Below are 57671 nucleotides of genomic sequence, written 5' to 3' on the forward strand. Positions count from 1 at the left end.
GCTCGCATCTGCCGCCGTGGCGCTGTCGCCCGCGGCTGTCGCGCTGGTCGCGGCCGCGGTCGCACTAGCGTCTGCCAGGGTCGCGCTCGCGTCAGCAGCAGTCGCGCTGGCATCCGCCGCCGTAGCGCTCGCGCCGGCTGCTGTCGCGCTGACATCGGCCGCCGTCGCACTTGCATCTGCCGCCGTGGCGCTATCGCCCGCGGCTATCGCGCTGGCATCGGCTGCCGTCGCGCTCGCGTCAGCAGCGGTCGCGCTGGCATCGGCTGCTGTCGCGCTGGCTTCGGCCGCCGTGGCGCTGACATCGGCTGCGAGGGCGCTTGCCGCGGCAGCCAGAGCGCTGGCGGCAGCCGCTTCCGCCCATTCCTCGGCGGTTTCCGCCAGCGGTTCTACCAGCGCGGCAGCCGCGCTGGCGAACAGGTCCAACGGACCCACCCAGTTCCCCGCGCTGACAGCACCGTTTTTGCGGTACAGCCCGTTCTTAAGGCCATCCGGATCTTCGGTTACCAATGCGTGGAGGCCGTCAAGCGGCAGCAGGTCCGCATAGAGCGCGGCCTGCGTCAGATAGACTCGCGTATCCACCAGCACGGCGATGGTTCCGGTTGCGATCGCAAGGCTGTTGTCGTTGATTTCCGTGTCGCGCTCGATCAGCCAATCGCGCAGCTCAATAACGGGGATGGGCTCCCCCTCGACAAGAATATCGTTGATATCGGCCATGGCTGTTCCCCTTCGCGACCCGCAGCAATTGATTTGCCCGCGATGGCCGATTTGACGAGGGTAAATGCTGTGGCGCAAGCGCAATCCGCGCTAAAAGACTAATATGGGCACCAAACCAGGCGCCGAGACCGGTCTCAGCGTTGGCGGACGATCAACCGCTCCCAATTGCCGTCCAGCGGCACGGCGCGATCGGTAAGGACCGCCGGCACGATCGGCCGCGCCGAAATCGTCTCGATCTTGGCGATCTCCGCCTCCAGCGTCGAGACGCGGTCCCGCCAGGATGGATGCGAGCGGCTGCGCAGGATGCCCCCCGCCTTGCTCGGCCCGAACACCTTCCAGAAATCAATCGCGGCGCGCACGGGATAGTTGGCGTTGGCCATCAAATAAACGCCGAGCAGATCGGCCTGCAGTTCGGTCTGGCGGAAATATTTCACGTTCTTGCCGAAGCCGGAGAGCATCCCGAAATTCACGCCGCGCGCCTCGAGCTTTTCGCGATGGCGCAGGATGTTGTGCGAGAATTCGTGCGCCATCACCGCGGCGAGCCATTCGTCGCGATATTCCTCGACGAAGCGCGAGCCGATCTGGACCATCGTGCCGTCGGCCGAGGCGCCCCAATCTCTGGCGATGCGCATCTCGAAGCGCGACTTGCAGACCGGGATCGGCTGTAGCGTCACGCGAACCGGCGCGCCGCCGCGCAGAACCTCGACCGCGATCGGCGCATCCACCGGCAGCGCCGCGATGGCGAGCTGCGCTGCCACCAGCCGATCGGTGGTCATCGGCTTGCCGGGCAGCGCGGCAATATCGACACTGCCGACGCGAACCAGCGAATCATCGGCCTTGAGCCCGGCGATCTCGGCCGGCGATCCCGCCACCACGCCTTCGATCGCCACCGGGGTGGCGAAGGTGAAATGGACACGCGCATCCTCGCGCGAGCCGCCGTCGAACTGGTCGAGCGTATGCAACTGGAGGCCGGTGCCGGCCTCCAGCCGGTCGCACAGCGCAACATTCGCCGAAGCCAGCCGCCAGCCGATCGTCGCGACCCTGAGATCGGCCTGGCGGACGCTTTCGAACATCGCGGGGTCGTCGGCGGCGACCGCTCCGGTGGGAACAAGAGCGAACATCGCGCTTGCGCCGAGGAACGGGACGAAGTGGCGGAGGCGGAGGGCCAATTTGGCGAACGATGAAACCATTGGCTTCCCATACGCGTCCCTCTGCGGCTCCGGCAATCCGGCCTCTGTGCAGCCGCAAGCGATTCGCGATGCGCCCTTACCGGCCCGCCAAGGTCCCGAAACGATACACTCTGCGCCCGCACCGCCGCATTCGCCCCCGCCTGCGGCTCAAAATCACACGGTAACCGCCGGAGACTGTGAAAAAACATCGCAAAGCTGCTGCGCCGGAGCGCGTTAACCACTTGGCGATCTCAGCGGGCGGAGCTAAAAGGTTTCGCGCTTGCGGCATGGTGCGTTTGCAGCCGCTAGCAAAGGAAATCCGGGATACACCGGGCTAGTGTTGCGTTACGGCAACGGCAGGGCAACTTGTCGAAACCGAAAGTTTTGAGATGTTGCCGTTGGTTGGTTCCTATGCCATAGGCCCGATCTGACCAGATTACCGAACTCGAAGAGGGAGTAATAATAATGTTGGCTAAGCTTCTTACGGCCGCTGCCGTCGCCTCGCTGGCGGCGACCCCGGTCCTCGCAAGCCCGGCTTCGTCGCTGTCGCTGTCGCAGGCGCGTGTGGCGACCAAGGGCAAGAACCAGAACGAATTCGCTCCGGCGGTCATCATCGGCGTTCTCGCCACCGTCGCCATCATCGGCGGCGCTGTCGTTCTCGCGAACAGCGATGACTCGCCCGACAGCCCCTAGTCTCTGACTTGGGGTTACGAGTTCAAGTGGCGGCCGGAAACGGCCGCCACTTTTGTTTTGGGCGCGCCGGATAGAGTGTAGAGTGCACCGCCGGATCATGCGGCCGACAAGAGTCTCAGTTCTACATCATGTTACGCAAGCTTTTCCCGCCGCGCCGCGCCAGCGCCCCCACCGCCCCCGCCGGCGCAATTCCGCCGGGCCTGCGCATCTATGCGATCGGCGATATTCACGGCCGCCTCGACCTGCTCGATCTCCTGCTTGACCAGATTGATCGCGACGATACCGCCCGGCCCGCTGCCGACACGCATATCGTCTTCCTGGGAGACTTGATCGACCGCGGGCCGGAATCGGCGCAGGTCGTCGAGCGCGCGCTCCAGATCAGCCGCACCACCGATCGCGCGAGCTTCCTGCTCGGCAATCACGAGGAAGTGTTCCTCCAGTCGGTGCGCGGGGACTTGAAGGCCCTGGCCTTCTTCACGCGGATCGGCGGGCGCGAGACGATTTTGAGCTATGGCGTGCCGGAGCAGGCATATCTCGGCGCGGACTATCCCGAACTGCTCGCCATGCTGCAGGAACGGGTACCGGCGGAACATGTCGAGTTCCTCGAGCGCTTCGAGGACCTGATCGTCTTCGGCGACTATGCATTCGTCCATGCCGGCGTGCTGCCCGGCCAGCCGCTAACCCATCAAAAGCCCAAGAATCTCCGCTGGATCCGCAGCGAGTTTCTCGATCATCGCGGCCCGCTCGAAAAGATCATCGTCCACGGCCACACCATTTCCGCCGACATCGAAGTCCACCCCCATCGCATCGGCCTCGACACGGGGGCGTTTGCCTCAGGCAAGCTGACGGCGATGGGATTTGAAGGCGGCGAGCGCTGGCCCCTGCAGGCCGTCATCTGACCTCGGCCAACCGCGCGGCGCTTCAGGTCAGCGCGATCCGAACCCGGTTACGACCGTCTGCACGGTCTTGGCGATGATGAGCGCATCGAGCCAGGGCGAGAAGTTCTTGATATAATAGAAGTCGTAGTGGAGCTTGCTCATCACCGCATCCAGATCGGCGACATGCCCCTGGGTGACCTGCGCCCAGCCGGTGATGCCGGGCGGCACGATGTGGCGATAGCGGTAGAAGGGCAATTCGGTCTCGTACCAGCGTGACAGGACCTCGGCCTCGGGCCGCGGACCGATCCAGCTCATCTCGCCCTTCAAGATATTCAGCACCTGCGGCAGCTCGTCGATCCGCGTGCGGCGCAGGAAGCGCCCGATCCTGGTGACGCGCTTGTCGTTGTCGCGCGTCATAGCCCCGGCGCGCTCGTCGGCTTCGTCGCGGTTGGCGACCATCGTCCGGAATTTGGCGACATGGAATGGCACGCCGCGATACCCGATCCGGACTTGCCGGAAGAGCACCGGCCCAGGCGAATCCAGCTTGATAGCGATCGCGACCACCACGAACAGCGGCAGCAGCAATATCGCGGCGGCTATGGCAGCGATAAAATCGAAGCCCCGGCGCAAGCGCAGATAGGCGATAAACGGCACGAGCGAGCCGAAGCTATTCTCCGAAAGATGCTCGATCTCCACCCGGCCGGTGAGCGACTCATGCAGCTGCTTGACGTGCAGCACGGGCATTCCCGCCAACGCGCAGTCGGCGAGAAACGCTTCCCACTCGTCGGTCAGGTCGGCGCGGAAATCCGCCACCAGCACGTCGTAATGGCGTGTCCGCACCGGCTCCGAAAGCCAGTGCAGCTCCAGCATCGGCTCTTCCACGAGCATCGTGACATTGCCGAAAGGGACGATCCCGACGTTGAGGACGGATCTGCGCTCGATCATGATCTGCACGATGTACAGCCAGATCAGCGTGCCGATGCTCCCGCCGATCAGCAGCGCGCGGCTATAGTCGACGCGGAAAAACAGGAAAAAGGAAAAGGTCAGCGCAAAGCACACCAGCACCGACGGGAACACGAAGAAGGCGCCGCGTATTCCCGGATAAAGCGAGATGTTGCGCACGAGATAGACGCTGGCGCAGCCTGCCACCAGCGTACCGAGCGCGGCCATCTGGCTCGCCTCGGCATCCATGAAATGGACGTAGAACATCGCCAGGATGATCGTCGGCAGCGCGGTCGCGAACAGCAAGATGCCACCCAGCTGCACGCGTGCCTTGTTCCAGGCATGCGCGCGCCGATAGCCCCCCCTTCGCTGCACCTTGATCATGGACGACCCGATCCCCCTGATCGCAGATCCTACGCCCGGATCCACGACCTCCCAAATTGCAGCCGCCCGGTATAAAGCGCAGCGACGTCATTTCGGCGCGTTCGTATCCGCGCCGCGCCTGTTCCACAAGCTGCAAGTTGCTCAGGAGGCTGGGTAAAAAGTACAATAACGGGATGCGGCACGGTCTTCGCAGTTTCACTGCATGCGATGCGTCAATTGTAGTTTCTCAGCGCCATCTTCTTCAGTTTGAGCGCGGGCTTCTCGATGCAGAACCACGACAAGAGCGAGACGGCAAAGGTGAGCGCCAATGCCCCCGCGAAATGCCACGCCGATCCCAATATTCCCAGATACAGGAACAGGTTAACGATCGGCATATGATAGATATACACACCATATGAGATGTCGTTGCCTTGCAGCAGGCTGTTGGACAGGCCCGGCTTGTAATGCGCCAGGCTGAATATCAGCGCACTCAGCAGCATATAGCTTACGACATTTATCCCATTTCCCGTGCCGATGCCGAAATACGCAGCCGCGGCATAGGATGCCGCATAGAGAACGAGATAGATCAGTGGATTGATGGACAGGATTTTATGCTGCAACGCCTGATTGGTCGACACATAGGCGCCGAGCATGAACATGTAGAACTAGGGTATGAACGATACCGAGAATAGCTTGAAAAGCATCCCGTCCTTGATGTTCAGGAAGGTGTTGGCTGCATTTATGGCGATCAGGAAAATGAATATCGCCAGCGCTATTTTTCGATACTTCTTGTAAGCGATGAACAGGATCGGCGTCAGGATATAGAATTGCAGCTCTACCGCTATCGTCCACAAGCTGCCGTTAATCGCACCAACGCCATATTCACGCAGAAAATCGGGATTGTAGAACTGGAAGAAGGTCAGGGATGTGAACGTCCACACCGCCAGCTGCTTAAAGCTCACTTCATGCGCGCTGAAATAGCCGCTCAAATATATCGAGGCGACCGTCAGGAAAAAGCAGGCATAAAGTGCCGCGTACAACCGTAGTATCCGGTTGGTGAAGAATATCCTCAGGTTATTCTCACGGATATTGGCATAGGATTTATAGATCAGATACCCGCTGATGAAAAAGAAGACTGGAACGCCCGGAAAATATTCAAGGACCTTCAAAAAGCCGAAATGAAAATTCAGATGCTCGGCCGTGTGCGCAATTGCTACCTGTGTCGCGGCGAATAGCCGGATAAGGTCGAAATTATTGTGCGTGGATTTGGTTTCGATCCTCTGTTTCTTTGCGGGCGACCCGATCGCGCCTACCGCAAGCCCCCTGAAAGCCACACACCGCTGGATGCAGGCGCTTGGCGAGAATTGAGAAAGTGCGTCACCACGTCAATCGCGGTTTTGCTGCACGTAAATCGTGGAAGCCTGGTCGGCGTGGATTTCGACCTCCGAGACCGGCTCTGCCCCCATCTTGCGATAGAATGCATGGGCGGGACCGAGATCGCGGCCAACGACGATCTTGAAGGACAGGATGCCCTGGTCGCGGAAATGCCGGCATAGCGCCAAGTACAGCTTCTGCGCGCAGCCGGTGCCGCGCGCGAAGGGCGCGACGGCGATACTGAACAATTCCGCCGCCGGGAGATCCGGCGCTTCTTCGGAACGGGCGTGCAGCAGTATCTCCGCGATGCGGAAAATCTTGCGCGGCGAGAGCAACGCGGGAAGGAGCGACCAGACCACGCTCGGCAGCCGGCCCAGCAGCGCGCGATATACATGTTTGAGGCCAACGCCGCCGCTGACGAACCCGGCGACCTTGCCCTGTTCGACCTCGACGATCAGGATCGAGCGCGGGTCTGCGTCCATCGCCTCATAGAGGAGCGTCAGGAAACGCGGGCCCAGCTGCGGCAGGAAACCGCGATCAATGCTCGCTATGTGCAGGGCGGCGACCTGCGCATAGATCGCCCGGTCATGCATCGCCGAGATGGAGCAGTCGGGCCATGTCCGCATCGGGCCGGGGGAGCGAGGGGAAGAAGCGCCATGCCACCGCGACGTTCGACGAAACGATAACCCAGGCGGTGAGGACGATCAGCAGCACATAGGTCCAGACGCCCTGATTATGCTGATACCATTCCTCCAGCCTGCCCTTGTAGGGCATGATCACATCGTCATAGAGCCGATCCGGATCGGCATCTTGGTGCATCATCTCTTCCTCGTCGCGAAAGACGATCGAGCCGATGCCGGAAAGCCCCGGACGCACGAGCTTGATCGCTTCCTGCGACTGCACCGGGAAGGCATCGAAGCAGCGCTGGGTCTGCGGCCGCGGGCCGATGACGCTCATCGTGCCATTCAGGATATTGATCAGCTGCGGCAGCTCGTTGATCTTGGATTTGCGCAGGAACTTGCCGAGCGGCAGCACCCGCGGATCGTTCTTCAACGTCACGGTGCCGGTGCCGATGTTCGCGCTGTTCTTGAGCATCGTCGCGAACTTGTAGACCTTGAACATCCGGCCGCCCTTGCCGACGCGGTCCTGGAAATAAAAGACCTCGCCCTCCCCGGTCAGCCGCAGCACGATCGCGATCGGAACCAGCAGCGGCGACAGGAGCAGGAGCGCTAGGCCGGATAGGAGAATGTCGAGCAGGCGCTGCATGCTTACATCCTCGCGTCCAGATAACGCCCGGTTTCCTTGTGGTTGAACTCGGGGATCATGCGGTTGAACAGATCGACGATCGGGCCCTTGCTCCAGCGCCCGGCGGCGCGGATCGCCTCGATTTCGCGCAGGAAGCCGTCAAGCAATTCGCCATCATAGGCCAGCTGGTTCTTGATGACGCCGACATTGGCGAAGCGGTCCATGTCGAGCTGCTGGCCATCGGTGAAGAATTCTTCGAAATCCTTTTCGCCGGTGGTGTCGCTGGCGAAGAAGAAGCAGGGCCATTTCCGCTGCGGGATCAGCTCGGCGGCACGGCCGCGGGCCTCCTCTTCGGTGGCGCAGATGACCGGCTCATATCCAAGCTCTTCCAGATAGCGCACCGCGATATCGGCGAAGGTGGTGAGGTGGAGCTCTTCGGACAGCTTGGGGAAGAAGATGTCGCGATTTTCTCCGAGCAGGCACGACATCATGCACAGTTCGCCCGATTCCTGCGGCGTGACGAAATAGCGGCGCACATCGTTGGGCGCAGCGATCGGCTGGCGCTTGGCGACGCGCTGATTGAATCCGTGCAGCAGCGAGCCGTCGGAAAAGGCGACGTTGGCGAAGCGGGCAGTGGAATTCTCCATCCGATCGGCCGCGCGCATCAGGAACATCTCCATGATCCGCTTGCTGGCCCCCATCATGTTGACGGGATTGGCGGCCTTGTCGGTCGAAACGCAGAAATAGCGGCGCGCGCCGCCTTCCCGCGCCATCTCCAGCGTCTTGAGCGTGTTGAGAATATTGACCTCGATCATCCGCATCAGCGTGAACGGGTCCTTCTCGCTGCGCACATGCTTGAGGGCCGAGAGATTGAAGACATAGTCATAGCCGCCATCGGCCATCAGCGCCTCGAACTCGCGCGAGCCGCAGTCGATCGCGAAGGTGGCGAAATCGCCGTCGATATAGCCGAGCGTACTGCGCAGATCGCGAACCAGCTCGACCATGTTGTTTTCGCTGATGTCGACGACGTGCAGAACCTTTGGGTTGCGCTTGAACAGCTCGCGGGTCACCGCCTGGCCGATCGACCCTGCACCGCCGATGACCAGGAACCGCCCGCCCCGCACGGCATCGGACAATTGCTGCTCATGCGCGGCGATGTCCTTGTCGAAAAGCGGGCTGGTACGCCCGATCAGTCCTAGCACGTTCATGAATTAACCCCGGATTTTCAGATGATGAGAAGGATGTCGTTCGTCAGCGAACGCGCGTTCATTCGATGGGAGGACGGCCCGGTACGCTGGACGGGATGTTGACGATCCGCTCCTCCAGCCAACGCGACACTTCGAGGCCGTCATTCTGGCACTTCTCGAACATCGGCAGGCTCGACATCAGGCGCCATACCGGCCGTGTCATCACGCCCTGTGCGTTGCAATATTCCAGGAAGGCGTCCCGGCTCTCCAGGTCCGCAAGCAGCACGGCGTTGAGCCAGTAATTGGAGCGCGTCCCCGGGCGCTCGCGCACCAGCGTGTACCCGAGCGGCGGCAGCGTCTCGTCATAATAGGCTGCGACGTCGCGCTTGATGCGCAAGAACTCGTCCAGCTGCTCCATCTGCGCGCAGCCAAGCGCCGCGTTCAGATTGGGGAGCCGGTAATTATAGCCGATCTCGTCGTGCTTGAACTCATACGGATGCGGGATCTTGGCAGTGGTGGTGATATGCTTTGCGCGCTTGGCGATCTCGGGATCGTCGGTCACGATCATGCCGCCGCCACCGGTGGTGACGATCTTGTTGCCGTTGAAGCTATAGGCGCCGATCACGCCGCTGGTCCCGGTATGGCGCTCGCCGATATAGGTGCCGAGCGATTCCGCGGCGTCTTCGACCACCGGGATACAGAACGCGTTGCAGACGGCGACGATCTCGTCGATGCGCAGCGCCAGCCCGAACGTGTGCATCGGAACGCAGGCGGCAATGCGCCGCCCGGTCGTGCGGTTATACGCCTGCCCCTCGCGCACCTCCACATGCTGCTCGAGGAAGCGGGTCAGCGCCTCGTGGCACATGCCCAGCGTTTCCTTGCTCGCATCCACGAACACCGGATGTGCGCCCATATAGCTGATCGCATTGCAGGTCGCGATGAAGGTCAGCGCCTGGGAGATGACCTCGTCGCCCGCACGCACGCCCGCGAGCATCAGGCTGATGTGCAGCGCCGCGGTGCCGTTCATGGTCGCGATCGCATATTTGCTGCCGGTGAAATCGGCGATGGCGCGTTCGAATGCGACCACCTTCTCGCCCACTGACGACACGAAATTCGAATCGACGCACTCGGCGAGATACGTCTTCTCGTGCCCGCCGAACACGGGCCGGTGCAATGGGATGAACCCCTCGCCATATACGTGGCGCACGATATCGACGACCTGCTGGGCCCTGGGTTCAGTCTCGTTCATCATCAACTCTACCGTGCGGTCCGCTGCGACCGTGTTGCTCTCGACCATTACTGCTTCCCTCAATCCAGTCCACCCAGCGATCTGCCAGCTTGCGCCGATCGAATTGCGCCTCCGCCAATTCCCGCGCGCGCCGCCCCATTGCCTGCAATCCGGCGCGGTCGGCCGCGGCCTGCTCAAGCGCATCGGCAAAGGCGGCGGGGTCGGCCGGCGGCACCGCGAACCCGCAGCGCTGCTCGGTGACGAAGCCGGCCAGCCAGCCGGGATAGTTGATCAGCACCGGCCGCCCCGCCGCGACATAGTCGAAGAACTTGTTGGGCGAGGTGCCGAAATAGAAAGCCGGCACATTGGCGAGGATCTGCAGCCCGATATCGGTGGCGCGCATCAGGCCGCTCAGCCGGGCCTTGTCCACCGGATCGTGGAAGACGACGTTGCGCAGCCCGAGTTCGTCCGCCCGCTGCCGCAGTGCCGGCTTGAGCTTGCCGTCGCCGATCAGCACGAACTTGATGTCGTCGCGGCCCCTGCCCTGCAGCTCGGCGGCGGCATCCAGCAGGGCATCCAGGCCGTTGGCGATACCGTGGGATCCGGCGAACACCGCCATCAGATCGCTTTCGGCGACACCGTCCGGACGCCAGGGCGGAGCCGAAGCGCCGAACAGCGCCAGGTCGCATCCGTTGGATATCTCGGTAACCCGCTCGGCGGCGATGCCGCGCTTGCGGATACCCTCGACAATACCGGGCGACAGGCCGATCAGCCGGTCGGCGGAATGATAGCTGAGCCATTCCAGCATCGACATCAGCCCGAGCACCACCGGATTGCGGATGACCCCCATCGCCTTGGGCAATTCCGGCCACAGATCGCGGACCTCGAAGACGAACGGCTTGCGGCGCAGCCAGCGCGCAAAAATGCCGGGAATGCCGGCGGTGAGCGGCGTGGTGGTCGCGAACAGCACCGAATAGTCTTCGCGGAATGCGATGCCGATACTCGCCATGGCAAAGCGGACGAAGGTCCAGGCGCGCTTCACGAAGCCGTCGGCATTGGTATAGGCCAGATCGAATTCGATGACGTCGATGCCGCTGACCGTACCGCGCCGCCGCCCCTTGACGAACGGGCCGTCCAGCCCGGTCTGCCCCAGGCCGTAGCTGCCGCAAACCATCGTCACCGCATGCCCGCGCCGCAACAGATTCTGCGCCATCTCGAACGAGCGCAGCCCGGTCGAGCCCTTGGGCGTGGAGAAATGCTGGTGGAAGTAAAGTACGCGCATCAGGCCCAGCTATAGATTGTGGTGATGACGGCCGGCCCGGTCAGTTCGCAGCTGACCACCGGCGTCTCTTCCTTGTTCAGATACAGGAGCGATCGCCACCCCGCGCCGAGTGCGAGCGGCCCGGCGGCGGCATCGGCCGCCACGGTGAGCCGGTGCGCGCCATCGGTCACGCCGTGCGGACCGTCGCTGCGCCATTCGCCCTTGCGCAGCCGCCAGCGCAGCACGGCGGAGCCCGCAAAGCCCGAAATCGTGTCGGTGACGACCAGCCTGTCCGCATGGAGCGCAATCGACCGCTTGTGCGAGGCACCCTGCCCATCGGTGTAACCGGCCTGCGCGCCATCGGGGTCGAACGCCACGTCATCGCTCTTCAGCCATTCGCCGAGCAGGAAGCGGCCGATCCGCGGCATCTGGTCGCGGCCGTCGAACTGGATCGTGTTGTGGCTGGCGGTGCCGCCGAAATAGGCAAGCCATTCCTCGCCCGAATTATAGCTATAGGTCCCGGCGTCCCCGAGCAGGTTGTCGCCGCCCAGCCACAGATCGACATGCAGCGCGTCGCACTGGCTCGGGCGGTAGCGAAAGCGCGGATAGCGCAGCATCGCCATCGCCGCTCCGCTCCGCACCACGCTGAAGCCGCCATCGTCGAACTGAGCGGACGCCGCCGGCGCCAGCACGGTATCGGGAAGCGCGAGCCGCAGCGCCTCCGCCCGCCGGTTCCACGCGCCATCGCCGGGATAGGCGCGGGCATTTTCGAACAGGATCGCGGCGGTCTGCACGGTCGGGCGGAAATCGCGATACGGCGTCCGGCCGATATCGAAGATATGCGCGCCGTCATTGGCGCCGACATTCGGCCCATCGCCGGATGCGGGATCAATCATCTCGCGCAGCCAACGCGTCGCAGCCCGAGCCCGGGCCAGATACGCCGCGGAGAACTCTGGCAGGCCAAGCCGGCCCCGCCAGATCTCCACCATGCACAGCGTATCGAGCACCATGCGGTGATAGTTGAGCGAATATTGGCTGAAGCTGCCATCGGGCGCGATCAGCCGGGAAACCCGGTTCTCGAGCCAGCGCCTGCCCATGCGCTGCCACCGGTTCGCCTCGGCCACGCCTGCCTGTGCGAGCCAGCTTCCGCCGATGAACAGCGCGGCTGCCTCGGAGGTGCCGTGATTATTGTCCTGGCCAACCGCATAGCCCATGGTCGGCGCGATCCGCTGCAGATGGTTGAATAGCGACGCGCGCAATGCCGGGCTCGGCTCGGTCCCGCCGGAAATCAGCAGCGTAGCCATGGCCAGGTGCATCACGCGCAGCGATGCTTCTTGCCCGCACTTCCAGTTCGGCCCTTGATATGCCGGGTTCTTGGCGTGCCAATCCTGCAGCCAGCGCTCCAGCGTCTCTGCCGCATCGCCGTCCGTCCGTGCCGCCAGCGCAAGATCGAGGCACCATTGGAAGCGCGACGGCTCCCACAATATCTTGATGTCCCCGGTCGCCTCGGCGAAATCCGGGATGGTCCACCACGGCCGCATCGCCGGTTGCGCCGTGGCCCCGGTGAACGGGTTCGCGAACCAGTCCGGCGCCTGGCCGGTAACCGGAACCTCGCGCCAGCCGAAATAGTGCAGCGATCGCGCCGCCTCCCCCGTCGCACCCGCCTGGCTATTGGCTGCAGGAGCAAAAAACTTCCCGTCGATCGGGCGGGCTTTCAGGCGCTGGACCGGGTGCAGCCCGGTCTTCAGCCCAATGCGATACGCCGCGACCCGCAGCACGCTATGCGCGCCGAGTTTCGCCACCGTCCGTAGCTTGGCTATCCGGCCGCTATTGGGCACGCAGCATTTCGGCGACGGTTATGCTGACCTTCGCCACTTCGAATATCTGGTCGGCGGGGATCGGCGCGCCGCTGCCGGATTCGATCCCATTGAGGAACGCTGCCACACAGGCTTCCTGTCCCTTGTCCTGCCGCCAGCTTCCCTTGGAGCTGAAGCCGGGCCAGCCGAAGCCGCGCAGCTTGCGGAAATTATCGAGCTGAAGGATGCGGCCGGCGCAGAACACCTCGATGCGCTCCTTCGGGAAGCGCGCCGATCCATTCGCCAGATACAGGATCGTGCCGAACGAGCCGTCCGCGAAGCCGAGCGTGATCGACGCCTTGTCGTCCGCGACACCGTTCACCGGCACGCCCATGCAACGCGCCTGGGCGGAAACGATCGGCGAATCGGCCAGATGGCGCATCAGGTCGATCAGGTGGCACGCCTCGCCGAGGATCCGGCCACCGCCAACAGCGGGATCCTGGGTCCAATGCCCGGCCGGAATGGCGCCGGCGTTCATCGTCATGATGAACGACTTCGGCTCCTTCACCGCGCTCAGCATCTGCTTCATGCGGACCACATGCGGCGCGAAGCGGCGATTATACCCGACCATCAGCTGCGCCGAACCCGTGGCATGCGCGGCCTGGATGGCTTCGAGCTCGGCATTGTTCAGCGCGAGCGGCTTTTCGACGAAAACATGTTTGCCGGCGGTGAGCGCCTTGCAGGTCAGCGCCGCGTGCGAATTGTGGCGCGTGACGATCGCCACGGTATTGATCGCCGGATCGGCCAGCATCGCATCGACATCGGTGGACGCTTCTTCGAAACCGGCGCCGGCGCCGTGGATCACACCGCTCAGCCCGCCGGAGGTGACGATGGTCTTGAACTGCGCACCGGCTGCCTTGAACGCCGGCAACAGCATCCGCGACGCATAGTTGCCGGCACCGATGAAGCCGCACACCGCCTTCACGGCGGTGTAGGCCTGCGGCCCTGCCTGCAACGCGACCGACGGCGCCAGCCGCTCCGCGTCGCCCGTCGCCGAATAGTTGAGGAGAACGCCGCGCACCGAAGGATCGGTGGTCAGCACGTCATAGGCCGACGGTGCCTCTTCAAAGGCGATGCGATGGCTGATCAGCGGCTTCACGTCGAGACGGCCGCTCGCCATCATGTCGAGGATCGCCTCGAAATTGCGCTGCTCGGTCCAGCGTACGAAGCCGAGGGGATAATCCTGCCCCTGATCCTCATATGCGGGGTCGTACCGGCCCGGTCCGTAGGAGCACGATACCTGGAACGACAGCTCCTTCTCGTAAAATTCGCTGCGGTTGAGTTCGAGGCCGGTGACGCCGACCAGCACGATCCGCCCGCGCTTGCGGGACATTTGCGCCGCCTGCGAAACCGGATCGCTCGATGCGGTCGATGCGGTGATGATCACACCGTCCATGCCGCGCCCGCGGCTGAACGTCATGCCGGCCGCCACCGGATCCTCGCCGCGGCCGAGATTGCAAATCTCGGCGCCGAAGCTGCGTGCCAGCTCGAGCTTGTCAGCATCGAAGTCGATTGCGAGAACCCGGCACCCTTGGGCGATCAGTAGCTGGACGGTGATCAGGCCGATCAGCCCGACGCCGCTGACGGCAATCGCTTCGCCCAGGGTCGGCTCGATCAGGCGGATGCCCTGGAGCCCGATCGCCCCCACCACCGTGAAGGAAGCGGATTCATCGTCGACATTGTCGGGAATGCGCGCGCACAGATTCTGCGCAACGCGAACCAGATCGGCATGCGGACCGTTCGAGACGACCCGGTCGCCGGCCTTGAAATCCAGAACGCCATTGCCGACGCTCTGAACGACGCCGACATTGCTGTACCCGAGCGCGATCGGCTGGGCGAGCTTCGAGCGGACCGCGTCGATCGTGGTGAAAAGGCCGTCGGTGCCGATCTTCTCGAGCACCATCTTCACCTTCTCAGGCTGCTGGCGGGCCTTTTGCAGCATTGAGGAGCGGCCGAAGTCGACGAGCATCCGTTCGGTACCGGCCGAGATCAAGCTCACGCGGCTCGCGATCAGCAGGGTGCCCGAGGCAGCCGTCGGTGCCGGGACCTCGGTGAGGTACGTCGTTCCCTTGCGCAAATCTTGCAAAATCTGTTTCATTACGAACCTTTGAAGCGGGTGTACCCGTTGATGTCAGCCGACTGTGGGCAGGCCGGATGGCCGGTCGTAGCTGATCAGCACCGCCTTGTAGGTGCCTTTGAAGACGAACATGCTACCGGCGCACGCGCCGACGGTGCCGACGGCGTCGATCAACTGTTGCATATGGTCGATCGTGCCCGCGCCGCCGACGACGGTCATCGGCGTGGTCACCGCAGCCCGGACCTGCCGCGCCAAAGCAAGGTCATATCCCTGCATCGCCCCGTCGCGGTCGATCGAATTGATGGCGATCTCGCCTGCACCAAGCGCTTCGACCTGCTGGCAGAACTCGACAAGGTCCTGCTTGTGCTTGCGGCGGCCGTTATGCGTGTAAATCGTGTAGCCGCCCAGCATGCCGCGCTTGACGTCAATCGTGACGGTCACGCTCTGCGAGCCGACCGCCTCAGCCATTTCGCGGACCAGCTCCGGCCGTTCGAGGGCGGCGGCGCTGATCGAGACCTTCTCGAAGCCGGCGGCAACGATCTTCGCCGCCTGGGCGGCGCTGGTGACGCCCCCGCCATAGCAGAGCGGCATCCGCGATTCCGCGGCGATGCTGCGCAAGAGCGGGAAATGCGGCTCGCGCGCTTCGACGGAAGCGTCGATATCGAAGAACACCAGCTCGTCGACCGCCTTCTCGTTGAAGATCTTCACCGCATTGAGCGGGTCGCCGACATATTTTCCGCCCTTGAATCCCTCGGTCTTGACGAGGCCGCCGTCGCGCATGAGCAGGCAGGGCGCTATCCGTGATCGCAGCATGGTTCAGAGTCCGGCGAAGTTTCGGAAGACCGCGACACCGCTGGCGTGGCCCTTCTCGGCGTGGAATTGCAGACCGATGACATTGCCCTTGCCCACCGCGCAGGGGAACCGGCCGCCATAGTCGACCGTCGCGATAACGTCGGCGGGGTCGGCGGCGTCGTAATAATAGCTGTGCAGGAAATAGAAGCCGCGCTCGAAGTCGACGCCGTTGAACAGTTCGGGTGCGCCCTGCACGCTGACGCTGTTCCAGCCCATATGCGGGAGGCGCGGCCCGGAGGTCAGGTTCTCCGTGCGGATCCGGCGGACACGGCCGGGGATCCAGCCAAGGCCCGGCAGTTCGCCTTCATCGCTGGAATCGGCGAAGATCTGCATGCCGACGCAAATCCCCATCACCTTCTTGCCGCGGCCCATCACCTGCTCGTTGAGCACGTCGATGGTGCCCGAAGCGGTCAGATGCGCCATCGTCGCATCGAACGCCCCGACACCCGGCAGGATGTAGCGGTCCGCCTTTTCAAGCTCGGCATGGTCGCCGGTGATGCAATGGGGCACCTTGAGCTGCTTGAAGATATTGGCGATCGCGGCGGTATTGCCCGATCCATAGTCGATGATCGCGATCATCGTTTTATCGACCTTTCGACGCCGAGGAGCTTCAGCACCTTGGCGCCGAGCTTGAACATCCATTCCTGGTTTCGATAGTCACGATAGGTCTTGAGCGGCATCTCGTGATACTTGCGCAATTCCTCGACCGTGATGCCGAGCTTGGTGGCGATATATTCGAATTCGGCGTCGATCGTCTCGGGGTCGTAGGCCGGTCGCGCGAGCTGGGCGATGGCGTCCTCGCGGGCCATCTGGCCCGTCACGATCAGGCTCGAATACTGGACGCGGCGAGTGTCGTAGCCAAAGCGGGTCGGCAGCCAATAGCCCTCATAGAAGCGCGTGAAGCGGCTCTCGAAATGCTTCTGCGGATAGGGCCGCCAGCCATAGAGGCTGGAGAGCGTGTCGATCGCCAGCGCCTTGGTATAGGGAAGCGAGTTGAGCGGCTTCGCTACCTTCAGCCCCTTCAGGTAGCGCAGGTAGAATTTGTGATAGAGCACGCTGCTGAACGGATAGGTCTTGAGCTTGCGGGTGCCGAACTGGCCGTGAATGTCGCGCAGCTGCGCCATGTCCGTGCCGTAGTACAGCCACTCCAGCGGATTGCGGACGCATTCCGTGGAGTAGTTGCCACCGTTCAGGATGTACTTGATCCCGTGCTTGTCGGCGAAGTGATACAGGGTGGCGATGAACGCGTGATCCTGCGGGATATCGAGATGCGGCACGCCGGCCTTGAAGAAGGCGAGCTGGAAGTCCCGCATCTCTTCCCAGTTGATCACCTCGGTATAGAGGTCGAGGCCAAGCTTTTCGACGAGCATCTGGATGTTGTTGACCGCGATATCGGTATTCCATCCGCCATCGACGTGGAAGACCAGCGGCCTGAGCCCGAATTCCTTGACGACCAGATGGAGCATGTACGAGCTGTCGAGCCCGCCCGACATGCCGAGGATGCAGTCGAACTCCTTGCCGCGGCCGCTTTCCTTGATATCCGCGACCATCTTCGCGACCGCGGCCTTGCCGCGCTCGTCGGTATGCCAATGCGGCTTAATGTCCTCATCGAAGCTATGGCAGTGCATACACACGCCATTTGCGTCAAATTCGATCGCAGAATCGCTCGTATCCATCACGCACCGCGTGCAAATCTGATACGGCCTTGCAGACAATTGGTTAGCCAAAGGGAATTCCCTCACCATTCTTCAAATTGATCGGGCGACAGCGTCGCGACTTCGTTTCCGATGGGCCCGCCGATACTAGCGGCAGGGCCCGGTGCGCCGCTGCAATAGTCGCGGTGCACAGGGTTGCAAGCGGCACTCTAGGGCTGAACTTCCTCGATGAGTTGCAGGCACCGCGCCATGCTCTTGCGCTGGTCGAACGCCACCAGCGCAGCCTCGCTCGGGATATAGGGGTTCTTCACGATCTCCTTCGCGAGCGCCACGCCTTTTCCAAGCCAGTCGGCTTGCGTGACATCGACCACGATCACCCGCGCGCGCATACACTCCGGTAGTGCCTCGATATATTGCGCGGGCGCGCAGAGCGCTGCCGCGCCTGCGAAGATCGCCTCATATACCGAACGCGGCGATGAATCGCTCTCCGGAATGGAAACCACGCAGATCGCGCTCGCCATCAAACCGTACAGATCGGTCTTGTCGATGCAGCCCAGCATCGCATCCCGCTCCTGGACCAAGGTGCTGACAGCCTCGTAATAGACCCCTTCCGTAAACGGGAAGGTCAGGGTCAGCGATGCGTCCGGCAGCGCCGCATCCCGCCCCGCGAAGATCTCCGCGATCCGGTAGTTGGAGGAAATCGCCCGGATCGACATGATGCGGTCGCGGACGTCAGACTTGGGCTCCTGCACGGCCCGGATATTGATGCCGTTCTGGACGATGAAGACCGGCCGGTCGGTCATGCCGACAAGCACTTTGCGCATCGCCTCGGAATCGACCGTGATAAAGCGCGCCTTGCGAACCGAGCGCTGCAGCAGCCAGCGGTAGAAGCGCGATTTGGGGCGGACCAGAACCTCGCTGCCCTGCGGGATCGCCGCATAGGGCGCGCGCGTGAAGCTGGCAACGAATGCGTAGTAGGTCGAGTGCGCCAGAAGGAACGGCTGGTTCAACTTGGCCAGATGCCGCCGCAGCAGGAATATCTGGATCGGGATGACCAGAAACTTGATCAAGTTGCGCCATTTGTGGCCGACCGCCGTCGCTTCGGTTGAAAGCAGACGGTCAATGATGATCAACTCGCGCGCGTCATCCCCTTCCCGAAACAGGCACGGCAGGCCATCGCCTTCGTAATTGTCGGTGATGAACGGCACCGGCTTGCCCAGCAAATCCGAGCAAGAGCGAAACCAGTCGAAGGTGTGGAAGCAGCGCCCGCTTCCGAAAAAGGCCACGTTCATTTGAATTTCACGCCAATAATCATGAGGACTCAGGCCGTGGATTCCACGAGCAGCTTCAGCCCTTCCTGGATGGTCACGCGCGGCGACCAGTTGAGAAGTTCGTTTGCCTTGGAGATGTCGGCACGCGTGTCCATGATCTCGGACACCCGGCGGATGCCGGTTGATACCACCGGCACGTCGCGGCCGACCAGCGCCTTGACGATATCCGCCACCTCGCCGACCGAATAGCTTTCGCCGCTGCCCACATTGAATACCGCGAACGGCGAATCGTGGAGGGCAGAGGCGATGAACGCCTCGGCCACATCCTCGACGAATACATAGTCGCGCTTGGGCTCCAGGTCCTGGACCTGGATCGCTTCGGAATGCTTGGCCTGGTGGACGATCGACGGCAGCAGGAAGCGCGCGTCCTGGTTGGGGCCGTAAATGTTGAACGGCCTCACGATTGCGGCCGGGAAACCGAACATGTGCGAGAAATGCTCGACCATTTCCTCGCACATCCGCTTGGAAAGGCCATAGGGGTTGGAGATATCCACGCGCGCCGTTTCGGCGATGGGGAGCGTCTCCGGATTGCCGTAGAGATAGGAGCTCGCATAGATGATCTTGGCTTTGTGCAGGCGGCAATATTCCACCGCGGCAGCCGTGATCTCGAGATTGTCCTGCACGAACCGGTACGGCGTCTCCCAGCTTTCCGGCACGAACGTCCGGGCCGCAAGCTGAAACACATAATCGGCGCGGGGCAGCCCCTCCCAGCTCGCAAAGTCACGCAGATCGCCTGCCGACCGGCCCACCGAAATCACCGTCAGGTCCGCAAAGCGCGCCAGCCGGCTCTGCAGGCTGCGCCCGAGAAGGCCCTCGCCCCCCGCGATGATCGCGACGCCCTTCATTAGAGGAAAAGGTCTTTCTTGGCGTCGAACTCGTCGATCGCCTTCATGTAATCGTCGGGCCGGCCGATATCGAGCCAATAGCCGCTAAAGTCTCGCACAGCGACCCTCTCTCCGCGCTGCATCAGGTCCAGCATAAGATGGTCGAAGCCATATAACTGACCGGCGGGAATGAGATCGAGGCAGCGGCGGCTGGCCATGTAAACGCCCATGCTCACCAGATAGTCGGATTTCGGCTTTTCGCGGAATCCCGACAAATGGCCATCGGCATCACGGTCGAGCACGCCGTAGTCGACGATCTGCTGGCGCAGGTGTGCCGAGATCGAAAAGACCGAATCCGACGCCACATGGCGATCGTAGAAACCGCCAAAATCCAGGTCGGTCAGCACGTCGCCGTTCATGACCAGAAAATGCTCGGGAAGATCGGCCATCAGCCGCAACGGCCCCATCGTGCCCAGCGGCTGGTCCTCGAGCGAATAGTCGATCTTCACATCCAGCCGTTCGCCCGATGCGAAATAGGCCTTGATGATCTCCGCCTGGTGATTGACGGCGAGCGTGATGCGATCGAAGCCGGCCTTGACCAGCTGCCGGATGATCACCTCGAGGATCGGATACTCACCGATCGGCATCAAGGGCTTGGGCAGGACGGTCGTATAGGGCCGCAGACGCGTACCCTTTCCGCCCGCCAAGATGATCGCCCGCTTTTCCATGGATGACACTCCTGCGTAGTCAGTCGTTCGAGGGAGAGAATTGATCGGGCTTCACTTGGACGGGGCCCGTTTCCCCAACAGCTCGTTCACGAGATCGAGATAGGCGTCGCACATCTGCGCGATCGTCAGGCTGCTCGTGGCATAGCCGCGCGCGTTCGCGCTCCATTCCTGCCAGCGCTCGCCGGGCAGGCCGTAGAGCGCCTCAATCGTCTCGGCAATCGCCGTCGGCGTCAGGTCGGGAATGACCAGCCCGCGCTCGCCGGCCCGGCCGGATAGGAGCGCGTTGTCGCACATATCGGAAACCAGCACCGGCCGCCCCGCCATCAGCGCTTCGCAAACGACATTTGGCAAACCTTCATAGAGCGAAGGATGGACGAGCGCATGGCAGTCGACGAGGAACGGGTTCACGTCCGAATGCTCGCCCGCCCAGATCCAATTGGCCTTCAGCGCGGGATAGCCTTCGATGACGTCGCAGGTCTCGCGGTGGAGCTGCGCCGCAGCCGGACCGCTCTCGACCCGGCCGACCCAGGTCAATTGCGGCATCTTGCCGGTCTTCTGGTGAAGCTGGACCAGTGCTTGCGCGAGCGCCTTGGGATTCTTCTGCTCGGTAATCCGGCCGATCGCGAGCAGCTTCAGCGGGCCTTCGCCCGGCGGGTTCAACGCGACATAATCGGTTATCGGATAGCCGTTGTAGATCGTCCGCGCCTTGCGGCGGAGCCACGGGAAGTGGCGCAGCCAATCGGTCTGGCTGTGGCTGTTGCTTACCACGACGGAGGCGAGCGCATGCAACACGCGCCGCGCCCGGCTGAACAGCCAGCCTTTCTCGGCATGATAGCTCAATCGCTCCGACACGATCAGCTTCTGACCCGGCATCCCGAGCTTCGCCAGTTCGGCATAGATATTCGGTGCGTCGAGAAATGAGATGACGGCGTCGTACTGTGCCTCCCGCATGCTGCGCAGCAAGGCGGCGGGCACTTCGAGCGAATATCTGCTCGACTTGGCGATATTCAGGATCGGGATCGCAGCCGCTTCGATAGCGGGCCGGAAGATATCCGCGTCCGAAAAATGATAGACCGCCAAGGTCACGTCCACGCCGCGGGCCTGCAGCCCCAGCGCGAGATTGGTGATCTGCCGCTGCGCTCCGCCCGATCCGAGATAGTCGATGACGAGAAGGATTTTCATGCGGCGTTCTCGCGCAGCCAGGATTGGAACATAAGTGCGATCCACAACGGATCGCGATGGTTACGCTGGCCTGACAGGTGTTCGGTCCAGCGCGCGCGGATCGCAGCGACGTCTAGCAAGCCGCTTGCGCCGAGGCTCTCGGCGGAAAGCAAATCCTCCGCCCATTCGCGAAGCGGACCGCGAATCCAATGGTCGATGGGGGGCGCGAACCCCATTTTGGGCCGCTCCAGAATCTCGCGCGGCACGCTGCGGTACAGCAGGTTGCGCAAGGGCATCTTGCCGACGCCATCGCGCACCAGCGCCTCGGTCGGCAAGCGCATCGCGAACTCGACAACCCGGTGATCGAGGAACGGGGCGCGCGTTTCAAGGCTGACCGACATTGCCGTGCGATCGACCTTGGTGAGAATGTCGTCTGGCAGATAGCGATGCGTGTCAGCGAGCATCATCAAACCGACATGATCGACGCCCTTCGGCATAGCGGTCGCCGGTATCGTGCCATGCGACCCGATCACCGGCGGCACGCGCCACTGCGACAGCGAGAGATCGTACATTCCCGCCAGGAAGGCAGCGGGATCGCGGCTCGACGATGGCGAATAGGCGGCGCCGCCGATCCGGCGCCCGGCCAGGGTCCGCAACGGTCCGGGTGCGAGCCGGCCGAAGTTCCACACCGCGCGCATCCGCGGGCTATGATAGCGGCTATACCCCGCAAACAACTCGTCCGCACCGTCCCCGCTAAGCGCGACGGTCACTTCCTGGCGTGCGAGCCGCGAGACCAGCAGCGTCGGGATCGCCGAGGTGTCTCCAAAGGGCTCGTCGAATAGCGCCGCCAGCGAAGGAACGACCGCCTGCGCATCCGCTGCGGTCAGTTTCAGCGTGGTCTGCTCGGTGTCCAGATGCCTCGCGACGGCTTCGGCATGGACCGATTCGTCATATTCGGGTTCTTCGAATCCGATCGTGAAGGTCTTGATCGGCCGGGCCGACTGCGCCTGCATCTGCGACACGATGGTCGAGGAATCGATGCCACCGGACAGGAAGGCGCCGAGGGGCACATCGGCGACCATCTGCTGGCCCACGGCCTTGGACAGCACCGCTCCCAGCGCGTCCGCAGCATCTTCCGCGCTGCCCCGGAAACGATCGGCGCGACCAGCTTCAGCCGCAGTGTCGATCGACCAATAAAGCGTCGGCTCCGGCAGGGTCCGCCCCGAGCCCAGGCGATAGGTGAGGTACGATCCGGGCGGCAACTTGCCGATCCCGGCCCAGATCGAGCTGCGGCCCGGCGTATTGCCGAAGCGGAAATAATTGCCGAGCACGGCCGTGTCGATCTGCCGCTCGAACGCAGGATGGGCCTGAAGCGCCTTGATCTCCGAGCCGAACAGGAGGTGCTGGCCTTGCCAGCCCAGATAGAGCGGTTTCTCGCCCATCCGGTCTCGCGCCAGTGTCAGCGAGCGCTCGTGCCGATCCCAGAGCGCCAATGCGAACATGCCCGCACAGGCCTGCAACGCACGCTCGATGCCCCATGCCTCGATTGCCGCCAGCAGGGTTTCCGTGTCGGAATGGCCGCGCCACGATCGCCCTGCCCCGCCAAGCGCTTCGCGGATCTCGGCGTGATTGTAGATCTCGCCATTATAAACGAGCGTAAAGCGCCCGCTCGCCGAATCCATCGGCTGTGCGCCCGCCGACGACAGATCGACAATGGACAGGCGGCGGTGGCCCAGCGCCACACCGGCCGCGGCATCGACCCAGACATCCCCCGCATCGGGACCGCGATGCCGGATGCGATCGGCCATCGCGGTTACAATCCGCGTCGCCGCATCGGCGCCCATCGGTGCTAGCGAGACAAATCCGGCAATGCCGCACATGTCAGGCAGCCTTCACGGTGTTGACGGTGCGCCAGCCGACCGGAAGCGACGCGCTCCGGCGATACATGATCGGCGTGAAGCAGGTGGCCAGCACCACCCACATCAGCTTCACGTTCAGTGTCTGCCCGGACAGCACCGAGCCGAAATACGGCATGAGCAACATGAGCGGCAAAATCTGATCGGCGTATCGAATCTGGCGAATGGCACCGACCAGCGCCAGAAAGTTCATCGCCAGGAAGATCAGCAGTCCGACGATGCCGCCCAGGAGCAGCATTTCCACCAGCACGTTATGCGGGCTCATGAACTGGCCGAACAAATGGGTGGCGAGCTTGTCGAACCCAGAATAGCCATGCCCGATCACGAAATCGTCGAAGTTTCGCAACTCGTCGAGATACATGGTCCACACGTCGCCGCGGCCGGCAAGGTCGCCTTCATAATAGGATCTTTGCAAGCGATCCATCAGCGGTATGTCCGTGGCCAAAACCAGATACGGCACCGCAACCGCCAGCCCCGCACCCATGGCAAGGGCGCCAAATACGAACTTGCGCCCCCACAGCATGTATCGCGTATAAAAAATCATCAGCGCCACAAAGAACGAGATCGCCGCGACGCGAGAGCCCGTCTCAATCATGAAGAGCGCCGTCAGCAATGCCATGAACCCGCACGCCGCGCTCAGCGGGAGCGCCGTCTTGAAGAACCGGAGCGACGAGTAGATCAGCACCATGGTGGCGACCGTCATGCGAACGCCGATCAGGTTGGAATTGTCGCCGAACAGAATAAGCCGACCATCTATGTCATATTCGACGCCGTAGCCGGCGATTCCCAGAACCGAAATGATGGCTGCACCGAGGGCGAAATAGAGCAGTCCGTCTATTACGACCTGGGGGTCCGAGCGCTGGTGGCAGACAAGAACCCAGAAGATCAACGCACAGGAGAAAATGGATTCGTCAAAGAACCTGCCATAATCCTCGGTTATATTATAGACGCTCACAATGATCATCACGATCTGCATGCAAAACAGAAGTATTGTGAACGCCTTCCCCTCCTTGCTCATCACCAGGGGGACGGTTGCCATTACGACGATGGCATAACCCAACGCCGTGATGCGGCTGATGGAGAGGCCTTTTTCGCCATCTCCGAGCAGGTTTACCATTTCGAAGTTGATCGAGAACAAAAGCACGAAAAGCGCGAGCCGCGCCCATATCAGCTTCTGCGCCGTCAAAACTGGTCGCGTACTCTCATTCATACCCGATCACCCAAGCTGGCCGGACGGTTTTTCAGCCAATTGCGCGTCGACGGCCCGAACATTGTCGTGAAACCCGTCGATCTGCGCAGCGAAACCCAAAGGAAAATGCTCCAGACCATCAGAGACGACGCTGAAGCCATTGCCGCACCCGCCGCGCCGAAATGCGGGATCAGGAGCGGGTTCAGCACGACGTTGCAAAGCGCTGAAGCACATAAACCGGCCAGCGTCATTCGCTCATGCCCGGTCAGGCTGAGCACGGTCGCAACCGGACCGAAGCACGAGGCGAAGAACCGGCCGAGCGCCAGGATATACAAGGGTACCGCCGCGGCGCCATATTCGGCGCCGAAGAGGATCAGCAAAGCGAGGTGACCGCCAACCAAGATGGCGATCAGGCTAGCGAAGCTGATCAGCGCGCTGACCCGGGTGCTCATATGGATGAGCTTCTGCAATTCGTCGCGCGCTCCCAAAGCATGTAGCCGAGCGATTTCGGACGAAATCACGGTGTTGACGGCAATGATCGCAAACGATGCGAGCGTCGCAATGGCGCTGGCAACGCGGTAATGCGCGATCTGGGTGGGGCTGGTGAGCAGCCCGAGCATCACCGTATCGACATTGTCCATGATCAGCTGAACGCTCTGGATCATGCCGAAGCTGACCGCTGCAGTAACCAGCGCGCGCCGATTGAGCGCACCCGCAGCGGAGCGGTCGATCGGACGGTCGGGCAGTCCCTTGGCGCTCAGCGTCCGCAGCCACCACAACGCCGCGCCCGCGCCGATCACACAAGTTACCGCATAAACGGCGATAGCGGTTTCCAGTGTCAACGGGCGCGTCGCGTTGACCAGTGCAATCGCGCCCATGATGACCAATATGCCGATCGGCCGGATCAGATATTCGGGGATCTGGCTGGTGACGACGAACCCCATGCCCTGCACGCTGCCGACACCGACATGCATGAGCGGTACCGCGAACAGGATCACGATCAGCAATATCCCGACCGTGATGTTGCCGGTTATGCCAACGGTCATCGCCGCCCAGGCGATGCCGATCGCCGCCGCCACTACGCACAGGAGCGCCGCAGTTCGATAGGCCCAGAGCCAGGTGTGATAGGGATGCAGCGCATCGGGCCTCGCGACGGCATACGCCGTTTCGCGCAGCACGACCTGCCGCAACCCGGTGCCGATCGGGAAGGACACGATCGCCAGCACCGCCAACAGGAAATTGTAGCTGCCGAAATTGTACGGCCCCATCACCCGCGCCAGCAGCGTCGCCGTAGCCAGGCCAAAGACCGCATTGGCGACGCTCAGCCCGAACACCTTCGACGCGGAACCCGCGCGAAGCTTTTGCAGTAACGAAAGAATCGCGGCGCTAGCCACCGATCGGCGCTCGTACGTTGAGGAATGGCATGCGGTCTGGCGTCACAGGACGCCACGCGTATCGATGACGACCTTGTCCTTCAGCAGCGCACGATCGCCCGCCATGAACTGCGCATGGTCGACCAGCAGCAGCACGATGTCTGCGCGCTCGACGGCATTTGCGTAAGTCGTCAGCTGCAGATCCAGCGCCTGCAAGCTCGCCGGCAACGCGTCGACATGCGGCTCGACCACCAGCAATTCGCCGACCTTCTGCGTGGCGAGCATGTGAACAATGTCGACGGCCGGGCTTTCCCGCAGATCATCGACATTGGCCTTGTACGCCAGCCCCAGGCAGGCGACCACGGGCCGCGCGAACTTCGCCGCTGCCTGCTTGACCTTGTCCGCCACGAAATGCGGCTTGCCGTCATTGACCGCGCGAGCGGCCTGGATCAGGCGGCTATTCTGCCGATCGGCGGCGACGATGAACCATGGATCGACGGCGATGCAATGCCCGCCAACCCCTGGTCCGGGATTGAGGATATTGACGCGCGGATGCAGATTGGCGAGCCCGATCAGCTCCCAAACGTCGATCCCCAGCCCGTCGCAGATCACGCTAAGCTCATTCGCGAAGGCGATATTTACGTCGCGAAACGCATTTTCGGTTAGCTTCGCCATTTCGGCGGTGCGGGCGTCGGTCAGCTTGATCTGGCCGCGGACGAACACGCGATACAGATCGCTCGCCGCCTGCGCGCATTTTGGGGTCAGCCCGCCGATGATGCGATCGTTCTCGACCAGCTCGCGAAGAATCTGTCCGGGCAACACGCGCTCGGGACAGTGCGCCACGCGAATGTCCGAGGCTTCCCCCGCCTGATGGGGAAACGTCAGGTCGGGCCGGCTGGCCGCCAGCCATTCGGACATCCGGTCGGTCGCGCCGACCGGTGCGGTCGATTCGAGCACGACCAGGTTACCCTTGGCGAGGACCGGCGCGATCGACCGTACTGCCGCTTCGATATAAGCGAGGTCCGGCTCGTGATTCTCGCGGAACGGCGTCGGCACGGCGATGATGAAGGCATCTGCCGCTTCGGCCGTGAGCGTCGCGCGGAGCTTGCCCGATTCGACAACCTTGCGCAGCAACACATCGAGTTGCGGTTCGACGATATGCGGCTCGCCACGGTTGATCGAGTCAACCGATGCCGGATTGACGTCGATCCCGATGATATCGACGCCATGATCGGCAAACACGACCGATGTGGGCAGGCCAATATAGCCAAGACCCACCACGCCTACGCTGCGCACGCCGCTCATACGGCACTTCCCATATTTTCAGATCCCGATTTGATGCGATTTCCGATGCGCCCCGCCGCATGGCCGTCCCCGAAGGGATTCCGCGCCTGCGCCATTGCTGCATATGCTTGAGGATCGTCGAGCAGTTCGACGACATTGGCGATCAGCGCCTCGGCAGAGGTGCCGATCAGTCGCGCGGTGCCGGCAATCATGGCTTCCGGTCGCTCGGTCGTGTCGCGCGTCACCAGCACCGGCTTGCCGAGCCCCGGCGCCTCTTCCTGGATACCGCCGGAATCGGTGATGATCAGGGTCGCCCGGCTCATGAGATGGACGAAGGGCAGATAGTCCTGCGGTTCGATCAGATGGACCGCCGGGCTTTCCGAAAGCACTTCCCACGCCACCTTGCGGACATTGGGGTTGAGATGGACCGGATAGACGATCTGGACGTCGCCGCGCTTGCCGATCTCGGCCAACGCACGGCAGACCCGCTCAAGCCCGCCGTCGAAATTCTCGCGGCGGTGTCCCGTGACCAGCAACAACCGCTTCGACGGATCGAGGAACGAGAACTGCTCTTCAAAGCGCTTGCCGAGCGTGCGATCGCTTTCCAGCTTTGCCGCAACCCATTGCAGGGCATCTATCACCGTGTTCCCGGTGACCAGTATGTCCTCTTCGCGCACGCCCTCGGCGCGCAAATTGCCGGCGGCGATCTCGGTCGGCGGGAAATGCACCGTCGCAAGCTGGCCGACCAGCTTGCGGTTCACTTCCTCAGGCCAGGGAGAATGGATGTTCCCCGTGCGCAGGCCCGCTTCGACATGCGCAACCTTCACCTTCGCGTAAAACGCGGCGAGCGCGCCGGCCATCGCCGTCGTCGTGTCCCCCTGCACAATCACCCAGTCGGGCTTGAACGCCTCGATCACGCGGCCGACGCCTTCGAGCACGGCGGTCGTGATGTGGGTCAGGCTCTGGCCCGGCTTCATGATGTCGAGATCATAGTCCGGCGTCAGGCCGAAAACGTCGAGCACCGCATCGAGCATCTGCCGATGCTGCCCGGTCACGCAGGTTGCGTGCACAACATCGGGGTCCTGCGCCAATGCAAGCACGACGGGTGCGAGCTTGATCGCCTCGGGGCGGGTGCCGAATATCGTCAGGATGCGGGTCATATCGGAAGGTCGATGCCTGTTTGAGTGCTGGCGAATGGCGGAGTCAGGGCTGGCCGCGATCCGCGGGCGTTACCCGGTCGGAGTCGTGAAAGGCCATCTCGCGTTCCAGCGCCTGGATCTCGCCTTTCAGGACCTCATACTCGGCAAGCTTGCGACGCAGGAAGCGATTTGTCAGCGCCGCGCGCTCGGCGATGCCCTGGGGGGTGAGGACGTGCAGATACCCCAATTTGTGGCGCGATGTCTTGAAGTTCTCGATCTTGACCAAACCCTTGTCAATCAAGGCTTTGAGGCAGTAATTTACACCGCCCAGGCTGATATCCAGCGCACGGGAAATATCCCGCTGGCTGTATTCCGGATGCTCCTCCAGCAGGCGGAGCAGGCGAAAATGAAGGTCCTCGCGCTTGTCTGGTGCCGACATGATCGTTCAACAACGAATGATAGAATAGCTACCGCACGGCGGGTGAAAATCACCCACCGCTGGGAGGCCGGTACAGCCTTCCGTTCGAATTTGAACGCTTAGAGAGGGGCCGCGCATTTGTGAAGCCCGAAACCGGCTTGCTGGCTGCAAACGTCCCGTCGATGCACATCCAGCCGACCACGCCGCGGCCAGCGGATAGCGACTGCTTGCGGACTATTTGACGGCTATTGGACTCATCGACACCGGGCCCAGCACGACCCCAGTTTCGGACTGCGTATCCGCGCCCTTGACGATCACGCCGAGCTGCTGCCCGGGGCATTGGGCCGGGATCGTGACCGGCGAACGATAATTCTGCTCCGCAGTGCCGGTCGGGAATTCCTGCTTCCAGATCGTCTCCGACGATCCAGCGGGCAGGCAGCGCAATACCCAGGTCACCGAACCGGATTGGGATTCGGGCAGCGGCGCGATCGTCTGATTGAAGCTATAGTTGCCCGGCTTCAGGAACATCACACGGGTAGCCGCCACGCCACCGGCATTGTCGCTGGCGACAACCACCAATCTCTGCCCGTCATCGCGCCGCGTCCGAAGACCGGTTGCGTCGGCAAGCTCCCAGGCGATCGGGCCCAGCGCCGGATCCATGGCCGCATCGGTGAACCCGACCTCGTTCAGCGCTTGCGGGCCCATCTTCAGCGAGAGGGCATACCGGTGCATGACGTCGTAATGGTTGTCGACAAACAGCTTCTTGAGCAGTTGGCCATCGAGGCCCGCATAGCTCCTGTCGGCTGGCATGCCGCCATTGGCCATCAGGATTTCAGCGACAGCCTGCGAATTCGGACCGTTGGTGATGGCGAAGGTCAGGAAGCGCGGCAGCCAGGGCCGGGACGCACGCACAAGAGGCCCGAAGGCAGCCTGAATCTCGGGCTCGCTGAGGGCGTCGCTAAGCACGGGGAAGAGCAGGTCTGCCGCAGCATCGCTGATGGATAGCGCGATGTCATAGTGATCGAGCGCGCCGGGAATGTCGTTCGCGGCAACGCGGTCTTCGATCATCCAGACATGCGACAGAAAGTCGCGCCGTGACACGCGATTGCCGAGCTGGATCAGGTTACGCGCACCGTCCTGGTCATTCCTGAAGGCCTGGGCCAGACCCAGCTGCCGCAATGCGCCGGTAGTGAGGGGTGACGATTTAAGCGCAAGTCGGGCCGAGGCCGCCAATGGCGCAGGATCGACGGCTTCGCCTTTCGCGGCCAGCATTTCCTGGTCCGCTTTGGCAACCAGCGCGTCGGCATCATCGGGATCAAGCCAAAGCGCGCTGGAAGGTGCAAGCTTGCCGAACGCCGCTACATGCGCCTGCGCGCCTGCGAGCGCAGCAAGGCAGACAGTCGCCGCACCGATCAGGATAGCTCGCACTGTCTGCCTAGCCACGATGCCTGCTCCTATGACTGCTTCCCGTCGTCGTCACGGCCATAGGCGCCGTAGCCATAGCCATAGCCATAGCCATAGCCATAGCCGGCATCGCGCTGGGACAGCTTGGTCAGGACCACGCCGAAGACATGGGTATTGACCATGCGCAGTCGCTGGAGCGCGGCGCGAATACCGCGAACCGGGACCTCACCCGCCTGGATGACGAAGACGCATCCCTCCACCGTGCTGCCGAGCAACGGCGCGTCGGTCAGGCCGAGGACCGGAGGCGCATCCATGACGACATGGTCGAAGTGCTGCAGCATTTCCTCGATCAGTACCTTGATCCGGTTGCCGCTGAGCAATTCGGCAGGGTTTGGCGGCTTGGGACCGGTGGTCAGGACAGCGAGCCCCTTATACGGCACTTCTGCCGTCAGCTTCATCAAGTCTCCGTCGCCCGCAAGGAGGTTGCTGAGACCCGCCTTGTTATCCAGCTCGAACATGTAGTTCAGCGTCGGGGAGCGCATGTCGGCATCGACGAGCAGGACGCTCTTGCCGGTGCGGCCGATGATGCGCGCGAGCGCCATGGAGGTGGTCGACTTGCCTTCGCCGGGCTTGGTGCTGGTGACGATAATCGACTTCGGCAAGCCGTGATGCGTACTGAAGCTCAGATTCGAATGAATACTGAAATAGGCTTCGGACAGGTCGGACTTCGCATCCTGCAGCTTGTCCTGGAGCGAACCGTCCGTCTTCGGCGTGTAGCCGAGGAGCGGCACCCCGAGCAGACGATTGATCTGCTGAGGATCGACAACGCCCTCGTCAATCTGCTCGAGCGCAACCACCAGTGCAACCACCAGACAGATTCCCAGAACGATCGCCAGGATCATGTTCTTGATCAAGCTGGGCGCCGACGGGCCGGTGGGGACGCGTGCCTGATCGACAATCGCGATGTTGTTCACGCCGACGGTGCCGGCGACGCCGATTTCCTTATAGCGCTGGAGCAGCGCGTCATAGAGCTGGCGGTTGGTGTCGGCCTCACGCTGGAAGATGTTATATTGGATGCTGGCGCGCTGCTGCTGATCGAGCTGCACGCGCAGCTTTTCGACCTCGGCCCGCAGGCGCGTTTCCTTGGCCAGCGCTTCGCGATAGGTCTGGGTGCGGCCGCTGCCAACGCGCGACGTTTCCATTCCGATCGCTTGATCGAGCGACTGAATCTTTTCCTTAAGTGCGCGCACGGTCGGATATTCGGGCTCGAACTGCACGAGCGCGCGGGCATATTCCGATGCCGCCTCCGCTCGCTGGCGGCGTAAATCCGAAATCGCAGCATTGCCCAGGGCTTCCGGGCTGACATCGCCGCGCTGCCCGCGGGCACGGCTTTCGGCCGCAATCCGATCCGAAATCGCGAGGCTGAGCGCCGCGTTGAGCGCTTCGAGATCGGCAGCCGCCAGGGTGCGCTGGCCCTGCGTCCTGCCTTGCGAATCCCGCACGGTTTCGAGGGTGACGATGCCCTTGTCGGCAGCGTAGGTCACTGCCTCGCGCTCGGATTCCTCAAGCTTGATCTTGAGAGCGGCCAGACGCTCCTCAAGAAACTTGCGCGCATCTGCGGTGGACGCGAACTGCCGGTCCATATTCGCGCCGATGAACTGCTGCGTCCAGCTATTCGCCACCTGCGCCGAAATCGCCGGCGAGCGGCTGGTGAAGCTGATCTTGACCAGGCGCGAACGGCGCACCGGATCGATGGAGATATGCGACATCAGCACACCGATCGCCACCCTCTCGCGGCGATCGGCCTGCTTCTGGGTCAACGGCGCCACCTTGGCGTTGCCGAATTCCTTCTCATCCAGCTCCACACCGGCAGCCAGGAAAAAGGCGTCGTTCCGCGACAGGTCGAGCCCGCGTGCGACCCGTTCGGCCAGCGAACGCGTTTGCAGCAGTGCGTATTGGGTTTCGTAGAATTCCAGATCCTGGCTGCTCACAGCAGCATCGAGGCCCTGAACGTTCGTGACCTTCTTCTGATCGCGGCTGATTTCGATCTGCGACGTCGCCGTATAGGTCGGCGCGGTGAGAAGGGTCATGACCAAGCCTGCCGCGATGCAGACCACCATCACGCCGACCGCCACCCATTTCCAGCGGTTGAGGGTGTGCAGGTAGCGCTTCAGCAGCGGAGCCATGAACGGCTCGCTATCCTGCGCCAACGGATTCTCGTCGATTTGCGCCGAAGCGAGCGTCGCAGCGGGTTGGTCGAATTGGGCGGCCATAGTCTCGATTTCACTCTTTGGAAGCGCGCAAGCGCTTCATGCAAGATAAGGTGGTTTGGTGCGTTTCGCGTTCGCCTGGACGCGCCAGCCTATTGCAGCGCCACGATAAGCGGCGTGGTCAAGAGCGGTACGACCCCAAGGAAATCCTTGAACAGGCGCCTTGCCTTCGAATCGCCCACAACGACGACGTCGTTGGCGAAAATCTCCGGATCGGGATAATTGCCGCGGCGGATGGCGCGCAGATCGTAGAGCGCGGCCAGATTCTGGCCCTTCACGGTGCGGAACACGACGATCTCATCCAGCTTGGAGAATTCGTCCGTTCCCTCGGCGATGGCGATCGCGCGCAGGAGCGTCATGCGTCCAATGACCGGATACTGACCCGCCTTCTTCACCTGCCCTTCGATGGTGACGACCTGGCTCACCGTCTCCTTGAGATTGACGGTGACCTGCGGATCGCGAACGTAACGCTCGCGCAGGCGATCCCGAAGCAGCACTTCGATTTCGCCCGGGGTGTGGCCCGCGACCTCGATCACGCCGGCCAGCGGGAAGGATATCCGGCCGCTCGCATCGACCTGAACTTCGCGCTGCCGCAACTCGTCGATGCCGAACACGTCGATCGTCAGCTTGTCGAACGGCCCGACATAATAGGGCCGGCTTTCCGAAGACAGCAGATCGGCGCGATCAGGCGGAGGCAGCGCATTGCCCGGAACGACTTGCATGCTGGGCGAACCGCCGACAGTCGTCTGCCCCGCGCAGGCCGAAAGCGCGAGCAGCGCAAAACTAACAGCAAGGCGTTGCAACATAAAAGTAACCTTCGAAATCAATTTTTTCCGCCATGCGGGAAGCCTTCCCGCGCGTCAACTGAGTCGCCCGAGTCGCGCAGCGAAGTCGCAGCCCAGAGAGCCGCGATCACGAAAAGCGATCCTAAAGCAGGTGTTCTTAGCGGATAATCCCCGAAGCTGGCGATAGCGAACTGCACGACCAGTACAAGGCCAAGGCGTGAAAATAGCGCCCGCTTGGTAACCACCGATCCACGCGGCCACAGCCGCACCGCGCGCATCACGACCAGCACGCAAGCAAAGGCGAGCAGGAAGAACGCCGGCAACCCACCGGTGAGCACGGTTTCCAGCCAATCGTTATGGGCATGGTTGAGATAGGTTGCATCGAGCAGGTTGCGCGGCTCCGCGACTTTGAAGACCTCGACGAACGAGCCCATGCCGCTGCCGAACGGGAAATAGTCCATGATCAGTTTGGCGATGATATTCCACGCCTTGAAGCGCAGTTCCTCGCCGTCCTGCGCCATGATCCGTTGAAACGCTTCCCCGCGGCCCAAATAGATGGTCGCCACACTTACGCCCAGCCCAGCCACGGCAACGCCGCCTGCCACGGCCCATTGCCGCCAGGCAGGCGCCGGCGCCGGCCGCGAGCGAAGATCTCCGCGCCGGCCGCTGGCATGAACCGGACCGCTGGGGGCTGCGGGGGCGATGATCGCCGGCCTGTACAATATCAGCGTCGAAGCGATGCCCGCCACCGCCACCGCCAGGCCCAGGCGAGAGCCGGTAATGAGGATCAGCGGAATGAGGAACATGCCTGCCCCCAGCGCCAGGATACGGCGGACAATATGGTCCTTCTCGTCGCGCGGCATCGAGGCGAAAACCGCGAGCAACGGGAATATCGCGGCCAGCAGAAACGCCTGATGGTTGCGATTGGCGAATAGTCCGACCGCCGCGCCGGAATTGGTGACGCGGTAGAAATAGAGCGGTCCATCGGCAGGGCCGAGGATTTGCAGCAAGGCGATCAGTGCGCTGAGCAGTCCAAGTGCGATAACGAGCGGCACCAGCCGGCTGCGCTCCTCCGTCGGAACTTGTGCGCCGAGCACCAATATCGCCAGCGGAACCAGCATTGCGTAGAAGCTGTTCCAGGTCGTTGCGGGGGCGACGCTGATCGGCCGCCAAACCTGTCCGAGGCCCGCCGCGCGATCAATCTCCACGATCAATTCCCGCCCCGGAAGCGCCGTCCAGATCGCCGGCGGCAGCGGCACGAGCTGGATCAGCGTCAACACCAGCATCGCCACGGCGAAGATGAAGAGATAGCGGTAGGTCCGGATCTGCTCGCGGGTAAGAGACCAAAGCCCATACCCCAAGGCGAGCACGGCAATAGGCCTGAGGATCTCAAGCGACGCGATGTCGCCGCGCGCACCGCCGCCCATCAGCATGACCAGAACGAGCAGGACGCACAGGGCATAGAATGGACCGCGCGAGCCAGCGCGGACGCCGGACGCGAGGCGTGCGGGCAGTCGACCGATGTCCTTCATGATATACTCGCCCCGCCCTCGAATTTCTGTGGCTCATTCACCATGGCGCTCCGGCCCGCGCAAGTTCTACCTCTACGCTTCCGCACACCATAGCATATTCGTCTGCGCATCGCCGTGCCGGCCTATTCGTCGGCAGGCACGATGGAATCCGCGCTCAGCCGCAAGCCGGTGGAACTGCCGAGAATCTCCAGAAGAACCCGCACCCGGCCCTTGCCATCAAGCGATTCGACGGTGGCCAGCTGCTCGGCGAACGGCCCGGAGACGATCTTGACGGAATCGCCGATCCGTACCGATGCCTCGGGCGCCGGATCTTCGCCGAACGACGCGAGCAACTGGGTCATCGCCGCTTCCGGCATCGGCCGCGGCCTTGCGGGGCTGATGCTGACGAGCCGGCGGACGCCGCGCGTACCGTTGATCGAGCGCCAGGGGTCCGTATCGACATCGAAGCGGACAAAGACATAGCCGGGGAACAGCGGCGCGAGCACGGTATCCACCCGCCGGGCATGCCTGCGGACCTTGCGAAACCGCGGGCAGAAACTGGTGAAGGACTGCCGCTCCAGATTGGCGACCGCTACGCCTTCGCCGCGCGTTTCGGTTTCGGCGACATACCAGCGTCGGGGCACGATGCCATCTTTCTGCAGAGAGCGCGCCGGGCTCTTACTGTTTCGGCGCAGCGCCTTCCGGACCGCCCTGCGGCGCCGCACCCTCGGGGCCGCCCTGCGGCGGTGCGCCCTGCGGTCCGCCGCCCTGCATCTGCTGCTGCATCATCATCTGCTGGACGATGGCGGCGGGAATGATGCGGTCGACGGTGACCTTGAAGATCAGCATCGAATTGGCCGGGATGCGCTCAGGATCGGGAGACTGGGCGCCGTAAGCGAGCTCGGCCGGGATCCAGAAGCGATAGACGCCGCCGGCCTTGACCATCTTCAGGCCTTCGTAAAAGCCCTTGATCGACGCGCCTTCCTGCAACGGGAACGGCGCGGGACGATCCGACTTGTCGAAGATCTTGCCGTTGCGGAAGCTGCCCTCGTAATTGACGAGGATATAGTCGCCCTCGGACGCGGTATTGCCCTCGCCTTCCTTGAGCACCTGATATTCGAGACCCGAGGCGGTGGTCTTCACCCCCGGCTGACCCTTGTTCCAGGCAAGGAACTGCGCGTCGGTGCCCTTGGCAGCGACGGCGGCGCGGGTGCCGGACCAAGCCAGCGCAGCGGCGAGCGCGATGGCGACGATGACGCCGATCCACAGCCAAACCTTGTGACTGCGCTTGACGGGCTGAAGCGGAACGGCGGTCACGGACGACATGGAGTCACTTTCTCTAACCGGCGTTCCGCCGTTGGCCTAAAGCGACATTGCGCCGCTTAGCTTCACACTTTTCACGTGAATCGGGCAATTAAATTGCCCGACCCGGTAACTTTATTACCGGGCGCTGTCGCGCTCAACCCGCTTGCGCTCAAGCTTGCGGGCGCGGCGGACGGCAGCGGCACGCTCGCGGGCGCGCTTCTCGCTGGGCTTCTCGTAGTGACGACGAAGCTTCATCTCGCGGTACACGCCCTCGCGCTGCAGCTTCTTCTTGAGCGCGCGGAGCGCCTGATCGACATTGTTGTCACGTACGATGATTTGCATGTTGTAAAAAAGCCTCGCGCATCAAAACAATAGAATAGGGATCGCCGGAGCATGGGCTGCGGCGCGAATGGCGGCCACCTATCAGGCGATTCCCTAATTTTCAAGGGCCGAGTGCGGCGCGCAGGTCTGGCAGGGCAAAGCGTGCGCCGTCCGGGTTCACATGATCGTCGTCATAGTAAAGCGGGCGGCCGCCATGAACCAGGAGGCAGCGGCCCTGCGCGGATTGCGGGCACATGCCCCGCTCGGGATAGGCGCGGACAAGGCCGGGACGCTCGCCCAGCGCATCGAGCGCGGCATAGGCTTCGCGATTACGCTCCCTGAACCGCGCGAGACTGGTCGTGGGAACCGGCATCCAAAAGCCGTAGCGGCTGGCCTTGACCAGATAGAGCGGCACATCCCATCCGGCTTCGGGCATCGGATAGATCAGCACAACACGCTTGCCGGCGGCCAGCATTGCCTCAACCGCCTGGCGGAAGGATTGGCTCAGCGCCACCTTGCCCGCTGGCGTGGGCGGGCTTTCCGGATCGGCGATCTCGCGGCCGCCTTCGCCGTTATCGAATGCGGTATGCTCGATATAGAGTGCCCAGCGCGCGTGAAAGACGACCGTCCCGATTTCCCGGTGCGCGCGCAGATAATCGAAAAGGCTGCGATAGAAAGGCGGGCAATCCTGCCGCTCAGCACTCATCCCGTCGCTGCGCAGGATCGGCGGGCAACCGGCCCATACGAAGCTTTCGGCGCGCTGGCCCCGGCGATCGAGCTCGGGAACGAACGCCTGACCGATCACGGCTGCGTGGGAATCGCCAATGATCGCAATTGTTATCGGACCCGAGGCGCCAAGCTTGCACGCTTGATCGAGCGGCTTCGGGTCGCCCGAAAACAGGCAATGCGAATTCTCGTCCTTGAAGCGCTGAAACTGCTGGGTCAGCGCCAGCGTTTCGGCCGAATATCGCTGCGGCAAGCCGTGGGTCAGCCAAGCGGCGGCCCCCGCCGCAACGAGCAGGGCCGCCACGCCCAGGCCCAGCGGGACAGCGCGGCGCAGCGGCATCGCGCCTCTGCCGCGAAATGGCCGCTCGACAAACCGCCAGGTCAACGCCGCCAGCGCAAATGCCGCGAGCAACAAAGCGAGCGAGACAGGCATATCCAGCACACCTGCAAAGGAAGCCGCGCGGCCGATCGCAAGCAGCGGCTGGTGCCAGAGATAGGCGCTGTACGACACCAGGCCGATCGCGACCATCGGGCGCGAAGCAAGCAGCCGGCCGACGAAGGTTTCGGGCGTTGCCAAGGCGATCAGCAGCGCGGTGCCCAGCACCGTGGGGAGCGCGAACAGGCCGGGGAACGGCACCGAGCGATCTATCACCGCCATCGGCGCCAGGATCATGACCAACCCGGCGCAACTCCCCGCCTCGCGCAGCCTGCGGGACAGAGCGAACGGGGCGCGGGCCCGCGTCTCCGATACCGCCAGCAAGGCGCCCGCGAGCAATTCCCAGCCGCGTGTGGGCAGCATGTAGAAATTGATGCCGGCGCGCAGGTGGCTCAGCACTTCGCTGAGCGCGAAGGAAGCAACCGCCGCCAGTGCGACCGACGGCAACAGAAAGCGTCTGCCCCGGTGAATGAGCAGAACGAACAACGCCGGATAGAATATGTAGAATTGCTCTTCGATCGACAGGCTCCACAAGTGGAGCAGCGGATCGAGATCGGCTGACGGCGCGAAATAATCGTCGCTCGTTCGCCAGAAGAAGAAATTCGCGCCGAATGCCAGCGATGCAAGCAGGCTTTGGCCGAAACGCTCCATCGCCGCCGGGAAAAGCACCAGCCATGCCGCGGCTACGCTCGCGAGCATTACCGCAAACAACGCCGGCAGAATACGGCGGGCGCGGCGGGCGTAGAAGCCGGCAAAGGTGAAGCTTCCGTGCGCGGTCTCACGCAGGATGATACCGCTGATCAGATAGCCGCTGATGACGTAAAAAATGTCGACGCCGGTGAAGCCGCCGGCAGCGCCAGCGATCCTGGCGTGGAAAAGCATGACCGCGACCACCGCGATCGCGCGCAGACCGTCGATTTCAGGACGGTAATGGCGCGCATTCTGATCAAGGCTCTCGAGCGTCACCGCAGGACACACCGGACGAGAACGGGCTTATGCATCATCGGCCTTGTCGGATTGCTTCGGAGGACTGCGCCGAAGCCTGGAGAAAGTGCAAGCAGCTGCTACAAGCGAAACGAAGCGGTTACTAGCAGGCGCACCGCATGCCAATGTTGCCCTGGCGCCACACCGCCCCCGCATTACACGACATTGCAGCGCTGCAACGCGGCCGATAGGTTTGCGGCGCATTTCCGCGCAATGAGCCAGCCCGCCACCGCCTTGGACCTAGAAACCCGCCTGTTGATCGTCGATGACGACCCCGGAATTCGCGAGCTGACCGCCGCGTTCCTGGCGCAGCACGGCTATGTCGTCGATACCGCTGGCGGCGGCGGCGAGATGCGCGCGGCGATGGCGAAGGCTGAATATGCGCTGGTCGTGCTCGACGTGATGATGCCGGGCGAGGACGGTCTCGCCATCCTGCGCTCGATGGACCGCGCGAGCGGACCGGCAGTGATCCTCCACTCGGTGATCGGCGAGGATATCGACCGCATCGTCGGGCTGGAGATGGGCGCCGACGATTATGTCGCGAAACCGGCCAATCCCCGCGAACTGCTCGCCCGCATCCGCTCAGTGCTGCGCCGGGCAGGCAGCGGGACTGCCCCGGCCAAGGCCGTCGACCGCAGCTTCCTGCGCTTTTCCGGCTGGCGGCTCGATCCGGTCGGGCGGCAATTATTCGATCCCGACGATGTCCTGATCAACCTGTCCGACGGCGAATTCCGGCTGCTGCTGGCGATGGTCGAGCGGCCGCGCCGGGTGCTGACCCGCGACGCGCTGCTCGATGCCTCGCGCGGGCCGATGGCCGATCATTTCGACCGCGCCATCGACGTGCAGATGAGCCGGCTGCGCAAGAAGATGCAGCGCCCGGGCAGCGAGGAGCTGATCCGCACGATCCGCAACGAAGGCTATATGTTCGTCGCCGAAGTCTCGCAGAAGTGAAGCATTCCCGGTCCATTGCGGTTTCGATCTTCCTGCTGGTGATCGCGTCGGTGCTGGCGGCGGCGGTGGTGCTGTTCAGCGTCACCTTCAAGGGACCGCCGCCCCGCCCTGCCCCGCTGCAGCTGACCAAGCTCGCCACCGCGCTGGAACAGGCGACGCCGCCGCCGGGCAACGAGCAGAAGCTGCAGATCGTCACCCATACCGCTGCGCCGGGACCGCGCGGGCCCGAGCGGCTCGAGCCACTCGATCACCCGATGGTCCGCGAACTCGCCCGGCTGCTCCGCGCCGAACCGGCGCAGCTGATGGTCTACACTTCCGAGATGCAGCGCGGCGGGGACGAGATCCGCGGACGCTTCACGGTCGGCTGGAAGGTGCCGGGCGGCTGGCGGATCGCCGAGACCGCGCCCCAGCCGTTCCTGACCAGCTGGCATTGGGTGACGCTGCTGGCGATGCTGGGGGTGCTGATCGTACTCGGCGCGGCGGCGTGGTGGATCGCACGGCGCATCTCGCTGCCGATCCGGCGGCTGGCCGAAGCCGCCACGCGGGCGCGGCCGGGCGTGCGCGAGGCGATCCCCGCCGGCGGGCCGCAGGAAGTGCGCGAGCTGGCCGAAGCGATCGGCGCGATGCAGGCGCGGATCCTCGAACAGGCCGAGGGGCGAACGGTCATGCTCGGCGCTATCGCGCACGATCTTGGCACGCCGCTGTCGCGCATCGCCTTCTGGATCGAGCAATTGCCCGACGACGCGCGCGAGCGCGCCTCGGCCGATATCGGCGAGATGCGGGCGATGCTGGGCGCGGCGCTGGCGCTGGCCCGCGACGAGAGCATGCCGGCACCGCACACCCGCCTCGATCTAGGCAGCCTGATCGAGAGCCTTGCCGACGATCTCGCCGCCGCCGGCACGCCGGTGCGCAGCGAAGCCGGGCCGCGCGTGGTGCTGCGCGGCGATTCGGTGGCGCTCAGGCGGCTGTTCGCCAACCTGATCGAAAATGCGGTGCGCTATGGCGAGGAGGCGGTGCTCGGCTGGCGCGAAGACAATGGCTGGGCCGAAGTGACCGTCGACGATGCCGGACCGGGCTTCGATCCGGCCAGGGCCGAAAGCCTGTTCGCCCCGTTCGTGCGTGGCGAGACCTCACGCAACCGCGCGACCGGCGGCACCGGGCTGGGGCTGGCGATCGTCCGCTCGATCGCCGAGGCGCATGGCGGCGCGGTGCGGCTGGAGACCCGCCCCGAAGGCGGCGGGCGCGTGCGGGTGCGCCTGCCGATCGGCTAGTTCTTCGGCTTGGCCACGCAATTGCCGGTGCGGTCGCCCTTGGCATGGAGGACCAGCCCGAGATAGCCGGCCGTCCCTTGCGTGCCGGTGGTCTGGCGGATCGTCACGTCATAGCCGGTCTTCGACATCGTGCCGGTGGCGACCAGCACGCTTTTGGCGGCGCCTTCGCCGCAATGGACCTCGATATCGAGCTTGCCGCCCGACTGGTTGTAGCGCGGGAAGGTGCAACTGCCGGCGACCTGCTCGAGATTGTCGATGTCGAACGGCTTGAGATCCTCGGCAGTGCGGCAGCCGGTCGCCGACTTTTCCTGCCCCTTGATCGCTTCCATCTGCTTGGCACGATCGGCTTCGGACAGGCCCGCAAGATCGGCCGAGTCGATGCGCAGCTCGGTATGCCATTGCCCCGGCTGCAGCAGCGTCTTGGCGCGGGCGGCCTTGGTGAGGCGGGCGACGTCCTGCATCGACGCATTGGCGAGCTTCACCTCGCCGGTCTCGGCAGCCAGCTTCTCATCGGCCGACTGGCAACCGCCCAGCGCCATCGCCGCCAGACCGGCCAGGAAAATCGCACGCATCCGTTTCGTCCCTCGCAATATGCCAGGCACCTCAAGCCCAAAGCGGCGCGCATTGCAACATGGCGCAACACGCCGCGACGCAGCGAAATCGCCCGGTGCGGGGCCACCGCGAAACCGTCGGGAAATAGCGGGAGTAAGTCATGTACGACCACGACGAAGACCATGATCTGGGCCTGGCCCATGACCTGAAGGCGATGGCGGCGCTGGCCAGCCGCCGCCGGGCGCTGCGCTGGTTTGCGGGCGCCGGGGCGACGGCGATGGTCGCGGCATGCGACAGCGGCGGATCGAGCGGCAGCGGTACGGTGACGACCAGCGGCACCACCGCGACGCCGACCCCGACCCCCAGTACCACTGCCGCCGCGACGCCGACGCCCTCGCCGACCGCGGCAGGCACCTGCGTCGCCGACCCGACCGAGACCGCCGGCCCCTATCCGGGCGACGGCACCAACACCTCGCAAGGCTCGACCTCGAACGTGCTGACCGCCAGCAATGTCGTACGCAGCGACATCCGCCCGAGCTTCATCGGATCGACGACGGTGGCGCAGGGTGTGCAGGTGGTGCTGACGCTGACCGTCGTGAACGTCAACGCCGCGTGCGCGCCGCTGGCCGGCTATGCGGTGTATCTGTGGCATTGCGACCGGGCCGGGAACTACTCGCTCTACGGGTCGGCGGCGGCGGAGAGCTATTTGCGCGGCGTCGGCGTGACCGACGCCAATGGCCAGGTGAGCTTCACCACCATCTTTCCCGGCTGTTATGACGGGCGCTGGCCGCACATGCACTTCGAGGTGTTCTCGAGCCTCGCCAATGCCACCGGCGGGCGCTTTGCGGTGCTGACCTCGCAGCTGGCGATGCCGGCGGCGACGGCGTCGACGGTGTATAACGGCGCGACCGGATACAGCGCCAGCATCACCAATTTCGCGCGCGTCAGCCTCAACAGCGACGGCATTTTCGGCGATAACACCGCCGCGCAGAATACGGCAATGACGCCGGTGCTTACCGGCAGCGTCGCCGCCGGGTATACGGCGCTGGCGACGATAGGCATCGCGCGGTAAGAGCTGGCGCACGGGCAGAGAGGGCATGATGCGATCGTTGCTGAAATGGGCGATCGGCTTGGGCATCCTCCTGATCGCGGCGTGCCTCGCGCTCTGGTTCTTCGCGTTACGCGCACCGCCGCCGGGACGGCCGCTGGCGCCGCTCACGATCAGCTCGGGGCCGGTGCGCGGCCTCGAAGAGGAAGGGGTCGCGGTCTATCGCGGCATACCGTATGCGGCCCCGCCCGTCGGCGATCTGCGCTGGCGCGAACCGCATCCCGTGGCCGCATGGACGCGCCCGCGCGATGCGTTCGCCTTTTCCAGGACCTGCATGCAGGTCGGCGACCCGATCGCCGGGTCCGTGCTCGAGCCGATGAGCGAAGACTGCCTGTATCTGAACGTCTGGACGCCCGTCACGCGCGGCAATGCGCCCTTGCCGGTGATGGTCTGGATACATGGCGGCGGCAATCGCAACGGCTCCGCCTCGGCCGCGCCCTATTCGGGCGCCGCGCTGGCACGCAAGGGCGTCGTCGTCATATCGGTGAACTACCGGCTGGGCGCGCTCGGCTTCCTGGCGCATCCGGAACTGACCCGCGAGTCCGGCCATGGCGCATCCGGCAATTACGGCCTGATGGACATCATCGCCGCGCTGAAATGGGTGCGGACCAATGCACCGGCGTTCGGAGGCGACCCCGCCAATGTCACGATGTTCGGCCAATCGGCCGGTGCGTGGAACATCAGCAACCTGCAGGTCTCGCCGCTCGCCCGTGGCCTTTACCGCCGCGCCATTGCGATGAGCGGCGGCGATTTCGCGCCGGCGGATACTCCGCATGGCATTCCCCTGCTGCCGGAAGCGGAGCAGGCCGGAACGCGGCTGGCAACGCGGCTGGGTGCGGATTCGCTGGCCAAGCTGCGGACGATCCCGGCATCGGCGATCGTCGAGGCATCCAAATCCTGGCCGGCCTTCACCGACCGGAGCAACGTGCCGGGGGTGGTAGATGGCTATGTCCTGACGGCCGACCCCTATCGGCTGTACGCCAGCGGCGCCGCTGCGCCGGGGGATCTGCTGGCCGGCTATACCTCGGAAGAGGGCGCGACCATCTCCGGGTTACCGGTGACCGCGGCAGCCTATCAGGCCCGGATCCGCAAGACCTATGGCGCCTATGCCGAACGCGTCCTGGCCCTGTATCCGGCGCGGAGCGAGGCCGAGGCTAACCGGTCGCACCAGCGGGTGACAGGTGAAGAAGGCATCAAATGGCCGGTGGCGACCTGGGCGCGCCTCCATGCCGGAACCCGGCGCGGCAATGTGTTCCTCTACCGGTTCTCGCACAGGCCGGGCCTCGGCCCGTTCAACGGCATACCGAGCCATGGCACCGACATGTGGTATGTCTTCGACTTCCCCGAACGCGTGCGGCGATATGGCAGCCAATGGCCGTGGGATGCGTATCGCGACATCGCGATGATCGACGATATCCAGAATTACTGGGTCAATTTCGCCCGGACAGGGAATCCGAATGGAGCCGGCCTGCCCCAATGGCCCGAATTCTCGCGCGCAGCCGGCGTGATGGAGCTCGGGAAAACGGCCAAGGCGGAGGCGTGGCCCGACGCCGCCGAACACCGGCTCATGGACGACTATATGGGCGCAATACGCAAGGCGCGCGGGACACCGGCAAGCGCAGGCGCTGCCCCACGCTAATTCACAATAGGCGAGCCGCCCCGACGGCGGCATAAGGTGCCCATGGAGAGCATGTCGCAGCGCAAGCGCGTCCGTTCGATCCTTGGCGGATCGGCGGGCAATCTGGTCGAATGGTATGACTGGTACGCCTATGCGGCGCTCGCCAGCTATCTCGCCCCGCACTATTTCGCGCCCGGCAGCGCCCAGGATCTGAGCGCGTGGATCGTGTTCGCGATCGGCTTCTTCATGCGGCCGATCGGCGGCTGGCTGATGGGCGTCTATGGCGATCGCAAGGGGCGCAAGGCCGGGCTGACGCTGTCGGTGACCCTGATGTGCCTGGGCTCGATGATCATCGCCGTGACGCCGAGCTTTTCCGAGATCGGCTGGGCGGCGACGGTGTCGCTGATCGCGGCCCGGCTGCTACAGGGTCTGTCGCTCGGGGGCGAATATGGCGCCAGCGCGACCTACCTCTCCGAGATGGCGGGCAAGAAGCATCGCGGCTTCTTCTCCAGCTTCCAATATGTGACGCTGATCTCCGGCCAGCTGGTGGCGCTGCTGGTGGTAATATTGCTGCAAGCGGTGATGCCCGAGAGCGAGCTCAAGGCTTGGGGCTGGCGGATTCCGTTCGCGGTCGGCGGCGTGCTTGCGGTGGTCGTGTACTGGCTGCGGCGGCGATTGCCCGAGACCGAGAGCTTTGCCAAGCGTGAGGAAAAGAAGTCGGGCTTCCTCGCCTTGCTGTTCGAGCATCCGCGCGAAGCCGCGCTGGTGATGCTGCTGACCGCGGGCGGCACCCTCGCCTTCTACGCCTACACGATCTACCCGATCACCTTCCTGAAGAAGACCGCCGGCTTCTCCGATGCGGCGGCAACCCAGATCAATGCCGCGGCCTTGTTCGTATTCATGGCGATCCAGCCTCTGGCCGGGGCGCTGTCCGACCGGGTCGGGCGCAAGCCGCTGATGGCCGGGTTCGGGGTGCTGGGGGTGTTCTTCACCTATCCGATCTTCGTGACGCTGGAGCAGACCCGCGACGGGCTGACCGCATTCCTGCTGATGACCGCGGCGCTGGTGATCGTCACCGGCTACACCTCGATCAACGCGGTAGTGAAGGCCGAGCTGTTCCCGGCCCATATCCGCACGCTCGGCGTGGCGCTGCCCTATGCCATCGCCAATGCGGCGTTCGGCGGCACGGCGAGTGCGGTGGCGCTCAAATTCAAGGACGCCGGCTGGGAGCGCGGCTTCTACTGGTACGTCACCGCAATGATCGCGGTGTCCTTGGTGACCTATTTATGGATGCGCGATACGGCGAGGCATTCGAAAATCCTCGAAGATTGACGCGCATCGGGTAGAAGCAGCCTTGCGTCCGGCTTGGATTCGAAAAAATACTTGGTTTTGATGGCCCTATCGGCCTGACCCTTTGGCGTTATATTCTAGAGGCTTATGCACGACCCCTTTGTCAGAGCGACGTTGCTCTACATTATTTTCGGTACCTTGGCGGTCGCTGGCTCGATCATTTTGATCTGGCACCGCCGCCGTGCCTATTGGCGCAAGCGGCGCCAGGCCGGCGATTCTCGCGCCAAACAGCGTGAATTGGCAAGCAAGCGCAAGCTGCGCTAGCGCTTCAGAGCATCATCCCGCCGCCGCGGATCGCCAGCACGCGGCCGATCGAATCGAACAGCGCATCCATCGCCACGGGCTTGAACAGGACGTCATCGGCGCCGACTGCCAGGCAGCGGTCGCGCAGGTCTGCAGCGGTCTCGGCGGTGACGACGATGATCGGCAGTTCGCCCTTGGCATCGCCGCGGGCGCGGATCTGGCGGATCGTCTCGAAACCGTCGGTGCCGGGCATGCGCAGATCGACCAGGATCACGTCGAACGTGTCCTCGTCGAGCATCGCCAGCCCTTCCTCGGCCCAGGCGGCCTCGGCCATGGTCGCGCCGGCCACGTCGAGCATGTCCTTCACGACCCGGCGGTTCATGGGATCGTCTTCGATGAAGAGGACGTTCATGCGCGTCCGCCGTTGCGGATCGAGAGCACAGGACGGGCGACCGATTTTTTCATATTGAGTGTGCTATCGCCCTAAGCCGCCCGGGTGGCAAGCCGGTCCGTATCGGACGATGCTGAATTTTCTTCCGTTTGCGGAATGATCGCTTCGATCAATGCCGCCCCGGCGACTGGCTTTTCGACGACACGCCCCGCGCCCGCCGCGGCGAGCTGGGCCTTGGTTTCCTGCTCCGGCTTGAGCCAGAGCACCGTGATCGAAGCCTCTCCCGCCGCGCCGGCAAGGGCCCGGATGGTGTCCATGGCGTCACCTTCGCCGGCCTTGGCGGTGGCCTCGTCGATCAGCAAATGGGTCACGCCTCCTTCGCCGAGCAGGCCGAGCGCTTCATCGGCGCTGGCGACGAAGCGGAGGGTGGCGACACGGGGCTCGAACAGCGTCTTGAGCATCGAGCGCGCGATCGGATTGCGATCGAGGATCAGCAGCGACGTGCCGGTGCTGGCGCCTGCGCGCTCGGCGACTTGAGGCGCCTCGGCGGGAACCAGCGGCAGATCGACGATGAAGCGCGAGCCATGGCCGTCTTCGCTCTCGACATGGATTTCGCCGCCCAGCGCCTCGGCGAGGTTGCGGCAGATGGTGAGGCCCAGGCCGGTGCCGCCATATTTGCGGGTGGTGCTGGTATCGACCTGGCGGAAGCTCTCGAAGATATCGCCGAACTTTTCCGCCGGGATGCCGATGCCGGTATCGGCGACGATCAGCTTGAGGCGGCGGGCGTCGCCTGCACCTTCGTCGATCGCCCGAACCGTGACGCTGCCGGCTTCGGTGAACTTGATCGCATTCGACAGCAGGTTGAAGACGATCTGGCGCAGCCGCCCGGCGTCGCTGACGATCCAGCACGGCGCATGGGTCAGTTCGAGATGGAAGCCGAGACCCTTGGCGCGGGCCTGTTCTTCCCACATCCGGGTCACGTCCTTGAGCACCGCGCAAACGTCCATCGGCGCGGCATCGACGGTCAAATTGCCGGTCTCCATCTTGGCGACGTCGAGGATGTCGTCGACAAGGCTGCGCATCGTCACGCCGGCATCATGGACAATGCCGACGCGGTCGCGGACCTGCGCATCCAGCCTTGGATCGGACAGCATGACCTGGGTCATGCCGAGGATGCCGTTGAGCGGGGTGCGGATTTCATGGCTGGTGGTCGCCAGGAATTCGGTCTTGGCCTTGAGCGCCTTTTCGAGCGCGGCGTTGCTTTCGCCGAGCTCGATATTGGCGGCGGCGACCTTGTTGCGGCTGCGGCGCATGGTGAGCAAACCCCAGCCGAGCGCGGCGGCGAGCATCAGCGAACCGATGCCGATCGCGGCGAACAGCATGGCGCGGAATTCCTCCGCCTTTTTCTGCTGCTCGAGCGTGCGGTATTGCTCGCCCTGGAAATCGAACTGCGCCGCCATCAGCGCGGCCCCGGTCGAGGTCGCGACCTTGGTCGATTCATCGTTGAGGCGCTTGATCGCCTCAAGATGCGCGAGCGCGAGCTTGGCGTCGCCGACCTTGGCGAAAATGTCGTGCGCATAGACATGGGCATTGCGCAAATCGACGGTGGTGGTGGTCAGGTCGACACCGGCGAAGCATTCGCGGATCAGGCGCTCGGCCTTGGCATAATCGCCCTGATCGGCGGCGAGCCGCGCGGCGGTGGCGAGAAGGTGGCGGCGCTGGACCGGCGCGTCCTTGCCCTGGATCAGCGCAAAGCCGCGGTCGAGCGTCGCTTGTGCGGCGGCGAACTGCTTGAGATCGACCTGGGTCCGCGCGAGATTGATGAGCACGCGCGCCTCGAGCACCGGATTGTCCTGCTTGCGGGCGATCTCCAGCGCCTGCGAATATTCCTTGGCGGCATCGCCATAGCGTTCGAGGGTCAGCAGCACGTTGCCACGATTATTGTGGAACGACAGCGTCAGCATCGGATCCCCGTCATAGGTCTCCATCGCCTGCTGGTAATATTTCTCGGCGCGGCCGCCGTCATTGCCCGAATAATAGAGCGAAGCGAGGTTTTGCAGCGCGATCGCCTGACCGCGCTTTTCGCCGATCTGCTTGAAGATATCGAACGCCTTGAGGTAATTCCCCAGCGCTTCCGCGGCCTTGCTCTTGACCAGTTCGAGCGAGCCGAACGACATCAATATATCGCCACGCAGCTTGATCGGCTCCTGGATCGGCTCGATCATCTTGAGCGCCTGGGCGAGCAGCGGACGCGCTTCGTCGGGCTTGTCCATGCGGACCAGCGCCTCGCCGCGCATCCAGCGGAAGCTGGCGGCGGCAAGCAGGCGCTCACGCGGATCGGCAACGCGCTGGGCGGCGGCTTCGCCGGTGGCGGCCAGGCGCTCGGCCTCTTCGGGAGTGGCGACCATTGCCGCGCGGACGCTGGCGGTGATGCGCTCGACTTCGGTGGCGGGCTTGGCGCCCAGCGTCTGCGCGCCGGCCGCCGCAGGAAGCATGGCTCCCAGCAACGACAGGGCGGTCAGCAGTTTGAGGAGGCCGCGCATCAGGCGCGCTTCCAGAAGCTCGCGGGCTTGAAGAACGACGTCGGCGGGCCGCCGACCGCGCCCTTGTGCGCATCATCGTCGAGGAACTTGCAGAACGCATCGAAACCGATCGGGCGCGAGATCAGATAGCCCTGGACCATGTCGCAGCCCATCACGCTGAGCAGCGCCAGCGCCGACGGAGTCTCGACGCCCTCGGCAGTCACTTCCATGTCGAGAGCATGGGCGAGGTCGATCGTCGAGCGGACGATCAGCGGATCGCGATTGCTGCTGGTCAGCTGCAGCACGAACATCTTGTCGATCTTGAGCTCGCTGGCCGGCAATTGCTTGAGATAGGCGAGCGAGGACAGGCCCGCGCCATAATCGTCGATCGCCAGCTGGACGCCGATATCGGCAAAGGTCTGCAAGTGGCGGATCGCACTTTCGGGATCGCGGATCACCGCGGTCTCGGTGATCTCGAAACCGAGCTTGGCATCGGTCGATTTGACGATCTCGCAGGCCTCGGTGACGAAATTCGCGTCGGCGAGGAGCATGCCCGAAATGTTGAGGAACAGGCGGAGATCGTAGCCGAGCGCGGCGAGACGCTTTTGGTCGTCGATCACCTGACGCAGCGTCCACAGCGTCAGCGCGCTGATCTCGCCGGCCTGTTCGGCGACCGAAATAAAGTCGCCCGGCAGGATCAGGCCGCGCACCGGATGCTGCCAGCGGACCAGCGCCTCGGCACTGGCGATCTCCTGGCGGCGGACATGGACCTTGGGCTGATATTGCAGGAACATCTCGCCATCGGCGATCGCACGCGGCAGTTCACGCATCAGGGTCAGCTTGTCGAAGGCGAGATCGACGCGCGACAGATCGAGCATCACCACCCGGCCTTCGACACGGGCCTGATCGAGCGCCGATTCGGCGGCTTCGGCCAAGCGGACCTCGTCATGCTCGCTGGCCGGGGCGGCGGCGATACCGAACTGGATCTGGAGCTGGTGCTGCTCGCCGTCGATGTCGATGCGGCGCTGGAACGCCCGGCGCATCCGCTCGATATCGGCGGCAGCGGCGTCGGGCGCATCGCGCTCGAAGGCGATCTCGATGATGGCCCGGCCGGCCGGAACGATGCGGACATCGGGGCACAAGGCAGTGATTCGCTGGGCGACATCGAGAATCAGCGAATCGGCGCGGGCGCGGCCGAGATGGCGGCGCAACGAGACGAAATTCGAGATTTCGCAGAGGCTGAGGATTCGCCAGAAGCGCGGGTCGGCACCGCGATCGTTGCTGGCCCGTTTCCACGACGAGCGCTTGGGAATCACGATGCCGCTGGGCGCTTCGGCGCGGCGTTTACGCGCTTTGTCCGACGGTGTCAGCCCTTCGGTTTTTTTAGCGATTTTCGCAGGTTGCAGGGCACCCTTCACTGCGCGCGGCGCAGGCTTGGCCTTGGGCTTCGAGGGCTCGATGGGCGCCGACATTGCCCCACTCTCTAGCGGGTGACCGTTGAAGGAACGGTTAAAAGCAGCCCCCGGAATTGGCGCTATCTACCCGCAACTCCGCAGAAATCCTGATTGATTCTTGGTTAAGCAGCCTTTAACCATCCGAGTGCGCATTCGTGCGCACCGATGGGAGAATACCAATGTTCGCTTTCAACCTGCTTTTCCGCGACGGCGCCGGCGGCGAGGACATTCGTCCTTTCTAAAGCCCGATCGTACTTCCGGGCCGGCGGTGAAGCGGTTTCCTTCGAAGCCGCGCTGACCGGCCCGGATGTTCCCTCCACAGGGAATACTGAAAAAGGCGGCCCTCGCGGCCGCTTTTTTATTGCCGGCGCCGCCCTACATCCCCGCTGCTCCGGCCTTTGCCGCGGCGGTTCGCTGCGCTAAGGGCGCGGCAACAATCTTATCCAAGGGGATTTCGCGTTGCGTATTGCGATGATCGGCACCGGCTATGTGGGCCTGGTCTCTGGCGCCTGTTTTTCCGACTTCGGCCATGAAGTGGTCTGCGTCGACAAGGACCAGCGCAAGATCGACCTGCTTCACCAGAACGTCATGCCGATCTATGAGCCGGGCCTCGACGCGCTGGTCGCCTCCAACGTCAAGGCCGGGCGCCTGTCGTTCACCACCGATCTCAAGGAAGCGGTGAAGGGCGCCGATGCGATCTTCATCGCCGTGGGCACCCCCAGCCGCCGCGGCGACGGCCATGCCGACCTGTCATATGTCTATGCTGCCGCCGAAGAGATCGCCGGCGCGCTGACCGGCCCCGCGGTGATCGTCACCAAGTCGACCGTGCCGGTCGGCACCGGCGACGAAGTCGAGCGGATCCTCCGCCGCGTCGCGCCCGACAGCGGCGCGATGGTCGTCTCCAATCCCGAATTCCTGCGCGAAGGCGCGGCGATCGACGATTTCAAGCATCCCGACCGCGTCGTCGTCGGCGTCGAGGAGGACGCGGCCAAGGAAGTGATGCGCGCGCTCTATCGTCCGCTGTCGCTCAACCAGAACGCGCCGATCCTGTTCGTCGGACGCCGCACCTCGGAACTGATCAAATATGCCGCCAATGCCTTCCTGGCGGTCAAGATCACCTTCATCAACGAGATCGCCGATCTCTGCGAGCAGGTCGGCGCCGACGTGCAGCAGGTGTCTAAGGGCATCGGCATGGACAACCGCATCGGCTCGAAATTCCTCCATGCCGGCCCCGGCTATGGCGGCTCGTGCTTCCCCAAGGACACGCTGGCGCTGATGAAGACCGCGGCGGACAATGAGACCCCGCTGCGCATCGTCGAGGCGACGGTGCAGGTCAACGACGCCCGCAAGCGCGCCATGGGCCGCAAGGTCATCAAGGCGATGGGCGGCGATGTCCGCGGCAAGACCGTCGGCATCCTGGGCCTTACCTTCAAGCCCAACACCGACGACATGCGCGACGCGCCGAGCATTTCGGTGATCGCCGCGCTGCAGGATGCGGGCGCGAGGGTGAAGGCCTATGATCCCGAGGGCGTCGAACAGGCCCGGCCTTTGCTCACCGACGTGGAATATGCCGAGAGTCCCTATGCGGCCGCCGAGGGCGCGGATGCGTTGGTGATCGTCACCGAATGGGACGCCTTCCGCGCGCTCGATCTGGCGCGGATCAAGTCGCTGCTCGCCACGCCGCTTCTGGTCGATCTCCGAAACATCTATCCGCCCGCCGAAGCCGAAAAGGCCGGGCTGAAGCTGGTGGGTGTGGGCAAGCCCGACCGCTGATGCGGGTCAGCCCGTGCCCAACCGCTCTCCGCCATAGCTTCCGGCGCGGATCGGTTCCCACCAGTCGCGGTTGGCGAGGTACCAGTCGACGGTGCGGATGAGTCCGGTGGTGAAATCATGGGCAGGCCGCCAGCCAAGCTCGCGCTCGATCTTCGAAGGGTCGATGGCGTAGCGCCGGTCATGCCCTGGCCGGTCGGCGACGAAGCGGATCAGGTGGCGGCGCGGTCGCCCGTTTCTCAGGCCCAGGCGGATATCCAGCAGGTCGCATATGGTCTCGACGACAATCAGATTCGATCGCTCCTCGCGCCCGCCGACCAGATAGGTCTCGCCCGGCCGCCCTGCTTCCAGAATGCGCGCCAGCGCCTCGGCATGGTCTTCCACATAGAGCCAGTCGCGCACGTTCGCGCCCCGGCCATACACCGGAAGGGGGACGCCCTCGATCGCATTGAGGATGGTGAGCGGAATGAGCTTTTCGGGGAAGTGGTAGGGGCCGTAATTGTTCGAGCAGTTGGACAGCACCACCGGCAGACCGAACGTCTCGTGCCAGGCGCGGACGAAATGGTCAGACGCAGCCTTGGATGCCGAATAGGGAGAGGATGGCGCATAGGCCGTATGCTCGGTGAAGACGCCACCGTCGAAAGGAAGGTCGCCAAACACCTCATCGGTCGAAACATGGTGGAAGCGGAAGGCTGCGCGCGGCGCGCCGTCCAGCGTGCGCCAATAGTCCAGCGCGGCTTCAAGCAGCCGCACCGTGCCGAGCACGTTGGTCTCGACAAAGGCGGCCGGGGAATCGATCGAACGATCGACATGCGTCTCGGCGGCGAGATGCATGATGCCGTCCACCGCTTCCCGGCGCAGCAGCGCCGCGATCATGCCCGCATCCGCGATATCGCCATGGACGAAGCGGAAATGGGGCGATGATTCCACATCGCGCAGCGTTGAGAGATTGCCGGCATAGGTGAGTCGGTCGAGGCAGATCACGCGGTGCCCCTGCCCGATCAGCAGGCGGCACACCGCCGAGCCGATAAATCCCGCGCCGCCCGTCACCAGCACCGTGCGCATCAGGCCGCGGCCTCAACGCAGCGGCGAAGATAGCGCGCATAGTCGGTCTTCCCGAACAAGTCCGCCCGGGCGAGCAGGCTGGCGCCGTCGAGATAGCCCATGTCGAACGCGATCTCTTCGGGACAGGCGACCTTGAACCCCTGGCGATGCTCGATCGTCCGGACAAAGGAACCGGCGTCGAACAGGCTGTCGTGCGTCCCCGTGTCGAGCCACGCATAGCCGCGCCCCAGCCGGTCGACACTCAGGCTGCCGCGCCGCAGATAGGCTGCTATGACATCGGTGATCTCAAGCTCGCCGCGCGCGGAGGGTGCGAGCGTCCGGGCGATGTCGCAAACGTCCGGACCAAAGAAATAGAGGCCGGTGACCGCCCAGTTGGAGGCCGGGTTCGCGGGCTTCTCGACGATGCTCCGCACCGCGCCGGTGACGGGATCGAAGTCCACCACGCCGTAGCGCTCGGGATCTTCCACCTGATAGGCGAATATGGTCGACTGCCCCTGCAGCGCGGCCCGCGCGGCGGCCCGACCCTTTTCGCCGAGCCCATCGCCGTGAAAGATATTGTCGCCCAGGATCAGCGCCGCGGGCCCGCCCTCCAGAAACGCCTCACCGATCAGGAACGCCTGGGCCAGCCCCTCGGGTTCGGGCTGCACGGCATATTCCAGCCTTATCCCGAATGCCGCGCCCGTGCCGAGCAGCGCCTGAAACGCAGGCAGGTCGCGCGGGGTGGAGATGATGAGGATATCGCGGATCCCCGCGAGCATCAGCACCGAGAGGGGATAATAGATCATCGGCTTGTCGAACACGGGCAGCAATTGCTTCGAGATCGACAAGGTGGCGGGATAGAGCCGCGTTCCCGAGCCACCCGCAAGGATGATGCCCTTGACCCCAGGAGACGAAACCGCTCGCACTGCCTCACCTCCCCGCCAATGCCCATCCCGCGCCCATTCCGGCAGCGTCACCCTGCACCCGAATGGTTCAGAAAAGCTTTACCTTCCTCCCCCGCGCCCAAGGCCATGCCCACAGCTTATAACGTGGCGACCGGTGGGCATGGCACAGCCGGCCCCGTCCGCGCTAAGGATAGCACGCGATGGCATATTTTCTCGGGATCGATGCAGGCGGCAGTCATTGCCGGAGCCGGCTGGCGGATGACACCGGCCGCATCCTCGGCGCGGCCGAAGGCGGCCCGGCGAATACGCGTGTGGGCGTGGAACTCGTCCATGCGCGGATCAGCGAGATCGCACAGGCAGCGATAGCGCAGGCCGGGCTGGACGAAGGTGCAGCGGCGTCGATCCGCGCTGGCATGGGCATCGCCGGGATCGGCCGCACCGGCGTCCGCGAAGCGCTCGAAGCGCTCCCCTTCCCCTTCGCCTCGGTCAGCTATGCGACCGATGCCGCGATCGCCAATCTCGGCTCACATCTGGGCAAGGATGGCGCAACGCTGATCATCGGCACCGGCAGCGTCGCGATGGTCAATGCAGGGGGTCGCAGCTTTACCATTGGCGGCTACGGCTTCCCGATTTCCGACGAAGGCAGCGGCGCGGCGCTGGGGCTCAGCGCCGTCCGCCACGCCCTGCGCGCGCTCGACGGGCGCACCGAGCCGACCGCGCTCAGCCGCGCGATCACCGCCGATTTCGCGCATGACACCGCACAGGTCGTCGCCTGGATGGATGCCGCCGCCCCCGGCGATTATGCCGCCTTCGCGCCGCTGGTGATGGACTATGCCGAGAATGGCGACACGATCGCGCGCTCGATCGTCGAGGATGCCGCCTCGCATATCGAGCGCTTCATCGAGACGATCTTCGCGCGCGGTGCCGAGCGGTGCGCGCTGTCGGGCGGGCTCTCGTCGCGGATCCGCCCCTGGCTTCGCGCGCGCACCAGCGAGATGCTGACCGCGCCTCAGGCCGATCCGCTGGATGGCGCGCTGCTGCTCGCCGGCATCCCCGCCAGCGCCGTGCCGACCAGGCGCTGACCATGGCGACCGAGACGATCGATCCGCGCTTCGTCGATATCGACAATTGGCCCACCCAAGCGGCGGTCGAGGCGATCCTCACCTCACAGGTCGAAGCGGTCGAGGCGCTGAAAAGCCAGGCGGGCGCGCTCGCGGCGGCAACCGATGCGGCGGCGGATCGGCTGCGCGGTGGCGGGCGCATCGCGTATGCCGGGGCGGGCACCTCTGGCCGGATCGGGGTGCAGGATGGGGTCGAGCTCACCCCCACCTTCGGCTGGCCCGAAGCGCGGCTGGTGTTCCTGATGGCGGGTGGCGCAGCGGCGCTGATGAAAACGCAGGAAGGTGCCGAGGATGATCGCGACGCCGCACGCGCGGATGTCGCCGCTGCGGGTATCGATGCGGGAGATGTCCTCATCGGCATCGCCGCCAGCGGACGCACGCCTTATGTCCTCGCCGCGATTGAGGCCGCGAATGCGGCGGGCGCGCTCTCTATAGGCGTGGCAAATAATGCCGGTGCGCCCCTGCTCGATCTCGCCCAGCATGCGATCCTCGCCGATACCGGCAGCGAAGTGATCGCAGGCTCCACGCGGATGAAGGCGGGCACCGCGCAAAAGGTCGCGCTCAATACGCTCTCCACCGCGATCATGCTCAGGCTCGGCCTCGTCCATCGCGGGCTGATGGTGAATATGCAGGTGTCCAACGCCAAGCTTCTCGCGCGTGGCCAGGCGATGGTCCGCGATATCGCCGGGGTCGATCTGGCCACCGCAGAGCGCGCGCTTGCCGCGGCGGGCAACGATATCAAGCTCGCCGTCCTGCTGGCCCGCGGCCTCGACGCCACGGCGGCAAAGGCGCTCCTCGAACGCAGCCAGTTCAATCTGCGGACCGCGCTCGATGCAGCCTGAAACCACGCTGATGTTCGCCGAGGGCGCTGAGGCAGGCGCGGCGGTGGCGCGGCAGGATGCCGGCGCAGCGGCGGCGCTTGCCGCAAGGCTCCGCGCCGATCCCCCGCGCGTCGTGGTGACCCTGGGGCGCGGAAGTTCGGACAATGCGGCCACCGTGGCGCGCTATCTGATCGAAACGCATTTGCGGCTGCTCACCAGCTCGGTCTCCCCTTCCGCCGCCTCGGTCTATGATTCCGCGCCCGATTATGGCGGCGCGCTGATGCTGGCGATCTCGCAATCGGGGAAGAGCCCCGATCTGCTCGCGGCGGCGGAAGCGGCGAAGGCGCGCGGCGCGCGGCTGGTGGCTTTGGTCAACGTCGCGGATTCGCCCCTGGCCGCGCTGGCCGACAGCGTCCTGCCACTCTGCGCCGGACCGGAACGCAGCGTGGCGGCAACCAAGTCGTTCGTCGCCAGCGTCGCCGGCCTGTTGCGGCTGATCGCGGCGTGGGGCGAGGATGCGGAGCTTCAGACCGCACTCGATACGCTTCCCGAATTGCTCGATCGGGCATGGGCGCTCGATTGGTCGGCGGCGCTGCCCGCGCTGAGGGACGCCACCAACCTCTATGTCATCGCGCGCGGCCCCGCGCTCGGCATCGCGCAGGAAGTGGCGCTCAAGATCAAGGAAACCTGCGGCTTCCATGCCGAGGCGTTCAGCGCCGCCGAAGTGCGCCACGGCCCGATGGCGCTGGTGGGGGACGGCTTCCCCGTCCTGCTGCTCGGCCAGGATGACGAAGCGCAGGAAAGCGTGGCCGAACTGGCGGCGGAATTTGCCGGCCGCGGCGCGGCGGTGCTCCACGCCGGGATTGGGGACGCACCCGGCATCCGCCTGCCCGCGCTCGCCGCGCATCCGGTGGTGCAGCCTTTGCTGCTGGTCGAGAGCTTCTATCGGCTCGCCAATGCGCTGGCGGTGGCGCGTGGGCGCGATCCCGATCGCCCGCCGCATCTGCGCAAGGTGACCGAGACGTTATGAGCCGCATCGCCCTCGCCAATGGCCGCGCGCTGCTGCCCAGCGGTTTCAGCGGCGATTGCGTGCTGATCGAAAACGGGCGGATCGCCGCGATCCTCCCCGCGCCGCCCGCCGATGCGGAGATCGTAGATCTGGGCGGCAGGATGCTGCTGCCGGGCTTTATCGATACCCAGGTCAATGGCGGCGGCGGGCGATTGTTCAATGACGATCCCAGCGTCGATACGCTGCGCGTGATCGCGGAAACGCACCGGCGCTACGGCACCACCGCGATGCTGCCCACGCTGATCAGCGATGATCTCAGCGTCGTCGAAGCAGCGATCGCCGCCGTCGACGCTGCGATCGAAGCGGGCGTCCCCGGCTTGATCGGCATTCATATCGAGGGGCCTTTCCTCGCGCCTGCGCGCAAGGGCATCCATCCCGAGGGCAAGCTCCAGCCGCTGCGCGACGAATATCTCGCGCTGCTTACCTCACTTCGGCGCGGCAAGACGCTGGTGACGCTCGCCCTCGAACAGGCAACACCGGATCAGATCGCACGGCTGACGGCGGCGGGGGCAATCGTCGCCGCCGGGCATTCGGATGCCCCGTACGAAACCGTCCGCCTCGCGATCGACGCCGGGCTCACCGGCTTCACCCATCTGTTCAACGCGATGTCTCAGCTTAGCGGGCGCGCGCCCGGCATGGTCGGCGCGGCACTGGAAAGCGATGAAACCTTCGCGGGCCTGATCGCCGATGGCTATCATCTCCATCCCGCTTCGTTGCGCGCCGCTTACGCCGCAAAGGGCCATGAGCGTCTGATGCTGGTGACCGACGCGATGCCGAGCGTCGGGAGCGACGCGCCGGGCTTTGATTTGCAGGGCCGCTTTATCCGGCGCGAGGGCGATCGCCTTGTCGGCGAAGACGGCACCCTCGCCGGATCGACGCTGA

Annotated in this window: 52 protein-coding genes (1 of these 52 running past the window's edge); 13 read left to right on the forward strand and 39 right to left on the reverse strand. The window is 64.1% G+C overall.

The window, feature by feature from the left end:
• Both SSO01S_RS17645 and SSO01S_RS15950 read right to left on the reverse strand, forming a co-directional pair.
• Window positions 1-714 (reverse strand): hypothetical protein (locus SSO01S_RS17645; RefSeq protein WP_218000382.1); only part of this gene is annotated, 714 nt, incomplete at its 3' end.
• 134 nt (window positions 715-848) lie between these two features.
• Window positions 849-1904, reverse strand: a complete 1056-nt coding sequence (locus tag SSO01S_RS15950) for a M48 family metallopeptidase (protein WP_066801036.1) — start codon at window positions 1902-1904, stop codon at window positions 849-851.
• Window positions 1905-2348: 444 nt separating this feature from the next.
• Between SSO01S_RS15950 and SSO01S_RS15955 the strand changes: the two genes are divergently transcribed.
• Window positions 2349-2576 (forward strand): hypothetical protein, encoded by a 228-nt coding sequence (locus SSO01S_RS15955; protein WP_066801038.1) that lies wholly within the window; start codon window positions 2349-2351, stop codon window positions 2574-2576.
• 128 nt (window positions 2577-2704) lie between these two features.
• A complete protein-coding gene (locus tag SSO01S_RS15960; protein WP_066801041.1) occupies window positions 2705-3475 on the forward strand; it encodes a metallophosphoesterase in 771 nt (256 codons plus the stop codon).
• Window positions 3476-3502: 27 nt separating this feature from the next.
• Here SSO01S_RS15960 and SSO01S_RS15965 read toward each other — a convergent pair whose 3' ends face one another.
• The 31 genes from SSO01S_RS15965 to SSO01S_RS16115 form a co-directional block, all read right to left on the reverse strand.
• Window positions 3503-4780 (reverse strand): sugar transferase, encoded by a 1278-nt coding sequence (locus SSO01S_RS15965; protein WP_157073822.1) that lies wholly within the window; start codon window positions 4778-4780, stop codon window positions 3503-3505.
• A 212-nt stretch (window positions 4781-4992) separates the two neighbouring features.
• Window positions 4993-5418, reverse strand: a complete 426-nt coding sequence (locus SSO01S_RS15970) for an acyltransferase family protein (RefSeq protein ID WP_066801048.1) — start codon at window positions 5416-5418, stop codon at window positions 4993-4995.
• A 6-nt stretch (window positions 5419-5424) separates the two neighbouring features.
• Window positions 5425-6093: an acyltransferase family protein gene (locus SSO01S_RS15975; protein ID WP_066801051.1), complete on the reverse strand. Its 669-nt coding sequence runs from the start codon at window positions 6091-6093 to the stop codon at window positions 5425-5427.
• A 51-nt stretch (window positions 6094-6144) separates the two neighbouring features.
• Window positions 6145-6759, reverse strand: a complete 615-nt coding sequence (locus tag SSO01S_RS15980) for a GNAT family N-acetyltransferase (RefSeq protein ID WP_245646857.1) — start codon at window positions 6757-6759, stop codon at window positions 6145-6147.
• Window positions 6719-7399 (reverse strand): sugar transferase, encoded by a 681-nt coding sequence (locus SSO01S_RS15985; RefSeq protein ID WP_066801054.1) that lies wholly within the window; start codon window positions 7397-7399, stop codon window positions 6719-6721. Before SSO01S_RS15985 ends, SSO01S_RS15980 begins: the two co-directional genes overlap by 41 nt.
• Before the next feature lie 2 nt (window positions 7400-7401).
• Window positions 7402-8586 carry a UDP-N-acetylglucosamine 4,6-dehydratase gene (locus SSO01S_RS15990; RefSeq protein WP_066801056.1) on the reverse strand — a complete coding sequence of 395 codons (1185 nt, stop codon included), beginning with the start codon at window positions 8584-8586 and terminating at the stop codon, window positions 7402-7404.
• A gap of 58 nt (window positions 8587-8644) precedes the next feature.
• Window positions 8645-9862, reverse strand: a complete 1218-nt coding sequence (locus SSO01S_RS15995; RefSeq protein ID WP_157073823.1) for a LegC family aminotransferase — start codon at window positions 9860-9862, stop codon at window positions 8645-8647.
• Window positions 9801-11075 carry a glycosyltransferase family 4 protein gene (locus SSO01S_RS16000; RefSeq protein WP_066801057.1) on the reverse strand — a complete coding sequence of 425 codons (1275 nt, stop codon included), beginning with the start codon at window positions 11073-11075 and terminating at the stop codon, window positions 9801-9803. Before SSO01S_RS16000 ends, SSO01S_RS15995 begins: the two co-directional genes overlap by 62 nt.
• A complete protein-coding gene (locus SSO01S_RS16005) occupies window positions 11075-12856 on the reverse strand; it encodes a heparinase II/III family protein (protein WP_218000383.1) in 1782 nt (593 codons plus the stop codon). Before SSO01S_RS16005 ends, SSO01S_RS16000 begins: the two co-directional genes overlap by 1 nt.
• 25 nt (window positions 12857-12881) lie before the next feature.
• Window positions 12882-15008: a bi-domain-containing oxidoreductase gene (locus tag SSO01S_RS16010; RefSeq protein ID WP_066801059.1), complete on the reverse strand. Its 2127-nt coding sequence runs from the start codon at window positions 15006-15008 to the stop codon at window positions 12882-12884.
• A gap of 33 nt (window positions 15009-15041) precedes the next feature.
• A complete protein-coding gene (locus SSO01S_RS16015) occupies window positions 15042-15800 on the reverse strand; it encodes an AglZ/HisF2 family acetamidino modification protein (protein WP_066801062.1) in 759 nt (252 codons plus the stop codon).
• Between the two features lie 3 nt (window positions 15801-15803).
• Entirely contained in the window at window positions 15804-16418 is a 615-nt protein-coding gene (gene hisH, locus SSO01S_RS16020; RefSeq protein WP_066801066.1) for an imidazole glycerol phosphate synthase subunit HisH, read from the reverse strand.
• Window positions 16415-17584 (reverse strand): N-acetyl sugar amidotransferase, encoded by a 1170-nt coding sequence (locus tag SSO01S_RS16025; RefSeq protein ID WP_083943189.1) that lies wholly within the window; start codon window positions 17582-17584, stop codon window positions 16415-16417. Before SSO01S_RS16025 ends, hisH begins: the two co-directional genes overlap by 4 nt.
• Before the next feature lie 119 nt (window positions 17585-17703).
• The gene (locus SSO01S_RS16030) at window positions 17704-18786 is read right to left on the reverse strand and encodes a glycosyltransferase (protein ID WP_066801071.1); all 1083 of its coding nucleotides are present in this window, start codon (window positions 18784-18786) and stop codon (window positions 17704-17706) included.
• A 29-nt stretch (window positions 18787-18815) separates the two neighbouring features.
• Window positions 18816-19670: an NAD-dependent epimerase/dehydratase family protein gene (locus tag SSO01S_RS16035; protein WP_066801074.1), complete on the reverse strand. Its 855-nt coding sequence runs from the start codon at window positions 19668-19670 to the stop codon at window positions 18816-18818.
• Window positions 19670-20377, reverse strand: coding sequence for a sugar phosphate nucleotidyltransferase (locus SSO01S_RS16040; RefSeq protein ID WP_066801077.1), 708 nt, complete (start codon window positions 20375-20377; stop codon window positions 19670-19672). The genes SSO01S_RS16035 and SSO01S_RS16040 overlap by 1 nt, the downstream gene beginning before the upstream one ends.
• 51 nt (window positions 20378-20428) lie before the next feature.
• The gene (locus SSO01S_RS16045; RefSeq protein ID WP_066801083.1) at window positions 20429-21559 is read right to left on the reverse strand and encodes a glycosyltransferase; all 1131 of its coding nucleotides are present in this window, start codon (window positions 21557-21559) and stop codon (window positions 20429-20431) included.
• A complete protein-coding gene (gene asnB, locus SSO01S_RS16050; RefSeq protein ID WP_066801086.1) occupies window positions 21556-23418 on the reverse strand; it encodes an asparagine synthase (glutamine-hydrolyzing) in 1863 nt (620 codons plus the stop codon). Before asnB ends, SSO01S_RS16045 begins: the two co-directional genes overlap by 4 nt.
• A 1-nt stretch (window position 23419) precedes the next feature.
• On the reverse strand, window positions 23420-24640 hold the full coding sequence (locus SSO01S_RS16055; protein ID WP_066801089.1) for an O-antigen ligase family protein: 1221 nt from the start codon (window positions 24638-24640) through the stop codon (window positions 23420-23422).
• Between the two features lie 20 nt (window positions 24641-24660).
• Window positions 24661-26037, reverse strand: coding sequence for an oligosaccharide flippase family protein (locus tag SSO01S_RS16060; RefSeq protein WP_066801100.1), 1377 nt, complete (start codon window positions 26035-26037; stop codon window positions 24661-24663).
• 42 nt (window positions 26038-26079) lie between these two features.
• Window positions 26080-27321: a UDP-N-acetyl-D-mannosamine dehydrogenase gene (gene wecC, locus SSO01S_RS16065; protein WP_066801102.1), complete on the reverse strand. Its 1242-nt coding sequence runs from the start codon at window positions 27319-27321 to the stop codon at window positions 26080-26082.
• Window positions 27318-28460, reverse strand: coding sequence for a non-hydrolyzing UDP-N-acetylglucosamine 2-epimerase (gene wecB / locus SSO01S_RS16070; RefSeq protein WP_066801104.1), 1143 nt, complete (start codon window positions 28458-28460; stop codon window positions 27318-27320). Before wecB ends, wecC begins: the two co-directional genes overlap by 4 nt.
• A gap of 43 nt (window positions 28461-28503) precedes the next feature.
• Window positions 28504-28878: a MarR family EPS-associated transcriptional regulator gene (locus SSO01S_RS16075; protein ID WP_066801106.1), complete on the reverse strand. Its 375-nt coding sequence runs from the start codon at window positions 28876-28878 to the stop codon at window positions 28504-28506.
• A 213-nt stretch (window positions 28879-29091) separates the two neighbouring features.
• A complete protein-coding gene (locus SSO01S_RS16080) occupies window positions 29092-30300 on the reverse strand; it encodes a hypothetical protein (RefSeq protein WP_157073824.1) in 1209 nt (402 codons plus the stop codon).
• A gap of 11 nt (window positions 30301-30311) precedes the next feature.
• Window positions 30312-32534: a GumC family protein gene (locus SSO01S_RS16085; RefSeq protein ID WP_245646859.1), complete on the reverse strand. Its 2223-nt coding sequence runs from the start codon at window positions 32532-32534 to the stop codon at window positions 30312-30314.
• An 89-nt stretch (window positions 32535-32623) separates the two neighbouring features.
• A complete protein-coding gene (locus tag SSO01S_RS16090; protein ID WP_157073825.1) occupies window positions 32624-33337 on the reverse strand; it encodes a polysaccharide biosynthesis/export family protein in 714 nt (237 codons plus the stop codon).
• 17 nt (window positions 33338-33354) lie between these two features.
• Window positions 33355-34848, reverse strand: a complete 1494-nt coding sequence (locus SSO01S_RS16095) for an O-antigen ligase family protein (RefSeq protein ID WP_066801111.1) — start codon at window positions 34846-34848, stop codon at window positions 33355-33357.
• A 122-nt stretch (window positions 34849-34970) separates the two neighbouring features.
• On the reverse strand, window positions 34971-35471 hold the full coding sequence (gene nusG, locus SSO01S_RS16100; protein WP_066801114.1) for a transcription termination/antitermination protein NusG: 501 nt from the start codon (window positions 35469-35471) through the stop codon (window positions 34971-34973).
• Between the two features lie 34 nt (window positions 35472-35505).
• The gene (locus SSO01S_RS16105) at window positions 35506-36153 is read right to left on the reverse strand and encodes an FKBP-type peptidyl-prolyl cis-trans isomerase (RefSeq protein ID WP_083943195.1); all 648 of its coding nucleotides are present in this window, start codon (window positions 36151-36153) and stop codon (window positions 35506-35508) included.
• 114 nt (window positions 36154-36267) lie between these two features.
• Window positions 36268-36474 (reverse strand): 30S ribosomal protein S21, encoded by a 207-nt coding sequence (rpsU, locus tag SSO01S_RS16110; RefSeq protein ID WP_019368605.1) that lies wholly within the window; start codon window positions 36472-36474, stop codon window positions 36268-36270.
• Between the two features lie 100 nt (window positions 36475-36574).
• Complete coding sequence (locus tag SSO01S_RS16115) at window positions 36575-38581, reverse strand: acyltransferase family protein (protein WP_066801117.1); 2007 nt, start codon at window positions 38579-38581, stop codon at window positions 36575-36577.
• Window positions 38582-38812: 231 nt separating this feature from the next.
• Here SSO01S_RS16115 and SSO01S_RS16120 point away from each other — a divergent pair, with 231 nt between their 5' ends.
• Window positions 38813-39550 carry a response regulator gene (locus tag SSO01S_RS16120; protein WP_066801188.1) on the forward strand — a complete coding sequence of 246 codons (738 nt, stop codon included), beginning with the start codon at window positions 38813-38815 and terminating at the stop codon, window positions 39548-39550.
• Window positions 39547-40821 (forward strand): ATP-binding protein, encoded by a 1275-nt coding sequence (locus tag SSO01S_RS16125; protein WP_245646861.1) that lies wholly within the window; start codon window positions 39547-39549, stop codon window positions 40819-40821. The genes SSO01S_RS16120 and SSO01S_RS16125 overlap by 4 nt, the downstream gene beginning before the upstream one ends.
• Here SSO01S_RS16125 and SSO01S_RS16130 read toward each other — a convergent pair.
• The gene (locus SSO01S_RS16130; RefSeq protein ID WP_066801119.1) at window positions 40818-41393 is read right to left on the reverse strand and encodes a DUF3617 domain-containing protein; all 576 of its coding nucleotides are present in this window, start codon (window positions 41391-41393) and stop codon (window positions 40818-40820) included. The two genes, SSO01S_RS16125 and SSO01S_RS16130, sit on opposite strands and share 4 nt — an antisense overlap.
• A 140-nt stretch (window positions 41394-41533) precedes the next feature.
• On the opposite strand from SSO01S_RS16130, the gene SSO01S_RS16135 reads away from it, so the two are divergent.
• The 4 genes from SSO01S_RS16135 to SSO01S_RS17650 all read left to right on the forward strand — a co-directional run bounded on the left by SSO01S_RS16135 (window position 41534) and on the right by SSO01S_RS17650 (window position 45713).
• On the forward strand, window positions 41534-42445 hold the full coding sequence (locus SSO01S_RS16135) for a dioxygenase family protein (RefSeq protein WP_066801121.1): 912 nt from the start codon (window positions 41534-41536) through the stop codon (window positions 42443-42445).
• Window positions 42446-42470: 25 nt separating this feature from the next.
• Window positions 42471-44120, forward strand: a complete 1650-nt coding sequence (locus tag SSO01S_RS16140; RefSeq protein ID WP_066801123.1) for a carboxylesterase/lipase family protein — start codon at window positions 42471-42473, stop codon at window positions 44118-44120.
• A 51-nt stretch (window positions 44121-44171) separates the two neighbouring features.
• Window positions 44172-45431, forward strand: coding sequence for an MFS transporter (locus tag SSO01S_RS16145; protein ID WP_281178710.1), 1260 nt, complete (start codon window positions 44172-44174; stop codon window positions 45429-45431).
• Window positions 45432-45536: 105 nt separating this feature from the next.
• On the forward strand, window positions 45537-45713 hold the full coding sequence (locus tag SSO01S_RS17650) for a hypothetical protein (protein WP_157073826.1): 177 nt from the start codon (window positions 45537-45539) through the stop codon (window positions 45711-45713).
• Window positions 45714-45717: 4 nt separating this feature from the next.
• Here SSO01S_RS17650 and SSO01S_RS16150 read toward each other — a convergent pair whose 3' ends face one another.
• From SSO01S_RS16150 to SSO01S_RS16160, 3 genes are all read right to left on the reverse strand, one after another.
• Window positions 45718-46104, reverse strand: a complete 387-nt coding sequence (locus SSO01S_RS16150; protein WP_066801128.1) for a response regulator — start codon at window positions 46102-46104, stop codon at window positions 45718-45720.
• Between the two features lie 71 nt (window positions 46105-46175).
• The gene (locus SSO01S_RS17350) at window positions 46176-48626 is read right to left on the reverse strand and encodes an ATP-binding protein (protein WP_083943197.1); all 2451 of its coding nucleotides are present in this window, start codon (window positions 48624-48626) and stop codon (window positions 46176-46178) included.
• Window positions 48626-50077: a putative bifunctional diguanylate cyclase/phosphodiesterase gene (locus SSO01S_RS16160; RefSeq protein ID WP_083943199.1), complete on the reverse strand. Its 1452-nt coding sequence runs from the start codon at window positions 50075-50077 to the stop codon at window positions 48626-48628. Before SSO01S_RS16160 ends, SSO01S_RS17350 begins: the two co-directional genes overlap by 1 nt.
• Before the next feature lie 441 nt (window positions 50078-50518).
• On the opposite strand from SSO01S_RS16160, the gene SSO01S_RS16165 reads away from it, so the two are divergent.
• Window positions 50519-51832: a UDP-glucose dehydrogenase family protein gene (locus tag SSO01S_RS16165; protein ID WP_066801130.1), complete on the forward strand. Its 1314-nt coding sequence runs from the start codon at window positions 50519-50521 to the stop codon at window positions 51830-51832.
• Window positions 51833-51838: 6 nt separating this feature from the next.
• Here the strand turns inward: SSO01S_RS16165 and rfbB are convergent, their stop codons facing one another.
• The gene (gene rfbB / locus SSO01S_RS16170; protein WP_066801133.1) at window positions 51839-52894 is read right to left on the reverse strand and encodes a dTDP-glucose 4,6-dehydratase; all 1056 of its coding nucleotides are present in this window, start codon (window positions 52892-52894) and stop codon (window positions 51839-51841) included.
• The gene (gene rfbA, locus SSO01S_RS16175; protein ID WP_066801139.1) at window positions 52894-53799 is read right to left on the reverse strand and encodes a glucose-1-phosphate thymidylyltransferase RfbA; all 906 of its coding nucleotides are present in this window, start codon (window positions 53797-53799) and stop codon (window positions 52894-52896) included. Before rfbA ends, rfbB begins: the two co-directional genes overlap by 1 nt.
• Before the next feature lie 179 nt (window positions 53800-53978).
• Between rfbA and SSO01S_RS16180 the strand changes: the two genes are divergently transcribed.
• The 4 genes in view from SSO01S_RS16180 to nagA are tightly spaced (at most 2 nt apart) and all read left to right on the forward strand, a layout consistent with a single transcriptional unit that may run on beyond the window.
• Window positions 53979-54860 (forward strand): glucosamine kinase nucleotide-binding domain-containing protein, encoded by an 882-nt coding sequence (locus SSO01S_RS16180; RefSeq protein ID WP_066801143.1) that lies wholly within the window; start codon window positions 53979-53981, stop codon window positions 54858-54860.
• 2 nt (window positions 54861-54862) lie between these two features.
• Window positions 54863-55741, forward strand: a complete 879-nt coding sequence (locus tag SSO01S_RS16185; RefSeq protein WP_066801146.1) for an N-acetylmuramic acid 6-phosphate etherase — start codon at window positions 54863-54865, stop codon at window positions 55739-55741.
• Entirely contained in the window at window positions 55731-56750 is a 1020-nt protein-coding gene (locus tag SSO01S_RS16190) for an SIS domain-containing protein (protein WP_066801149.1), read from the forward strand. Before SSO01S_RS16185 ends, SSO01S_RS16190 begins: the two co-directional genes overlap by 11 nt.
• On the forward strand, window positions 56747-57671 hold the 5' portion of the coding sequence (gene nagA / locus SSO01S_RS16195; protein WP_066801152.1) for an N-acetylglucosamine-6-phosphate deacetylase. 203 nt of this gene lie beyond the right edge of the window; 925 of the gene's 1128 nt are visible here — the first part of the coding sequence; it begins with the start codon at window positions 56747-56749; the stop codon falls past the right edge of the window. Before SSO01S_RS16190 ends, nagA begins: the two co-directional genes overlap by 4 nt.

It is taken from the genome of Sphingomonas soli NBRC 100801 (assembly GCF_001591025.1).
GTDB lineage: Bacteria > Pseudomonadota > Alphaproteobacteria > Sphingomonadales > Sphingomonadaceae > Sphingomonas > Sphingomonas soli.

Coding starts and splice junctions, on each gene's coding strand:
- SSO01S_RS15950 (WP_066801036.1), bottom strand. CDS start 1,904: ATGGTTTCATCGTTCGCCAAATTGGCCCTCCGCCTCCGCCACTTCGTC.
- SSO01S_RS15955 (WP_066801038.1), top strand. CDS start 2,349: ATGTTGGCTAAGCTTCTTACGGCCGCTGCCGTCGCCTCGCTGGCGGCG.
- SSO01S_RS15960 (WP_066801041.1), top strand. CDS start 2,705: ATGTTACGCAAGCTTTTCCCGCCGCGCCGCGCCAGCGCCCCCACCGCC.
- SSO01S_RS15965 (WP_157073822.1), bottom strand. CDS start 4,780: ATGATCAAGGTGCAGCGAAGGGGGGGCTATCGGCGCGCGCATGCCTGG.
- SSO01S_RS15970 (WP_066801048.1), bottom strand. CDS start 5,418: ATGTTCATGCTCGGCGCCTATGTGTCGACCAATCAGGCGTTGCAGCAT.
- SSO01S_RS15980 (WP_245646857.1), bottom strand. CDS start 6,759: ATGCGGACATGGCCCGACTGCTCCATCTCGGCGATGCATGACCGGGCG.
- SSO01S_RS15985 (WP_066801054.1), bottom strand. CDS start 7,399: ATGCAGCGCCTGCTCGACATTCTCCTATCCGGCCTAGCGCTCCTGCTC.
- SSO01S_RS15990 (WP_066801056.1), bottom strand. CDS start 8,586: ATGAACGTGCTAGGACTGATCGGGCGTACCAGCCCGCTTTTCGACAAG.
- SSO01S_RS15995 (WP_157073823.1), bottom strand. CDS start 9,862: ATGGTCGAGAGCAACACGGTCGCAGCGGACCGCACGGTAGAGTTGATG.
- SSO01S_RS16000 (WP_066801057.1), bottom strand. CDS start 11,075: ATGCGCGTACTTTACTTCCACCAGCATTTCTCCACGCCCAAGGGCTCG.
- SSO01S_RS16010 (WP_066801059.1), bottom strand. CDS start 15,008: ATGAAACAGATTTTGCAAGATTTGCGCAAGGGAACGACGTACCTCACC.
- SSO01S_RS16015 (WP_066801062.1), bottom strand. CDS start 15,800: ATGCTGCGATCACGGATAGCGCCCTGCCTGCTCATGCGCGACGGCGGC.
- hisH (WP_066801066.1), bottom strand. CDS start 16,418: ATGATCGCGATCATCGACTATGGATCGGGCAATACCGCCGCGATCGCC.
- SSO01S_RS16025 (WP_083943189.1), bottom strand. CDS start 17,584: ATGGTGAGGGAATTCCCTTTGGCTAACCAATTGTCTGCAAGGCCGTAT.
- SSO01S_RS16030 (WP_066801071.1), bottom strand. CDS start 18,786: ATGAACGTGGCCTTTTTCGGAAGCGGGCGCTGCTTCCACACCTTCGAC.
- SSO01S_RS16035 (WP_066801074.1), bottom strand. CDS start 19,670: ATGAAGGGCGTCGCGATCATCGCGGGGGGCGAGGGCCTTCTCGGGCGC.
- SSO01S_RS16040 (WP_066801077.1), bottom strand. CDS start 20,377: ATGGAAAAGCGGGCGATCATCTTGGCGGGCGGAAAGGGTACGCGTCTG.
- SSO01S_RS16045 (WP_066801083.1), bottom strand. CDS start 21,559: ATGAAAATCCTTCTCGTCATCGACTATCTCGGATCGGGCGGAGCGCAG.
- asnB (WP_066801086.1), bottom strand. CDS start 23,418: ATGTGCGGCATTGCCGGATTTGTCTCGCTAGCACCGATGGGCGCCGAT.
- wecC (WP_066801102.1), bottom strand. CDS start 27,321: ATGAGCGGCGTGCGCAGCGTAGGCGTGGTGGGTCTTGGCTATATTGGC.
- wecB (WP_066801104.1), bottom strand. CDS start 28,460: ATGACCCGCATCCTGACGATATTCGGCACCCGCCCCGAGGCGATCAAG.
- SSO01S_RS16075 (WP_066801106.1), bottom strand. CDS start 28,878: ATGTCGGCACCAGACAAGCGCGAGGACCTTCATTTTCGCCTGCTCCGC.
- SSO01S_RS16085 (WP_245646859.1), bottom strand. CDS start 32,534: ATGGCCGCCCAATTCGACCAACCCGCTGCGACGCTCGCTTCGGCGCAA.
- SSO01S_RS16090 (WP_157073825.1), bottom strand. CDS start 33,337: ATGTTGCAACGCCTTGCTGTTAGTTTTGCGCTGCTCGCGCTTTCGGCC.
- SSO01S_RS16095 (WP_066801111.1), bottom strand. CDS start 34,848: ATGAAGGACATCGGTCGACTGCCCGCACGCCTCGCGTCCGGCGTCCGC.
- SSO01S_RS16105 (WP_083943195.1), bottom strand. CDS start 36,153: ATGTCGTCCGTGACCGCCGTTCCGCTTCAGCCCGTCAAGCGCAGTCAC.
- rpsU (WP_019368605.1), bottom strand. CDS start 36,474: ATGCAAATCATCGTACGTGACAACAATGTCGATCAGGCGCTCCGCGCG.
- SSO01S_RS16120 (WP_066801188.1), top strand. CDS start 38,813: ATGAGCCAGCCCGCCACCGCCTTGGACCTAGAAACCCGCCTGTTGATC.
- SSO01S_RS16130 (WP_066801119.1), bottom strand. CDS start 41,393: ATGCGTGCGATTTTCCTGGCCGGTCTGGCGGCGATGGCGCTGGGCGGT.
- SSO01S_RS16135 (WP_066801121.1), top strand. CDS start 41,534: ATGTACGACCACGACGAAGACCATGATCTGGGCCTGGCCCATGACCTG.
- SSO01S_RS16140 (WP_066801123.1), top strand. CDS start 42,471: ATGATGCGATCGTTGCTGAAATGGGCGATCGGCTTGGGCATCCTCCTG.
- SSO01S_RS16145 (WP_281178710.1), top strand. CDS start 44,172: ATGTCGCAGCGCAAGCGCGTCCGTTCGATCCTTGGCGGATCGGCGGGC.
- SSO01S_RS17650 (WP_157073826.1), top strand. CDS start 45,537: ATGCACGACCCCTTTGTCAGAGCGACGTTGCTCTACATTATTTTCGGT.
- SSO01S_RS16150 (WP_066801128.1), bottom strand. CDS start 46,104: ATGAACGTCCTCTTCATCGAAGACGATCCCATGAACCGCCGGGTCGTG.
- SSO01S_RS17350 (WP_083943197.1), bottom strand. CDS start 48,626: ATGCGCGGCCTCCTCAAACTGCTGACCGCCCTGTCGTTGCTGGGAGCC.
- SSO01S_RS16160 (WP_083943199.1), bottom strand. CDS start 50,077: ATGTCGGCGCCCATCGAGCCCTCGAAGCCCAAGGCCAAGCCTGCGCCG.
- rfbB (WP_066801133.1), bottom strand. CDS start 52,894: ATGCGCACGGTGCTGGTGACGGGCGGCGCGGGATTTATCGGCTCGGCG.
- SSO01S_RS16180 (WP_066801143.1), top strand. CDS start 53,979: ATGGCATATTTTCTCGGGATCGATGCAGGCGGCAGTCATTGCCGGAGC.
- SSO01S_RS16185 (WP_066801146.1), top strand. CDS start 54,863: ATGGCGACCGAGACGATCGATCCGCGCTTCGTCGATATCGACAATTGG.
- SSO01S_RS16190 (WP_066801149.1), top strand. CDS start 55,731: ATGCAGCCTGAAACCACGCTGATGTTCGCCGAGGGCGCTGAGGCAGGC.